The sequence below is a fragment of the Devosia sp. Soil_C_22 genome (genome assembly GCF_057657195.1).
This window is the reverse complement of sequence record NZ_JBDGIY010000001.1, coordinates 674,923-726,671: the sequence shown is the minus strand read 5'-3', so window position 1 is coordinate 726,671 and position 51,749 is coordinate 674,923. Positions and strand designations below refer to the sequence as shown.

The following is a 51,749-nucleotide window of genomic DNA, read 5'->3' as shown; positions in this document are numbered from 1 at the left end:
GGGCGATGCCAGCAAGGCCAAGGCGAAACTGGGCTGGTCCCCGGTCACCACGTTTGCCGAGCTTGTCAGCGAGATGGCCGCCGCGGACCTGAAAGACGCCGAACGAGATTTGCTGCTCGCGCGCAGCGGCCACCCTCGCTTCGCCCACAAGGAATAAGCGACAGTATCCTTCCGTCGCCGAACATCGGCAAAGGTGGGACGGATCAGCCCTGCCGCCGCCGGTCCGCTTCGACCATCTCCTCGACCAGATGCTCCAGCGAGGTGCTGGCCGACCAGCCCAGTTCGTTGCGGGCCTTGGTTGGATCGCCGATCAGCACTTCGCCTTCCGCAGGCCGGTAGAACGCCTTGTTCACCCGAACGATGACCTTGCCGGACTTACGGTCGCGGGCAACCTCATCGACGCCGAAGCCCTCGAAGTCGAGATCGACGCCGGCTGCCCCGGCTGCGAGGCGGACGAACTCGCGGATGAGCGTGGTGCGGCCGGTGGCCAGTACGAATTCATCGCCATGCTCGCGATCGGTCATGGCCCACATCGCCTGCACATAGTCGCGCGCATGGCCCCAGTCGCGCTTGGCGTCCAGGTTGCCGAGCATCAGCACGTCGTCCCTGCCGGCGGCGACCTTGGCCATCGCGGCCGTCACCTTGCGCGTCACGAATTCCTCACCCCGCAGGGGGCTTTCGTGGTTGAACAGGATGCCGGAGGATACGTGCAAGGCGTAGGCCTCGCGATAATTCCTCGCCATCTGATGGGCGAAAACCTTGGCCACGCCGTAGGGGGAACGCGGAAAGAATGGCGTCGATTCGCGTTGGGGCGTTTCGCAGGCGTGGCCAAACATCTCCGACGTCGAGGCCTGGAAGAACCGGATGGTGCGGTCGACCTGCCGGATCGCCTCGAGCAGGCGCAGCACGCCCATGCCGGCGGCGTCCACTATGCCCAAGGGCTCCTCGAACGAGTTCACCACAAAGCTCTGGGCCGCCAGGTTGAAAACCCGGCTGGGGTTGATGCTCTCGATCATCCCCCTGAGATAGGCGTGATCGAGCAGATCGAGGTCGACCAGTTCGACATCCCGGTCGATCTGCAGTTCGGCCAGGCGCCAGAGGTTTCGCGCCGAGTCCTTGCGCACCCCTCCGATCACCCGATGCCCGGCCTTGAGCGCGTGCTCGGCCAGGTACGCGCCGTCCTGGCCCAGGATACCGGTGATGAAGATCGTCTCGCTCAAATCCGATCGCTCCGCTGGTGGGACGATGTCCCGCTGCTAGGGGACTCGAGAAGCTCGATAAGGCGCCGCCGGCCTTCGCGCAATGGCGAGCCGTCACGCGGGCGGCGACACACAATCGGGGATCGCGACGTAGGAGAGCTCGTAGTCCTGCCGTTGCGAGCCTTCGAGCAACTCACGCAGGTGTACCGGCTCTCCCGTCGTAGCCGCAGCGCCGCATAGGCTCGCGAGCCGCTCGCGCAGGCTGTCCGGCATCGGATCGTTCCCGCGCCAGACCGCAACCACGGACCGGGCCTGGCCATCGGTTGCCGGCGCACCGCCGCTCGACGGCCCAAGCGCGTGCGGGAAGTGCAGGCGGAAGTTGCCGGCGATGAAGCCGTCATTGGCGAGGACGATGTCCGGTGTCCCGACGTCGCGGGCAATGGTCGCGGCGAACAGGCGGAAGGGCTGGGTGCCGTCGATCTCCTTGCCGGTGAGATCGGGAAAGCGGGTCGTGACGAACAGCCCGATACTGCACAGGGCGGCGCAGAGGATCGATACTCCCGCCAGGATCGTCAGCCGCCGCCGCGTCAGCCGCCGTTCGAACAGCACCAACAGTGCGAGAGGCAAGAAGAAAAGCACCGGCAGCAGCCAGCGGTCACGCACCTCGGTTGCCCCCGAACCCAGCGTCAGGACGACGACAGCGATAAGGGCGGCGAGGACGAGATTGAGGACATAGCGGCGACCCTGTGGCCAATCGCTCTCCGCCGGCGAAGCCGGCGCCCGCGCACCGCCCGGAAAATACGCCACGGCGGCCACCAGCACGGCGGTGATGGCGGCAAAGCCGACCGTGGCCTCCAGCACCGCCAGCACAGGAGCAAAGATGCGGTTCAGCACGCTGGGCGAGCCATCGATCTCGAACTTGTCGGCCGAGCTCAGCATCTGGTCGAGGTGTGTCCCGGCCCACCAGAAATGTGGCAGCGCCACCAGCAGAGCAATCAGCGGCGCGATCAGTGTCCACGGCGACAGCACACGCCGGCGCAGTTCCTCCATCGGCAGGGCCGCGCCGAGCAACGCCACAACAAACAGGGCGAAATTGTACTTGGACAGCAGCCCCAGCCCGACGCAGAGACCGAACAGCAGGTAGTCGAGCGGCCGGCCGTTACGTAGCACGCGCAACATCAGGTAGAGCGCCAGGCTCGCCAGCAGCAGCACCAGCACCGAGTGTGAGAGCGTGCGTTGCGCTTCCCAGCCGATCTGCGGAATGGTGAACAGCAGCAGCGCCGCGACCAGCGCCCATCCGGATCGACCCAGCACCATGCGGGCGGAAAGGAACATCAGCAGCAAGGTCGCCAGCAACATCAGCTGCTTGGTCAGCGCCAGCGCCAACAGCGAGATGCCGAACACCGAAAAGATGCCGTGCTGTAGCCAGGCATACAGGGGCGGCTGGGGCCCGTAACCGAGCTCGAGCGTGCGCGAATGCATCATCAGCTGCGCCTCGTCGATGCCCAGCGACGGGGCCGCGAACACGCGAAGCACAGCCTGCAGCACGAACCACAGGCTCAGCGCGATCAGGGCAATGGCGACGCCCCGCTCTCGCGGCAACTCCGTTCCGGCCGCTGCATCGGTCATAGCGAGAACGGCTTGAAGTGCTTGCTCAGCTTCAGTGTCTGGGCCTGGTAGTTCGAGCCGAGCCCCGTGCCGTATAGCCGGTCGGGTGCTTCGGACAGCCGCTCGTAGACCAGCCGGCCGATAGTCTGGCCGTGGCCCAGCAGGAACGGAACCTCGCGGCTGCGCACTTCGAGGACGGCACGGCTGCCGCTACCGCCGGCGGCGGAATGGCCGAAGCCGGGGTCGAAGAAGCCTGCATAGTGGACGCGGAACTCGCCGACCAGCGGGTCGAACGGCACCATCTCGGCGGCATAGGCGGGCGGCACGTGCACGCTCTCGCGGCTGACGAGGATGTAGAACTCGTCGGGGTCGAGGATGAACTCATCGCTGCCGCGGTTCACCAGCGGCTCCCAGTAATCGAGGACGTCGAGATTGTCCTTGATGTCCATGTCGATGACCGGGGTATGGCGCTTCGACCGGAAGCCGATGAGGCCGCCCCGGTCGTCGCCCTTGAGGTCGATCGACAGCAGCACGCCCTCGCCCACCTCTGCATTGGCATCGAACACCAGCGTCTCGACATTGTGCAGCGAGCGGTGCTCATGCACGCTTAGCCGGCTGTCGCCGACGCGGAAACGCATCTGGCTGAGGCGCGAGCCAGTGCGGACGCGGACCGGGAAGGTACGCGGGCTGATCTCGAGATAGAGCGGGCCATGGTAGCCCGCCGGCAGGATATCGAAGCCGCGCGCATGGTCGCCGATGACGCGGGTGAACACATCGAGCCGGCCGGTCGAGCTCTTGGGATTGGCGCTCGCCGCCACCGCCGGCGGTAGCGCCAGGCTCTCCTGCAGCGGCACGAGATAAACGCAGCCGCGCTCGAGCACCGCGCCATTGGTCAGGTCGAGTTCGTGCAGCTTCAGCCGATCGATGCGGTCGGCCACCGTATGCTCCGGCCCGGGCAGGAAGCTCGAGCGGATGCGATAGGCGACACGGCCGAGCCTCAGGTCGAGGCTTGCCGGCTGCACCTGGTCGGTGTCGAAGTCACGATCGGAGGTGATGCCGCCACGCGCCGCCAGCCGCTCGATATATCGAGCGGGGAACACGCCATTGGCCCAAAGTTCGCTATCCACTCGGTTTCACCCCGCCGCCTTGTGGTCTTCCCTAGCAACCCCGGTCATTGACGCCAAGACGCCCAGCGCCGTATATCCCCGCTATGCGGTTTTGCGGTGACGCAATGACGCATGGTGGTGATTTGGCCGGTCTGATTGCAGCCACCTGAAACAAGTCGCTAAAGGGACCCTTTGAGCCGGCCGCCTGTCGCGTGCCGGCTTTTTTGTTTTCGAGGCTCAAGATGTCCAAGTCCAGGAACCCGCTCAGCGACGAGAAGAACCGGTCGCCGGCCACCATGCTGGTGCATGGCGGCACGCAGCGCAGCCAGTTCAAGGAAACGTCCGAAGCCATCTTCATGAACTCGGGCTATTCCTACCCGGACTCGCAATATGCCGAGGATCTGTTCCTCAACAAGCTGAACAAGCCGGCGCATAACTATTCGCGCTTCGCCAACCCGACCATGGACATGTTCCAGGACCGGATGGCGCTGCTCGAGGGCGCCGAGGCCGCCCGCGCCTTCGCCACCGGCATGTCGGCGGTCACCAACGCGGTGATGAGCCAGGTGCGCGCCGGCGACCACATCGTTGCGGCGCGCGCCCTGTTCGGCGGCTGCCGCTATGTGGTCGAGGACCTGATGCCGCGCTTCGGCGTGCCCTCGACGCTGGTCGATGGCCGCGATCCGGAGAATTTCGCCAGGGCGATGCAGCCCAACACCAAGGTGGTGTTCATCGAGTCGCCGACCAACCCGACGCTTGAGCTGGTCGACATCGCCGCCGTCGCCGAGATCGCGCATGCCCATGGCGCCAAGCTCATCGTCGACAACGTCTTCGCCACCGCCATGCTGCAAAAGCCGCTGCAGCTGGGGGCCGACCTCGTCACCTATTCGGCCACCAAGCACATCGACGGCCAGGGCCGGGCGCTGGGCGGAATCGTGCTCGGCTCGAAAGCGCTGATCGAGGGTGACGTGCACACGTTGCTGCGCCAGACCGGCCCGTCGCTGTCGCCGTTCAATGCCTGGGTGCTGCTCAAGGGCGTGGAGACGCTGCCGATCCGCGTCAAGCACATGACGGAAAGCGCCACCAAGGTGGCGAACTTCCTCGCCGAGCACCCCAAGGTCGAGCGCATCTCCTACCCGTTCCACCCCTCGCACCCGCAATACGAGCTGGCCAAGCGCCAGATGGCAAACGGCTCGACGCTGGTGGCGTTCGAGGTGAAGGGCGGGCGCGAGGCGGCCTTCACACTGTCGGACTCGCTGGCGGTGATCCTGATCTCGAACAACCTGGGCGACGCCAAGTCGCTGATCACCCACCCGGGCACCACCACCCACGCCCGCTTCACCGAGGCGGTGCGGCTCGAAAGCGGCATCATGCCGGGCCTGCTGCGGCTGTCGGTGGGGCTCGAGGATGCCGACGACCTGATCAAGGATCTGGCTTACGGGCTCGATCAGATTTAGGGAACGACTGAAGCAGACGGCCCCCTCCCATCCTCCCCCACAAGGGGGAGGTGCCCTGCTGGCGCTTCAGGCACAATTGAAGCCAAAGCCTCGACTCTTCACCTCCCCCCTTGTGGGGGAGGCCGGGAGGGGGCCGTCTCTATCGGCTTGCCTGCCCCCCTCCTCCCAACTGCCCTCTTGCCCTCCCTGCCCGGCTTTGCTGAACTGCCATACAAGCCGGAGACCGGCGGGGAGGACTTGATGAAGAAAGCACTGGTGGTGTGGGGCGGGCTCGAATTGCACGAGCCCGAGAAGGGCGCGCACATCGTTCGCGACATCCTCGAGGGCGAGGGTTTTGCCGTCACCGTTTCCGATGACTACACCGCGCTGGGCAGCGCCGACGTGGGCAGCTACGACCTGATCGTGCCGCAGATCACCGGCGGCGAGCTCGATCGCGAGAATTCGATCCGCTTCTGCACCGCCATCGAGGCCGGCACCGGGCTCGCCGCCTTCCACCACGGCATCGCCACTACCTTCCCCGGCAATGCACGCATGCGCTTCCTCGGTGGCTGCACCTTTGCCACCCACCCGGGCGACATCATCACCTACCGGGTCGATCCCAAGGTGAAGGACGATCCGATCATGGCCGGCATCGAAAGCTTCGAGCACACCTCGGAGCAGTATTTCATGCATGTCGATCCGAGCGTGCGCGTGCTCGCCACCACCACCTTTTCGGGTGAGCATGCGGCCTGGAAGAAGGGCGTCGCCATGCCGGTCGTCTACAAGTCGAGCTATGGCAAGGGCCGGGTGTTCTACACCGCGCTCGGTCACAAGCCGGCCGAGCTCGACAACCCGTCGATCGAGACCATCCTGCACCGGGGGCTGCTGTGGGCGGCGCGCTGATCGACAAGCGCCCGGTCGGCAAGACCGGCCTTTCCATCTCCAAAATCGGCTTCGGCGGCGCTCCGCTCGGCGACGTCAAGCGCGCCGGCTCCTATGCCGGCGCGCAGGAGCTGCTGCAGGCCGCCTGGGACGAGGGCATCCGCTATTTCGACACCGCCCCCTTCTACGGCGCCGGTCTCTCCGAACGCCGCATCGGCGATTTCCTGCGCGACAAGCCGCGCGACGAGTATGTGCTCTCGACCAAGGTCGGCCGCCTGCTCGTCCCCGACCGCGAGTATGCGCTCAAGCGCTACGACGACATGCGCGCCATGCCGTTCCGCCCGGTGTTCGATTTCACCTATGACGGGGTGATGCGCAGCTACGAGAATTCTCTGCAGCGGCTGGGGCTCGAGCGTATCGATATCCTGTTCCTGCACGATCTCGGCCGCTTCAGCCAGGGCCAGAACCACGAGAACTCGTTCAAGCAGGCCACCGAGGGCGGCGGCATCCGCGCGCTCGAAGAGCTGCGTTCATCCGGCGTGGTCAAGGCGATTGGCGCCGGCGTCAACGAATGGCAGATCATCGACGAGCTGATGGATCACGGCCGGTTCGATGTGTTCCTCCTCGCCAATCGCTACACCCTGCTCGACCAGCAGGTGATCGACACACTGTTCCCGCGCGTCCTGCGCGAGGGCGTCGCCATCGTCTGCGGTGCGCCGCTCAATTCCGGCATCCTCGCCACCGGCCCGATCCCCGGCGCCATCTTCGACTACCGGCCGGCCGATGAAGCGATGCTGGACAAGACCCGCCGTATCAAGGCGCTGACCGACAAGTACGGCACCACCCTGATCCGCGCCGCGCTCAACTTCCCGCTCGGGCACGAGGCGATCACCGCCATCATCCCGGGCTTTTCGAACGCGGCCGAATTCGCCGACAACATGACCGGCTATCGCAAACCGATCCCCGACGTGCTCTGGAACGACTTGCGCGCCGAGGGCTTGATCCACCAGCACGCCCCCGCTCCTGTCACACCAGCGCTGAGCTGACGCGCTAAGCGGGTCCCTTCCCACGCATATCCCCAAGGAGAACAAGATGGGTGAACGGTTCAAACTCACGGCCGCCGACGGCTTCGAGCTCACGGGCTACCGGGCCCGACCCGAGGGCAAGGTGCGTGGCGGCGTTGTGCTCATCCAGGAAGTCTGGGGCCTCAACAACTGGATCCGCAGCGTCGCCGATCGCTGGGCCCGCCATGGCTTCCTCACCATCGCGCCCGGCATGTTCGACCGCGTCGACTACGGCTTCGAAAGCGAGAATTACGGCCCCGACCATTTCGCCCGCGTCGGCGAGGTGATGAAGTCGTTCTCGATGGACAACGCCATGCTCGACGTCGCGGCGGCGATCAAGTCCGCCTCCGAGGGCGGCAAGGTCGGCGTCACCGGCCATTGTTTCGGCGGCCGCGTCAGCTGGATCGCTGCGAGCAAGCTCGATGGGCTCAGCGCTGCCTCCGGCTACTATGGCGGCGGCGTGCCCAGCTATATCGAGCTCGAGCCGGGCATCCCGATCGAGATGCATTTCGCCGACAAGGACCAGGGCATTCCGCTCGAGCAGATCGAGGCGCTGAAGGCGAAACACCCGAGCGCCGACATCTACACCTACGATGGCGACCACGGCTTCTGTAACAGCGACCGCCCGGAGAAATTCAACGAAGCCTCGTGCACCAAGGCCTCGGCTCGCTCGCTGGAGTTCTTCCACAAGCATGTCGGCTAGCCCTTGGGCTGATCCGGAACTGGCGCGGCACTTCGAGTATCTCGGAGTCGCCGTCGCCGAGGCGCGCGCGGCCATGCTGTCGCGCAAGAAGGCGATGCTCGCGGCCCACCTGATCGACGCCTTCGCCGACCGCCTGTTCACCGCCCGCAACGAGCCGGCAGGCGACATCCTCGCCTTCCGTGCGGAGCTGGCGGCGACGCACCCTGCCCTCGGCCTCGTTTTCGACCTCGTCGCCGGGCGGGCCGAGCTCGTCGTCGAGGCGGTCGAAGTCCCGCTATCAGACTACGGCAGGCTCAGCGTCGAGGACTTCATGGTCAGCCTCTACAACCAGCACAGTGTGCAACGCGTCCGCATCGCCACCAGCAACGGCGGCCGCGAGGATGTGCACGTTGTGCTGGCTGAGGCTGTAGCCGGGCTGCGTTAAGGCGGCATGTCGACGGAGGCATCGGTCCCTCGACAACCACCGGCGTCATCCCCGCGAAGGCGGGGACCCAGTAGCCGCACGGACGGTGCCCTGGCTAGATTCCCGCCTGCGCGGGAATGACTCGTAGGTGGGCAAGCACCTCAGTCCAATCGTGAAGGCACCTCAAGGCAGCCCCGCCATCTCGCCCGCAAGGCTCGCAACGAACCGCTTGGTCCGCTCGTGCTGGGGCGAGCCGAACACTTCGCGTGCCGGCCCTGCTTCCACCACCTCGCCCTTGTCGAGAAACACCACATTGCTGGCGATGGTCGAGGCGAGGCGCAAATCGTGCGTCGCCATCAGCATGGTGGTGCCCTCGCGCGCCAGTTGCGCCAGCACTTCCACCACTTCGATGGCGAGCTCCGGGTCGAGCGCCGAGGTCGGCTCGTCGCAGAGCAGCACTTGCGGCGACGGCGCCAGCGCGCGGGCGATGGCGGCGCGCTGCTGCTGGCCGCCCGACAGGTTGGCCGGCCAGGCATCCGCCTTGAGCAGCATGCCGACCTTTTCGAGCAGTTCCATCGCGCGGGCACGCGCCTTGGCCCTGGGCCAGCGCAGCACGGTGACGAGGCTCTCCATCACGTTCTCCACCACCGTCAGGTGCGGGAACAGCTGGAAGTTCTGGAACACCATGCCGGTCTTCCTCCGCATCGTCAGGATGTCGGCCTTCGCGGGATGGCCGCCGCGCGAGAAATCCACCGTCGCATCGCCGATCGACAGCCGCCCCGATTGCGGAATCTCGAGCAGGTTGACGCAGCGCAGCAGCGTGCTCTTGCCGCTGCCCGATGGGCCGATGAGGGCGGTGACGCTGCGCTCGGGCACCGTCACCGACACGCCCCTCAGCACTTCGAGTTCGACGAAGCGCTTGTGAATGGCCTCGAGCGCGATCATGACGCTGCCTCGATGTACCCGCCATAGCGCGACAGGCGCTTTTCGAGCCGGGCCTGCAGGGTCGAGAGTACCGAGCTGACGACGAGATAGATCAGCGCCACCTGCACATAGATGATCAGCGGTTCATAGGTGGTCGCGACGATGCGCTGGCCGGCGCGGAACATCTCCGGCACGGTGATCGCGGCAGCTAGCGAAGTGTCCTTGACCAGCGAGATGAAGGTGTTGGAAAGCGGCGGCACCGCTACGCGGCCCGCCTGCGGCAGGATGATCCGCCGCATCGCCTGCGCCCAGGTCATGCCGATCGAATAGGACGCCTCCCACTGCCCCTTGGGCACCGAGCCGAGCACGGCGCGGATGATCTCGGACGAGTAAGCGCCGATATTGAGGGTGAAACCGATCAGCGCCGCCGGAAACGCATCGAGCACGATGCCGACGCTGGGCAGGCCATAAAAGATCAGGAACAGCTGCACCAATAGCGGCGTGCCGCGGATGATCCAGACATAGAAGCGCACCGCCGCGGCGAACGGCCAGGGCGCGAACAGCCGGGCCAGCGCCGCGCCGAAGCCGACCGCCAGCCCGAAGGCAAAGCTCAGCAGCGTCAGCGGCACGGTGAACTGGATACAGGCCCAGAGCAGCGCGGGCAGCGACTCCAGCATGAGGGTGAGCCAGGGCGGCATGGGGAGTCCTCAAACAAAAAGAACCGGCCGCACAGGGCGGCCGATCCATACTAGAGCGCTTCAGGCCCAGACGAAATCGCCACTCCGCCGTCATCCCCGCGAAGGCGGCGAGTGATCGCGCAACCGACGTAGTGACTACTGCGAGACGTCGGCGCCAAAATACTTCTGCGAGATGGCCTCATAGGTGCCATCGGCCTTGATCGCCTCGAGCGCGGCGTTGATCGCGGCCAGCAGCTCGGGCTTGTTCTTGGCCAGCAGCACGCCGGAGTAGTCGGCCTGCTCCTGCGTCGCGACGATCTTCACGTCGGCGTCGGGCTGCTTCTTCTTGAAGTCGAGGAAGGACAGGCTGTCATTGATGGTGGCGTCGGCGCGGCCCTGCAGCACCAGTTGGATCGACTGGTCGAAGCCCTCGGTGCCGACGAGCTCGGCGCCATTTTCCTGCGCCAGCTTGCCGAAATTGCTGGTCAGCGACTGCGCCGCCTTCTTGCCGGCGAGGTCGGCAAAGCCGGTGATGGTGATGTTGTCACCTTTGACCACCAGAGCGGCCTTGGACGCGATGTATGGCTCGGAGAAGTCGTATTTCTGCTTGCGCTCGTCGGTGATGCCGACCTGGTTGATCACCACATCGTAGCGGTTGGCATCGATGCCGGCGATCAGGCCATCCCACGGGCCTTCGACGAACTGCGCTTCCACGCCGATCTGCTTGGCGATCGCCTGGGCGATCTCGACGTCGAAGCCGACCAGCGCGCCGGTCTCGTCATGGTAGGTGAACGGGGCATAGGTGCCCTCGGTGCCGACGCGCAGTGCGCCGGCGGACTTGATCTGGTCGAGCGCCGTCTGCGCGAAAGCCGGGGTGGCAAGGCCAGCCGCGACTACGCCGAGCGCGAGTACGGATTTGATGATGTTCATTGTTGTTCTCCGCATTGCCGGCTCGCGAGGGGGAGGTTGAAGCCGGCCTGGTGGCGCGGAATTTGCCCCTCCAACCGGGATGTCGCAATAACTCGGATGACTATTTTACGTTCACCGGGCCTAGGCAAAAGGCACATGCTGGCCCATGCCCGACCGCTAGTCGCCAATGCTCAGGAATGCGCCGCGCAGAGACGGTCGCCCTCAGCCTTTAGTCGAAGCCTCGAGCAGCTCGAGCAGCTTCTGCGTGGTCTGCCAGCTGCGGATGGTCATGGATTTGTAGAGCGGCGAGGCTACGATACGGCCGAGCTTGCTCTTGGTGCGCTCGGCGCTGAGCCGCTGCGAGTAGACCACGCCGTCGCCCTGCCACACCTTGTCGACGCCGTCGCGCGGCACGAACACCGCGAAGGCCTCGTCACCCTCGATGTCCATCAGGAAGATCGCGTCAGAGTGATACTTTCCGGGCTCGTCGCCGAACCCCTTGGGGCGCTTGTCGACCACCGCCCTCAGCTCGTCGTGGCTCAGTACCAGCACCTTGATCAGCGCGTCGTCGAGCTTGAAGCTCTTGGTCAGCCCCTCCTCGATGCGACGCGCCACGGTCCTCGCCGCAAGCGTCGAGCGGAAGATCACATTGCCGGACTGGATGTAGGTCTTCACATCTTCGAGCCCGATCTCCTCGAGCAGCTGTTTCAGCCCGGCCATCGGCACCTTGTTCTTGCCGCCGACGTTGATGCCGCGCAGCAGCGCCAGATAGGTGGTCTTGGTCGTCATGGATGCCTCAAATCAGCCGGACGGGTCGGCGCCAGCCTAACCCGGCATCGTCATGATCTGAACAGTGGCGCGCCTACCACAGCTGCTTGCGCGCGCCGAGAACGAGGTTGCGCGAGCAGGCGATGTACATCGCGGCGGCCGCCCCGGCGAGGGCGCTGCTCGTGTAGCGCATGATGCCCGACATCACCGCGCGGGGATACCCGTCGGAGAACTCGATGCAGAACATCACCGCCAGACCGCACAGAACGCCGATCAGCGCGGCTGTGGACAGCTTCCAGGCGGCCGGCTCTACTCTTATTTCTCTGGTCATCGTCACCCCACTATTGCGCAGTGTGCGTGATCGGCGGAGACGGGCAAGCAGAACCGCGTGCTTGTGTTATCGAGACCTCAACGGGCAGCGGAGAACCTGAGACTATCACCGCCCAAGGGCCGGTTTTGCAGCAATTAGGACCGCTTGGCCGTGTAGATCGATGTCGTCATATTGCGCGACACCACCCCGCCAAACTCACGCTCGGCGATCTCGGCCAGCCCGTCGAGCAGCCACTCACGCTCGGCCAGCGGCAATGCGGTGATGTTGGAATAGGTGGCGTAGAGACGCCGCACGCCGATCGGATCGAGCGTCAGGGTCCACTGCAGCAACTCGGGCTCGGCCGGCACGAACCCGGCGTCCGCCAACTCTGCCACCCGCGCGGCGGTATCGAGTGCGTAGGGCGTGTCCGTGGTGCCGCCGCCCGACGGGCTCGGCCGGTGGCCAACGAACAGATGCGCCGTCGCCTCGTGAAACGGATCCGGGCGACCAGCATCGCCGAACACGTTCCAGAACAGGGCCACCACACCGCCCGGCCGCAGTGCCGTGTGGATGCGCCGCAGCGCCTCGGGCGCATCGAGCCAGTGGAAGGCCGTGGCGCTCACGGTGAGGTCGAAGGCCTGCGCCGGCAGCGCCACCTGTTCGAATGTCTCCGGCACCACCTCGAGCCGCTCGTCGGTCCAGCGGCCGCGCACGAACTTGGCCAGTCGCCGATCCGGTTCAACCGCCAGCAACCGCTTCGGCCCCGCGGCAAGCAGCCGCTCGGTCGCAAGTCCGGTCCCTGCTCCGATCTCGAGGATCGTGCTCCCCTCGCGCAGCCCAGCCCGCTCGCGCAGCAACGTCCAGACCTGTTCCGGATAAGGCGGACGCGCCAGGTGATAGTTCTGCGGATCGAGCCCGAAGGCTTCGCGGCCGAAGGATCGGGACAACACCTCGCGCATCTCCACCTCCAAAAGCGAAGGCCGGGATCGCTCCCGGCCTCGTTCATTCCGTCAGCGCGAAAACCTCAGCGCTTCTTCTTGTCCACCTGGTGGTAGGCCCGGCGCGAGTGGAACTCGCAATAGGGCTTACCCTCGTCCGAATGCTGGCCGCAGAAATAGAAGTCAGGCGTCAGCGGGTCGCCGATCGGCCACTTGCAGGTGTGTTCGCTCAGCTGCAGCAAAGTCAGCCGCTGCTCGACCGGGATGAACAGCTCCTGCGCCTGTGGCGCCAGCTCCATCTCGACCGCGAATTCCTCGTCCATCTTCAGCGCGGTGGCGCCCTGGATGGCGCCGGCGCTGATGGTGTTGCGCGCCTTCATCACCGCGCCCAGCCCGCTCGAGCGCGAGGTGGCCGCCGGCGAGGCGACGCGGCGCGCCGCCGGACGCGGCGCACTGCGCACGCGCGGTGCCGAAGTCGCGGGCTTGGCGCGGCCCGAAAGCTTCAGCCGGTGCACCTTGCCGATCACTGCGTTACGCGTGACGCCTTCGCCCAGGACGCCCGCAATCTGACTGGCGCTCAGCCCCTCAAGCCAAAGTTTCTTGAGCAGCTCGACGCGTTCTTCAGTCCAGCCCATCGAAATAAAGCTCCTACCGCCATTCGGCGTGGGCTGACTCCTTCACCGTGCCGTTGCGCGAGCAACGGCCTGATACGCTACGTATCGTAGGCTTGAAGGGTCCGCCACACGAGATATCGTGTCCCAACGCCTTGATACTACACGGGTCGTGGAATCCGGTGCAAGCGTCGGGCGGGTTTTACACGGGGAAAACGCGGCAGGATTCAGGCCTTGCCCAAAGCCCGAGTCGAATCAGGGACTTGCGCCCGCCAAAGGCCCCGTCCGTTGACTTAAACACTCCACAAAGGCATATGGAAAAGCGTGCAACGCGCCGCGCAAACGCAGCGCGTTTTTGGTTTTTGTGGGGCTTTTGCAACAGTCCCGTCACACAACCCCGGAAAGGGAAGAGAGAAGATGTCTGCGCTCTACGGCACGTATGCCCGGTCGCCCCTCGCGTTCGAGCGGGGCGAGGGCGTGCGATTGTTCGCGCAGGACGGAACCGAGTATCTCGATTTCCACGCCGGCGTCGCGGTGAACGCGCTGGGCCATGGCGATCCGCACATGGTCGCCGCGCTCAAGGCCGCGGCCGAGAAGGTCTGGCACACGGCCAACACCTTCACCATTCCCGAGCAGGAGCGGCTGGGTCAGCGGCTCGTGGAGAATACCTTCGCCGATGCCTGCTTCTTCACCAACTCCGGCACCGAGGCGGTGGAGTGCGCGGTCAAGACCGCCCGGCACTATTTCTGGGCCAAGGGCGAGAAGGACCGCTACGAGATCATCGCCTTCACCGGCTCGTTCCACGGCCGGACCATGGGCATGATCGCCGCCTCCGGCAACGAGCACTATCTCGAAGGCTTCGGCCCGGCCCTTCCCGGCTTCAAGCATCTCGACCCCAACGACCTCGCCGCGGTCGAAGCCGCCATCACGCCCCGGACCGCCGGCATCCTGATCGAGCCGGTGCAGGGCGAAGGCGGCGTCACCGAGATGACCGGCGAGTTCATGCGCGGCCTGCGTGCGCTCTGCGACCGGACCGGCACGCTGCTGATCCTCGATGAAGTGCAGTGCGGCTACGGCCGGACCGGCAAGTTCTTCGCGCATGAGTGGAGCGGCATCGAGCCCGATATCATGGCCGTCGCCAAGGGCATCGGCGCCGGCTTCCCGCTCGGCGCCTGCCTCGCCAAGGGCGAGGTCGCCAAATCCATGGTGCCGGGTACGCACGGCTCGACCTATGGCGGCAATCCGCTGGCCTGCGCCATCGGCAATGCCGTGCTCGACCGTATGCTGGCCCCGGGCTTCTTCGCCGAGGTCGAGCGCGTCGGCAACAAGCTCAAGTGGCACCTGCAGCAGTTGGCGCAGCGTTTTCCCAACCAGGTGCTCGAGCTGCGCGGCAAGGGCCTGCTCACCGGCATCAAGATCGCCTCGCCAGTACGCGAGGTCTCGGCCCGGTTGCGCGACGAGCAGCATCTGCTGGCCATGACCGCCAACGAGAACGTGCTGCGCCTGTTGCCGCCGCTCGTCGTCACCGAAGCCGATATCGAGGAAGCGATCGGCAAGATCGCCGCCGTGTTCGAGGCCATCGAGGCCGAAAAAGCTACCGCCTGACCCAATTAGTGAGCGCGTTCGGAAGGGCGGGAGACAGCAGCTCCCGCCCGGCGCGTTTCAAAAGGAGAGGTCCCAAATGACCGCTACCCCACCTAGGCATTTTCTCAATCTCGACGATTTCGACGCCGTCACCCTGCGCGGCATGCTGAACCAGGCCGTCGAACTCAAGGATCGCCTCAAGAAGGGCGACAAGCCGCAGCTCCTCAAGGACAAGGTGCTGGCGATGATCTTCGAGCGCCAGTCCACCCGCACCCGCGTGTCCTTCGATGTCGGCATGCGCCAGCTCGGCGGCGAGACCATCTTCCTCTCCGGCGCCGAGATGCAGCTCAGCCGCGAGGAAACCCTCTCGGACACCGCCAAGGTCATGTCGCGTTATGTCGATGCGATCATGATCCGCATCCTGACGCACGCCGACCTGACCGAGCTTGCCGAGGCCGCCACCGTGCCGGTGATCAACGGCCTCACCCGTCGCGCCCATCCGTGCCAGGTGATGGCGGACGTGATGACGTTCGAGGAAAAGCGCGGCAACCTGAAGGGCGCAAAGGTCGCCTGGGTGGGCGACAGCAATAACGTGCTCGCCAGCTGGGTGAACGCCGCCGAGCTGTTCGAGGCCGAGCTGACCATCGCCGTTCCCGAGGATTACTGGCCCGAAAAGGACCTCCTCGCCGATATCCGCAAGGCCGGCGCCGCGGTGCGGCTGATCGAGGATCCCGAGGAAGCCGTGAGGGATGCCGACCTCGTCATCACCGACACCTGGGTGTCGATGGGCGACACCGATGCGGCCGAGCGCCGCCGGGTCTTGAAACCTTACCAGGTCAACTCCCATCTGATGGGACTTGCCGACAAGGACGCGCTGTTCATGCACTGCCTGCCGGCTCACCGCGGCGACGAAGTGACGGATGACGTCATAGACGGGCCGCAATCGGTGGTCTTTGATGAAGCCGAGAACCGGCTGCACGCCCAAAAGGCCATCTTGTGCTGGTGCCTCGGTCAGGACCGGCAGAACATCTAGGCGTCGCAGCCTCTTGATCCTCCCCCGTTTCACGGGGGAGGGGACCGCCGAAGGCGGTGGAGGGGGCGACGGGAAATACCGGTGGTTGTGGCCGCCCCCTCCACCAGCTTCGCTGGTCCCGCTCCCCCGCTCTCGCAGGGAAGGATGAAGAGGGGCCCCTTCGGCATTTTAGTGCCACGAAGGTCAGTACGAACATGCACGGTGCGCGGCATCTCTCCCCGCCACCCGGAGATTTTGCGATGACGCAGACAGAACTCAGTGCCTTTGGCCTCGATCGCCCGGAGTCGGGCGATGACGTCGTGGTGCCCTTCACCCTCGACCGGCTAGACAGCCGCGGCCGCGTCGTGCGGCTCGGCCCGGCGCTCGATGCCATCCTCAACCGCCACAACTACCCTGCCCCGGTCGCGCGCCTCCTCGGCGAAGCGGTGGTGCTGGTCGCGCTGATCGGCTCGTCGCTGAAGTTCGAGGGCCGCTTCATCCTCCAGACGCAGACCGATGGTCCAGTGAACCTGATCGTGGTCGATCTCGACGCGCCCGATGGGCTGCGCGGTTATGCCCGCTTCGACGCCGATGCGGTGATGCAGGCAATCCAGCGCGGCGAGACTTCGACGGCGCAGCTGCTGGGCAAGGGCCATCTCGCCATGACCATCGACCAGGGCAGCCACATGGAGCGCTACCAGGGCATCGTCGCGCTCGACGGCGGCTCGCTGGAAGACGTGGCGCATGCCTATTTCCAGCAGTCCGAGCAGATCCCGACGCTGGTCCGCCTCGCCGTCGCCGAGCACTCGGTGCGCGGCCAGGGCGGCCCGCGCTGGCGCGCCGGCGGCGCTCTCGTGCAGTTCCTGCCACCGCACGGCCAGGCGATGATGCCGGACCTGCCCGGCGACGGCGATTTCAACAATCCCGAGACGGCCGATCCGCATTTCGTCGAGGACGACAAGTGGACGCAGACCCGCTCGCTGCTCTCGACCGTCGGTGACGACGAGCTCGCCGACCCCGACCTGTCGGCCGAACGCCTGTTGTTCCGCCTGTTCAACGAGCCGGGCGTCCGCGTGTTCGAGCCGATCGCGCTCGAGGAGCGCTGCACCTGCTCGGCCGAGCGCATCGAGAGCATGCTGCGCGACAACTTCACCGCCGAGGAGCGGGCCGACATGGTGGTCGATGGCGAGATCGAAGTGGTGTGCGAGTTCTGCTCCACCGACTACCACTTCCACCCGCACGAATTCGGCGACGCCGAACACCGGCACACGCACTAAGCGGCCAGTAGTAGCGGCCTTGCAGTCAGGACTCCCTCCCCCTTGTGGGGAGGGGGGACCCGCGTAGCGGGTGGGTGGGGGTGGCCACACCCACTGAGAGAGGAGGACCCCACATGGACCGTTTCACCGGTGGGTGCCTGTGCGGCAATGTCCGCCTCGTCGCGACGGGCCGGCCCTATCGCGTCGGCATCTGCCACTGCCTCGATTGCCGCAAGCATAGCGGCAGCCTGTTCGGCACCTTCGCCATCTTCCCCCAAAGCGCCGTGAGCATCGAAGGCGAGACGCGCGAATATCAGGGCCGGAACTTCTGCCCGAACTGCGGCTCCTCCATCTTCGCCAGCAGCGACGATGAGATCGAAGTGCACCTCGGCACGTTCGACGCACCGGACCAGCTCAGGCCGACCTATGAACTCTGGACCGTCCGCCGCGAATCCTGGCTGCCGCCCTTCCCGTTCGCACACAGCTACGTGCGCAACCGCGAGAGCGACAGCCGCTCGGAGGATTAGGCCGGCAGCAGCGTCTTCAGCTTCTCGGCATACTCGGCCAGGTCCTCGATCGGCCAGCGCGCCACGCCGCTCTCGGCCGCCGCTTTCGCCACTGCGGGTGCAACGACCGATATCAGCCGCGGGTCGAACGGATCGGGGATGATCCGGTCGTTCTGCAGCGTCTCCCCGCCCCCCCGCGCCAGGTCGGCAATGGCGCGGGCGGCCGCCGCCTTCATCGGCTCGTTGATCGTGGTAGCCCCGCAGTCGAGCGCGCCGCGGAACAGGAAGGGGAAGCAGAGCACGTTGTTGACCTGGTTCGGATAGTCCGACCGGCCGGTGCAGATGATCGAGTCCGGGCGCGTCGCCTGCGCCAGTTCGGGCATGATCTCGGGGATGGGGTTGCTGAGCGCCAGCACGATCGGGTCCCTGGCCATGCGCTTCAGCATATCGGGCTGCAGTGCGCCGGCCTTGGACAACCCGACATAAATATCTGCGTCGTCCATCACGTCGGCGAGCTCAACCGCCTCGGAGTGCTGGGCGAACTCGGTGCGCCATCGGTCCATGGTGCCGCGCCGCTTCTCGGTGACGAGGCCCTTGGAGTCGGCCAGCCAGATATTCTCGCGCCGGGCGCCCACCGCGATCAGCATGTTCATGCACGCAATGGCCGCGGCTCCCGCGCCGGAGGTGACGATCTTTACCTCGCCGATGCGCTTGCCGACGATCTCCAGCCCGTTGAGCACCGCGGCCGCGACGACGATCGCGGTGCCGTGCTGGTCGTCGTGGAACACGGGGATATCCATCCGCGCCCGCAGTTCTTCCTCGATGGTGAAGCAGTCGGGCGCCTTGATGTCCTCGAGATTGATGCCGCCAAAGCTCGGTTCCAGCGAGGCGATGATGTCGATGAGCTTTGCCGGGTCCAGCTCGTCGATCTCGAGGTCGATCGAGTTGATGCCGGCAAAGCGCTTGAACAGCACCGACTTGCCCTCCATCACGGGCTTACTCGCCAGCGCCCCGATATTGCCCAGCCCCAGCACCGCCGTGCCGTTGGAGATGACGGCGACCAGGTTGCCCTTGCCGGTATAGCGGTAGGCCGCTGCCGGCTCGATGGCGATCGCCTCGCAGGGAATGGCGACACCCGGAGAGTAGGCGAGCGACAGATCGTGCTTGTCGCGCAAGGGCTTGCTGGCAATGATCTCGATCTTGCCCGGTTGCGGCGCCTCATGGAACTGAAGGGCCATCTCGGTCAGGGTGGGTTGGTTCTCGCGCGTCATCAAATCGGCCCATGCTGCAGTGGTATGCCAGCTATGCAGCAGCCGCCGCAAATGCACAGATCAACCTTGGGGCTAAGCCCAACGGATAACCGCAGTCTCTGCCCTCATCAGGAGCCGGCCGAACTCCATCCGGAACGAGGGTCTAATTGCCAGCCGCACCTCCCCACCCGCTAAGATGCCGCCAGAGGGAGGACTTCACCATGCAGACGACGACATCGGGCCACCTGTCCGAGACCGACCGCGGACAGGCGACCATCACCGATATCAAGGCCATGCGACACGAGAGCGGCTTCTGCCTCGTGCGCATCGACACCGATGCCGGCATTTCCGGCTATGGGGAGTGCGGCAACCTCTCGGGTGATCTCGTTCGCGCCGCGATACACACCCACGCCAAGGGCGGTGCGCGCCTGCCGCATCTGCAGCTGATCGGCAAGGACCCGCTCGATATCGGGGTCCACTATCACAACATGTTCTATGCCTATGCGCAGCGCCCACCGCAGATGATGGTGTGCTCCGGCCTCGACATGGCCCTGTGGGATCTCGCCGGCAAGCTGCTCAACCAGCCGGTGCACAAGCTGCTCGGCGGCGCCTTCCGCTCCGAGATCGAGCTTTATTCGCACTGCCCGCATTTCGATATGACCGATGCCGGCGCCTGGCCCGACATCGCCGCCGACCTCAAGTCCGACAAGCACGGCTTCAAGACCTTCAAGGTCGATATCCACGCCGCCATCGGCTCCAGGATGCAGGAACAAGTGACGACCCTGTCGCCCGGCGACATCCGCAAGGTCCGCCGTTCCTACGAGCTCGCCCGCGAGCACCTGGGCGAGGAGGTCGACATCATCGTCCACTGCCACTGCGAGCTCGATACACCCAGCGCCATCGCCGTCGCCGAAGCGGTCGAGCCGATCCGGCCGATCTACTACGAAGACCCGATGCAACCCGGCTACTCCGAGAACTGGATGGCGCTGCGTCGCTCGACCCGCATCCCGATCATGACCGGCGAGAACCAGGCCCTGCCCGAAGACGCCCTGCCGTTCCTCCAACACCAGGCCGTCGATTGCCTGCAGCCCGACATCGTCAACTCGGGCGGCATCACCGGCACCAAGCGCATCGCCGATCTTGCCGCGCTCTACCGTACCCCGATCACCCTGCACAATGTCAGCGGCCTGCTGCTCAACGCCTCGAGCCAGCAGCTCGCCGCCGCCGTGTTCAACTGCCCGCGTATCGAATGCACGCGCCGCGCCACCTCGCTGGAATGGGCCGATCCCAACCCGCTGGAGATCAGGAACGGCATGATGCAGGTCTCCAACGCTCCCGGCCTCGGCGTCGACCTCGACCTCGACTGGCTCGCCGCCCACCGCTGGGAGGACGAGCCGATCTGGGACTAGGCCTCGGGTTCCGACCTCTCCTGATCCTCCCCGCGCCGCGCGGGAGGAGCATCAACACGCCGTCTCAGCCGAAGAAGTTGAGGCGGGTGAACAGCGTGTAGTCGGCCTCGAAGGCCATGAGGATGACGAAGACCAGGACCAGCACCGGCGGCACGAGGATGGCGTAGGCAAAGGCCAGCCGCTCCCAGGCCATGTGCATGAACACCGCCACGATCAGCCCGGCCTTGCCCAGCATCAGCATGACGATGGCGAACCAGCGCAGGTAACCCTCGAACTGCAGCAGGTCGACCGCGTAGGAGCAGGCGCTGAGGATGAACAGCCAGAGCCAGACGATCAGGTAGAGCCGGATCGGATGCTGCTGGCCCTCGGCGTGCGCCGCCGGTTGCGTTGCCAGTTCTGCGTGTGCTTCTGCCTGTGCCATTGCTGTCTCACCAGAGATAGAAGAATGCGAAGATGAAGACCCACACCAGGTCGACGAAGTGCCAGTAGAGCCCGGTGATCTCGACGATCTCCCACCGACCCTTGCGGCTGGTGAAAAAGCCCTTCCGCTCGTTGTCGAAGTCGCCGCGCCAGACCTTGCGTGCCATCAGCAGCAGGAAGATCACGCCGATGGTGACGTGGGTGCCGTGAAAGCCGGTGATCATGAAGAACACCGAGCCGAACTGCGGCGCGCCCCACGGGTTCTCCCACGGCCGCACGCCCTCCGAGATCAGCTTGCTCCACTCGAAGGCCTGCATGCCCACGAAGGTCGCGCCGAGCAGGGCCGTCAGCAGCATCAGCGCCGTGGTCTTCACGCGGTCGCGCCGGTAGGCGAAGTTCACCGCCATCGCCATGGTGCCGCTCGATGAGATCAGCACGAAGGTCATGATGGCGATGAGGAGCAGCGGCATGTGCACGCCGCCGATCTCGAGCGCGAACACCTCGCTGGGGTTCGGCCAGGCCTCGCTCGTCGACATCCGCACCGTCATGTAGGCGATGAGGAAGCACGAGAAGATGAAGGTGTCCGAGAGCAGGAAGATCCACATCATCGCCTTGCCCCAGGACGCCGTCTTGAAGGCGGTCTTGTCCGAGGACCAGTCGGAGACGATGCCGGCCAGCCCGGGTCGGGCGTCTGGCTCAGTGTGGGTTGCGGCGGGGTTGGACATGGTTGGGCTCCGGCATCAGCTCAGCAGCGCGAGGCAGAAATCGACGAAATCGCTGGCCCAGCCGGCCAGCAGGGCGAACAGCGCCACCCAGACCACCAGCATGAACAGCCAGTAGGTCGAGCAGAGCTCGACGTTGAGCCGCACCGTGGCGACGCTGTCGGAGCGCCAGGCCTTGCTGGCGGCCCAGCCGAGGGCAACCAGCCCGCCGACGATATGGAGGCCGTGGAGGCCGGTGACGAGGTAGAAGAAGCTGTTGGCCGGGTTGCCCGCGACGATGAAGCCGGCCGCCGACAATTGCTGCCAGGCGACGAGCTGCCCGATGAGGAAGCCCACCGCCAGCACCGATGCGGCGACGAGCCCCAGGCGGACCTGCGCCATGCTGCCCTGCCGGGCCGACCGCTGCGTCCATTCCAGCGCAATGGAGCTGAGCACCAGTGCGCCGGTATTCACCCACAGGATGTCGGGCAGAGGCAGCGATTGCCAGTCGCCGAGGTCGCGACGCATGAACCAGGCGCCGATCAGCAAGGTGAACATTGCGCCGATGATCGCCAACAGGAAGCCGATGGCGACGCGCTTGGCCGGATCGCGCGACAGCTGGAAATCCGGCACGCCCTCGATCACACCCTGCTCCAGCCACGGCTTGGCGAACAGCCGCTGGCGCGCCAGCCACCAGCCGGCCAATGCCGCGAGGGTGGCCAACAGCATGATGACGGCGCTCATGAGTTGCCCTCGTGATGGGCCGGCGTCGGACCGGGCTGGTTCTGCGGGATGAAGTCCTCGGCCGCGCCCGGCACGCTGTAATCATAGGCCCAGCGATAGACCACCGGCAGTTCGCGCCCCCAGTTGCCGTGCGCCGGCGGCGTCTCCGGCGTCTGCCACTCGAGCGTGGTCGCCCGCCATGGATTGCCGCCCGCCGGCTTGCCGTTGCGGATCGACCAGAGGAAATTGAAGATGAACAGCAGCTGGGCCGCGCCGACGATCAGCGCGCAGACGGTGATGAAGATGTTGAGATCGTGCGCCGAGGGCGGCTGGAACGAGATGTCGCCGGACTCGAAATAGCGCCGTGGCACGCCCATGATGCCCAGGTAGTGCATGGGGAAAAAGACCAGGTAGGCGCCGATGAAGGTGACCCAGAAATGGATCAGCCCCATGGTCTCATCCAGCATCCGACCGGTGATCTTGGGATACCAGTGATAGATGGCGCCGAAGATCACGAGGATCGGCGCCACGCCCATCACCATGTGGAAATGTGCCACCACGAACATCGTGTCCGAGAGCGGCACGTCGACCACCACGTTGCCGAGGAACAGGCCGGTCAGCCCGCCATTGACGAAGGTGACGAGGAAGCCTAGCGCGAACAGCATGGGCAGGGTGAAGTGGATGTCGCCACGCCACAGCGTCAGCACCCAGTTATAGACCTTGATCGCGGTGGGCACCGCGATGATCAGCGTCGTCGTGGCGAAGAAGAACCCGAACCAGGGGTTCATGCCGCTCACATACATGTGGTGCGCCCACACGATGAAGCTCAGCCCGCCGATGATGACCAGCGCCCAAACCATCATGCGGTAGCCGAAGATGTTCTTGCGCGCATGGGTCGAGATCAGGTCCGACACGATGCCGAAGGCGGGCAGCGCGACGATATAGACCTCAGGGTGGCCGAAGAACCAGAACAGGTGCTGGAACAGGATCGGGCTGCCGCCGGAATGGGCGAGCTGCTCGCCCATCTCGACCAGCGCCGGCATGAAGAAGCTGGTGCCGAGCAGCTTGTCGAACAGCATCATGATGCAGGCGACGAACAGCGCCGGAAAGGCCAGCATCGCCATCACCGTGGCGACGAAGATGCCCCACACGGTCAGCGGCATGCGCATCAGCGTCATGCCGCGGGCTCTGCCCTGCAGCACCGTGACGATGTAGTTGAGCCCGCCCATGGTGAAGCCGATCACGAACACGATCAGCGACAACAGCATCAGCACGATGCCGGCTTCCTGCCCCGGCGTGTTGGTCATGATCGCCTGCGGTGGATAGAGCGTCCAACCCGCTCCGGTCGGCCCGCCCGGCGCAAAGAAGCTGGCGGCCAGCAGCAGCACAGCCAGCAGGTAGGTCCAGAAGCTGAGCATGTTGACGTAGGGGAACACCATGTCCCGCGCGCCCAGCATCAGCGGGATCAGGTAGTTGCCGAAGCCGCCGAGGAACAGCGCGGTGATCAGGTAGATCACCATGATCATGCCGTGCATGGTGATGAACTGATAGTAGGCGTTGGCGTCGATGAAATCGAGAAAGCCCGGGAAGGCCAGTTGCATGCGCATCAGCCAGCTCAGCACCAGCGCCACGAACCCGATGGCCAGCGCCGTGCACGCGTATTGCACCGCGATGATCTTGGCGTCCTGCGAGAAGACGTACTTCGTCCACCAGCTGCGCGGATGGTAGAGCTCTGCATCCGGGAACTCGACAGCATGGGCATCGGGCCCGTGAGTGGCGTCGACCATCAGAGTGCCTCCTCGCACTGATGTGAGGTCGCGCTGGAAGGGGCGGTCCTAAGGAAGCTGGGCCGTCTCGACTACCTCCGGCGCATAAAGTTGGGCGTAGGTCTGCTGGCTGGCGAGCCAGGCGTCGTAATCTTCCTGGGTGTCCACCACCACGCCGCCGCGCATATAGGGATGGCCGGTGCCGCACAGCTCGGCGCACAGCACCTCGAACTGGCCGGTGCGGGTGGGGGTGAACCAGAAATAGGTCACCGAGCCGGGGATCATGTCCATCTTGGCGCGGAATTCGGCGACATAGAAATCGTGCAGGACATCGGTCGAGCGCAGCAGCATCTTGACCGGCTTGTCGATCGGCAGGTGCAGGTAGTCGGCCTCGATCAGCACGTCGTCGCGACCGTTGGCGTCGTCTGGGTGAATACCATAGGGATTGTCCGGCCCGACCAGCTTGGTATCGGTCAGGCCGAGCTTGCCGTCAGCCCCCGGCAGACGGAAGGCCCATTGCCATTGCTGGCCGAGCACCTCGGCCTCGCTGGCCTCGGCCGGCACGCTGATGAACTGGTGCCACACGAACAGGCCGGGCGCGAGCATGGCCGCAACGCCTATGGCGGTGAGCCCCATCAGCCAGTTCTCGAGCTTGCGATTCTCGGGTTCGTAGGCCGCCTTGTGCCCCTCGCGGTGCCGGAAGCGCCACAGGCAATAGGCCGCGAACAGCACCACCGCGGCGAACACGGCGCCGGTGATCCAGAAGGTCACGAGGATGGTGTTGTCGATATAGCCCCAGTTCGAGGCAATCGGTGTCCACCACCACGGGCTCAGGAAATGGAACGCAACTGAGCCAACAACGATCAGGACGAAAACGACTGCTAGTACCATCGTTCATCCTCGCCTTTCAGGGCTATCGGAATGAATCAGAAGGCAGACAGGCGCTGCGGGAATGTCGATTGGCTGGGGCTGATCACATGTTCGCCTCGGCCATGCCTCCCCGCATCGCCACCGGAACAAATACAGCCCTGATAACAGGCCCTAACGGGCCATAGAGCCGCATATGTCTAGACACTTCGGCACTGTCTCGAATGATCACACCGGCGTGTCCGATTTGTCAATTGCACCATTGCCGCACCGGCAAGAGGCCGGTGGACAGGGCTGTTTTGCGGGGTTCGGCGCGCTCCATTGGCCCTCGATCACAGGCCGCAACCAGGCCCTTATGCCTAGGGCGCGGGGCCATCGAGCAGGACGTCGAGTCCCTTTCGGAGGCGCCGTCCCGGTCGCTGTCGAGCAGCAGACGGGAGCGCTTGATGGTCGGGTATCGCTCGCTCAGGCCAGCCAGGGCTGCTGGGCGGGCGGAGGCGGACAATCATGCCCGCCTCCGCCCGCTCGATCCGGGGTGGTGGGGCGCCCCTCGGATCCAGCGACGGGTCCCGCGGGCCCTAGTCCGACGCAGGCTGGATGTTCTGGTTCACCCGGAACAGGTTCTGCGGATCATACCGGCGCTTGAGCGAGGCCAGGCGCTCGTAATTGGGCCCGAACGCGGCGCGCACCCGGGCATCGCCCTCGTCGTCCATCATGAAGTTGGGATAGGCGCCGGCAAGGTTGTGCGGGTGCACCGCACTCCAGTAGCCCTTGGCCCACTGCGTGATCGAGGCCACATCGCCGGCCTCGGGGCTGAGGCCCACGATCACCATGGACCAGGTCGCATCGCGCGTGCTCCAGGCCGTATCGCCCGATTGCTTGCGATGCACGGCCCCGTCGATCGGATAGAGGTGCATGCAGGAGTAGACGTTGCCGTTCCGGGCATGCTCGACATGCGCGTCGATCGCCTCGTCGGGCAGTGTCTTCACGAAATCGCCCTTCCAGTACCAGTTCAGCCCCTTGGGATAGAACGGATCGAACAGGCTCTGGAGCGCGGTGTAGGGCATCGGCCCGCACCAGTCGAACAACGGCGTCGGCAGCTCGGCGCGGATCGCGTTGACCTCCGCTTCGCCGTTCTCGCCGTTATGGCAGACCAGCAGTACGCACATGCGCTTGTCCCAGTGCTCCATCGGGAATGGTTCCGTGTTCGGCACCGTCTGCAGCCCGAGGAAGATGTAGAAGTCGAGTGGTGCACGCTTTTCGAAGTCGCGATACCAGCGCATCACCTCGGCCGCGTCGTCGATGTCGTAGACGATCGGCCCGCCATAGATCGTCGCGGCCGGATTGGTGCGGAACAGGAAGCTGGTGACCACGCCGAAATTCCCGCCGCCGCCACGCAGGGCCCAGAACAGGTCGGCATTCTCGGTTTCGCTGGCGGTGACGAAACTGCCATCGGCCAGCACCACGTCCGCCTCGATCAGGTTGTCGACGGCCAGGCCGTATTGCCGGCTGAGATAACCGTGGCCGCCCGAAAGCGTCAGCCCGGCGACGCCAGTGGTCGAGATGATCCCGAATGGTACGGCCTGCCCGAAGGCGTGCGTGGCGTGGTCGACATCACCTGTCGTGCAGCCCGGACCGACACGCACGGTGCGTGCCTTGGGATCGACCCGCACGCCCTTCATGTTCCGCAGGTCGATGACCAGGCCATCATCGACGCTGCCCAGCCCGGGACCGTTGTGCCCGCCACCGCGGATCGCGATGGGCAAGCCACGCTCGCGCCCGAAATTGACCGCGGCGATAACATCACCGGCGTCCGCGCATTGCGCGATCAGCAGCGGGTGCTTGTCGATCATACCGTTGTAGAGGCTGCGCGCCTCATCGTATCCAGGGTTGCCGCGATCAATAACCGGGCCGCGCAAACCCGTTGAAAACTGGGCGGAATCTTCCTGCTTCATTTCGGCCTCCATGCCCCCGCCCAGCAGCGCATGTTTGCTTCGCCGAATAAATGCCGAATCCTACTTTTATCTTGCTCGTTCTGCTATACTTGCCTTTCGGAGCCGCGCGCGGTCGCCGCCTGAGAGGACTGAACGGCTCGCAAAACAATCGGGTTGGGTCACCATGGACGTGCTGTCGGATGTCCTCCGTGCGGTTCGGCTTACCGGCGCGATCTTCTTCGATATCGATGCCGGTGCCCCTTTCGTGGGCGAGTCGCCCCCGACGGAGGCGATCGCCGCCAAGGTCATGCCGGAAGCGCAGCACATCATCTCGTTTCACGCCGTCGTCTCCGGCTCATGCTGGGCCGGCCTCGGCGATGACTCCGTGCCACCGGTCCGGCTGCATGCCGGCGACGTCGTCGTCTTCCCCAAGGGGTCGTCCAACGTGATGAGTTCGGCGCCCGGCGAGCGGGGTCAGCCGAACATGGCCATGTATTACCGGCCTACCGACACGCACCTGCCCTTCAAAGTCATCCACGGAGGCGAGGGGGACGAGCGCACCCGTTTCATCTGCGGCTATCTCGGCTGCGACGCTCGGCCGTTCAACCCGCTGCTGTCCTCGCTCCCGGCAATCCTCTGCGCCCGCCGGCCGATGGATGGCAGCGCCTGGATGACCGACCTCTTCCAGCACGCGGTCGCCGAGGGAAACAGCGGCCGCACCGGCGCGGAGACCATCCTCGCCAAGCTGAGCGAACTGATGTTCGTCGAGGTGATCCGGTCCCACATCGAGGCCCTGCCCGAGGGGTCCGAGGGCTGGCTCGCCGGGCTGCGCGACCGCCATGTCGGCGAGGCGCTGCGGCTGATCCACTCGCAGCCCTCCGAAGACTGGTCGCTGGACCGGCTCGCCCGCAGCGCCGGGTGCTCACGCTCCTCGCTCGCCAACCGCTTCTCCCAACTGGTCGGCACCTCGCCGATGCAATACGTCACCGCCTGGCGCATGCAGCTGGCGGTCCGCAAGCTCGAAAGCCCGGGCATCAGCATCTCGCAGGCCGGCGCCGAGCTCGGCTATGAATCCGAAGCCGCCTTCCACCGCGCCTTCAAACGCTTCGTCGGCGTACCTCCTGGCACATGGCGCAAAGGCCGAGCCCTGGGCCTCAGGTAGCTCCCGAGCCTCCCCGCCCTTCCCGGACCGGCGTGAACTGCTGCCGCAAGGGAGGCTGTCATGCCCGAAGCTCGCCCCGTCCCAATCTCCGACCTGATCCGCGGCCTCGGTTCGCTCGCCGTCATACTCATCGTGATGCTGGCGCTGCTGTTCTGGCCGGCCGGCACGCTCGCCCGCGAGCTGCCCGGCTATGCCGAATACATGGAGCGCGTCCGCTCCGTTGGATCCCGGTCATCTGGTGAGGCCGTCGGCGCAACCGCCGTTCAGATTTCGTTAATGAAGGGGGCAGACTGGCGGCCAAAGTGGGTATGGGATTCTGACCTTACCCGCCACCGGCCGCCGCTCTCGAGCGCCTTCACACCAGGCACCAACGGCCAAAGTCCCTACCGCCTGCGGTTCCGCCCACTTGTCCCCCTCGCCGCTCCACATGCGAGAATCCTCCTGACAAAGACGCCGGGGGGCCACGTGGATACGAACATCGCCGCCGCTGAACGAATTGAACGAATTCCGTTCAATCGTTCAATTTACTCGCTGGCAAGGGCCACCACCGGGTCGAGCCGCGCCGCCGAACGGGCCGGCATGAAGCCGAACACCACCCCGATCAGGGTCGAGGAGATGAAGGCCGCGGCAATCGTCGTGGGCGAGTAGATGAAGCTCAGCCCCTCGATCAGATGCTCGACGCCAAAGCCGATGCCCAGCGACAGCGCCACGCCGATGGTGCCGCCGATCAGGCACACGAGCACCGCCTCGATGAGGAATTGCTGCAGGATATCGCCCTGCCGCGCACCCACCGCCATGCGCACGCCGATCTCGCGCGTCCGCTCGCGCACCGAGACCAGCATGATGTTCATCACCCCGATGCCGCCGACCACCAGCGAGATCACCGCGATCGCCGAGATCAGCAGCGTAAGTGTCTGGGATGTCGATTGAATCGTCTCGCGGATGGTGTCGGTATTCTGCAGACTGAAATCCGTGGCACCATGCCGCTGGGTCAGCAGCGCCTCGATCTCGGCCTCGGCCTGCGCCACATCCGCCGTGTCGGACACCCGCACGGTGATCGAGGACAACCAGGATTGCCCGAGGATACGCGACATCGCGGTCGAGTAAGGCATCCAGATGCTGATCGAGTTGGATTGCGGCCCGAAATTGTTGGTGCTCGCCTCGACCACGCCGATGATGCGGAGCGGCACGTTGCCGACCAGTACCACCTGCCCCAGCGGGTCCTGCCCATCGGTAAACAGCGTGTCCCGGCCGGTCGTGTCGATCACCGCCTCCTGCGCCAGTTGGTCGATGCTCGCCGCATCGAAGCTCGTGCCGGCGACGAAGTTACGGTTGTTGACGCGGAAATAATCCGAGCCGACGCCCTGGATCTGCGAGTTGGCCGAAACGCCGCGATAGCGAACCTGCCCGCTGGACGAGACCTGCGGCGTCACGCTGTCGGCAAAGCCCTTGGCAGCGATCACCTCGGCATCGGCCGGTACCAGGGTGCGGATGGCATCACGTCGCCGATCGGCCGCACTCGCGCCCGGCAGCACATTGATCGTGTTGGTGCCGATCGAACTGATCCGCTCCAGCACCGCCTGCTGGCTGCCCTGCCCCAGCGCCACCACCGACACCACCGAGGCAATGCCGATGATGATGCCCAGCATGGTCAGGAAGGTGCGGAGCCGATGGCTCGACAGCGCCCGCAGCGCCATCTGGAACGCCTCGCCCGTCCGCTCCAGCGCCTCGCGCCAGCGCGGAATCTTCTTGATCGGTTCGACCGGCAACGCGGCGCGCACCGCCCCATCGCTGCGCCGGTCGGAGAGAATCTCGCCGTCGCTGATCTCGACGACCCGGCCGGCTTCGGCGGCGATCGACGGATCGTGCGTGACGATGATGATGGTGTGGCCCTCGGCATTCAACTCCTTGAGCAGGCTCATCAATTCCTTGCCGCTCCGGCTGTCGAGCGCACCCGTCGGCTCGTCGGCAAGAATAATGTCGCCGCCATTGATCAGCGCCCGAGCTACGCTCACACGCTGCTGCTGGCCACCCGACAGGGCGTTCGGCCGATGCGTCATTCGCTCGCCCAGCCCCAGCCGCTCGAGCAGCTTGTGAGCCCGCTCGCGTCGCCGCGCTTTATGCGCCCCGGCGTAAATGGCTGGCATCTCTACGTTTTCTACCGCGTCGAGGTCGGCGAGCAACTGGTAGCGTTGGAAGATGAAGCCAAAATACTCGCGCCGCAGCTCGGCCAGTTCGTCCGGCTTCAGCGCCGCCACGTTGCGGCCGCCAAGCCGGTATTCACCGGTCCAGTCGTTGTCGAGGCAGCCGAGCACGTTCATCAGCGTCGACTTGCCGGAGCCCGACTGGCCCATGATGGCGACCATCTCGCCGGGGTAGATGTCGAGATCTATGTCCTTGAGCACGGTGATCTTTTCGCTGCCCGCCGGAAACTCGCGACGCAGCTTGCGGATCGAGATGATGGGATCGGTCATCGGCTGGGCCCTCAACCGCCGCCGCCCGGACCCATCATGATCCGCGGCCCGCCGCCGCCAAGCAGGTTGCGGCCCCCACCCTGGCCGGCGCCACCGCCGGTCGTCCGGACACGCAGGCCGCTCGCATCGACGACGAGATCGCCTTCCTCCAGGCCCGACGTGATCTCGGCGGTCACCTTGTTGTTGAGCCCGACCTGCACCTGCCGCGGTTCGGCCCTCTCGTCGGCCGTGTTCCACACGGCGAGCACATAGCCACCATCGCGGGCCCTGGTGGTCAGCAGCGAGGCCGGCAGGGTCAGCACATCCTCGGCTGCATCGAGCACGATGGTCACCTGCGCGGTCATCGAGATGCGCAGCTTGTGGTCCGGATTCTCCACGTCGAACAGCCCGTTATAGTAGACGGCGGTCGACGCGCTCGAGGTGTCGCTCTCGGAGGCGATCGACTCCGGGGCCGGCTCGACAGCGCGCAGCGTGGCGTCGATCCGCGTATCGGGATCGCCCAGGATGGTGAAGTAGACCTGCTGGCCGGGCTGCACGCGCGGTACATCGGCTTCCGAGATCTCGGCCTTCACCACCATCTTGTCGAGGTTGGCGATCTTGACGATGGTCGGCGATGAGGTGTTGGCGTTCAGCGACTGCCCCACTTCCACCGCGACGGCGACTACCGTGCCGTCCATGGGCGCGACGATGCGGGTGCGATCGAGATCGAGCTTGGCCGACTCGACGCTGAGCTCGGCCTGCTGGATCTGCGCGTCGATCGACTTGAGCTCCGCTTCCCCGGTCTGCACCGCAAGTTGCGCGGTCTGGTAGTCTGCGTCCGATATCAGCTTGTTCGGGTTGAGTTTTTCAGCTCGCGCCAGCGCCACGCGAGCCTGCGCGAGGCTTGCTTCCTTGATCTCTTTCTGGGCCGAGATGTTGGCAAGCGCCGCTTCGGCAACCTTCACCGCGTTTTCCTGGTTCAGCGAATCGATCTCGGCGATCACGTCGCCGCTCTTCACATCGTCGCCGAGCGCGACGTTCAGCGACTTGATGCGGCCCGACACTTCGGCACCGACGCTGACCAGCGAACTTGCCTGGATGACCCCCGAGGCCAGCACGGTCTCCTCCACGGAGCCGCGGGTCACCGGAGTGGTGGCGGGAATGGCATCCTTGGCCGGGGCGCTGAATACGACCCAGCCGGCGCCTGCGGCGCCCAAGACAGCGAGCACACCGATAGCAGCAAGCCAACGCTTCATTCGTTCACCTCAATGCCCATATCCGCCCGCCCTACACATAGGAAGGCGGAGCGCGAAAGTCGTGTTAGGGCTTGGTAAGGTGGGTGAAATCTTGGACAGGTTGGAAACGCTGGGCGCTCCAACCTGTCCGCAACGTCAGCTCAGCGCGGCAAAGCGCTCGTCGAAGGCATAGCCGGCGCCACGCACGGTACGGATCGGGTCGGCGTCGCGGTGGCGGTTGATCGCCTTGCGAAGGCGCCCGACATGTACGTCTACGGTGCGCTCGTCGACATAGACATCGTTGCCCCACACGCCATCGAGCAGTTGCTCGCGCGAGTACACCCGGCCGGGATGGCGCATCAGATACTCGAGCAGGCGATACTCGGTCGGCCCCAGGTGCACCTCGCGGCCGCCGCGACGGACACGGTGGCTGGTCCGATCGAGCTCGAGATCGCCGGCCTTCAGTACGGCGGTCACGAGCTGGGGGCTCGAGCGGCGCAGCAGCGCATTGATGCGGGCCAGCAGTTCCGGGATCGAGAACGGCTTTACGACATAATCGTCGGCGCCGGTCGCAAGGCCGCGAACCCGCTCTTCTTCCTCGCCGCGCGCCGTGATCATGATGATCGGGGTGCGCGCGGTTTCCTCGCGGGCCCGCCAGCGGCGGCAGAGCTCGATGCCGGAGAGGCCAGGCAGCATCCAATCGAGCAGGATCAGGTCCGGCACGCCGTCGCGGATGCGTTCCACAGCCTCATCGCCCGAGGCGGCCGTCGCAACGCGAAAGCCCTCCGCCTCAAGGTTATAGCGCAGCAATACTGCGAGATCGGCCTCGTCCTCGACGATGAGGATGGTAGCAGACATCGGCGGTCACTCCGTCGTGGATTCGTCGGTCAGACTTACTCTTTGACCTGCGTACGGTGCTGGTCGGGGGCAGTCCCGATCTGGCGGCCGGTCTCGAGGTAGTAAGCGTGCTCGGCAATGTTGGTGGCGTGGTCGCCGACGCGCTCGAGGCTCTTGGAGCAGAACAGCAGATGCGTGCACTGCGTGATGTTGCGCGGATCTTCCATCATGTAGGTGAGCAGTTCGCGGAACAGCGAGGTGTAGAGCGCATCGATCTCTTCGTCGGAGTTGCACACTTCGACGGCGGCGGCGCTGTTGCGCGTCGCGTAGGCATCGAGCGCCGCCTTGAGCTGGCGCAGGATCAGGTCGGACATGTGCTTGACGCCGTTGTAGAATTTCGGCGCGAGGCTGAGCCCGTCTATCTGCAACGTGCGGCGCGAGATGGTCTTGGCCATATCGCCGACGCGCTCGAGATCGTTGGCGACGTGGATCGAGGTGATGATGGCGCGCAGGTCCGTCGCCATGGGCTGGCGGCGGGCGATCATCGAGACGGCGATCTCGTCGATCTTCTTCTGCATCTCATCGATGGCCTTGTCGGCATCGATGGTCTGGCGCGCCAGGCTGTGGTCCAGCCGCAGCAGCGCCCGGGTGGCGTTCGATACGGCCACTTCAACCTGCCCGCCCATCTCGAAGATGAGCTTGGCAAGGTTGGTCAGTTCTTCCTCGTAAGAGGTAACGATATGCTCGTTGAGCGTAGACATTGATCGATCCTCGTCCGGTCAGCCGATGCGGCCGGTGATGTAGTCCTGCGTCTGCTTGTTCTTGGGGTTGGTGAAGATGTCCTCGGTCTTGCCTTCCTCGATCAGGTTGCCGAGGTGGAAGAACGCGGTCTTCTGACTGACGCGGGCGGCCTGCTGCATCGAGTGCGTCACGATGACAATGGTGTAGTTCTCGCGCAGTTCGTCGATCAGTTCCTCGATCACTGCGGTGGCGATCGGGTCGAGGGCCGAGCAGGGCTCGTCCATCAGGATGACTTCAGGGCCCACGGCGATGGCGCGGGCGATGCAGAGGCGCTGCTGCTGGCCGCCCGAGAGGCCGGTGCCCGGCTCGTGCAGACGGTCCTTCACCTCGTTGAACAGTCCTGCCTTGCGCAGCGAGGTCACGACGATCTCGTCGAGCTCGGCCTTGGACTTGGTGAGGCCGTGGATCTTCGGGCCGTAGGCGATGTTCTCGTAGATCGACTTGGGGAACGGATTGGGCTTCTGGAACACCATGCCGATGCGCGCACGCAGTTCCACGACGTCGAGATTTGGATCGTAGATGTCGTCATTGTCGAGGCTGATCTTGCCGCCGACAACGCAACCCTCGATCGTGTCGTTCATGCGGTTGATGCAGCGCAGGAACGTCGACTTGCCGCAACCCGAGGGCCCGATGAACGCGGTGACAGCACGATCGGGAATATCGATCGACACACCGAACAGGGCCTGCTTGGCGCCGTAGTGGACGGTGACATCGCGCGCCTGGACGCGGATCGGGTGGTTGACCGCATCCGAACCTGGGGCGATCTGAGCGTTTTCCATTTTGACCTTGCCTGCCAACATGTCCATTTGAAGCCTCCTGGGCGAACCCGAAACTATGCCCGGCGCTCGAGGCGCGACCGAAGATAGATAGCGACGCCGTTAAGTGCGATCATCACGGCGAGAAGCACCATAATCGCAGCGGCCGTGCGCGGTTCGAAGAAATTGCGGTTCTCGTTGCCCTGCCACAGGTAGATCTGCACCGGCAGAGCGGTCGCCTGATCGAGCGGGGTGGCGGGGACGGCGGCGACGAACGCCTTCATGCCGATAAGCAGCAGGGGCGCGGTTTCGCCGAGCGCGTGGGCCACACCCAGGATCGTTGCCGTCAGGATCGAGGGGAAGGTGACCGGCAGGACGTGATGAAACACCATCTGTGTCTTGCTGGCGCCGAGACCGAGCGCCGCCTGGCGCAGGGCCGGCGAGACGCCCAGCAGCGCGCCACGGGTAGCGATGATGATGGTCGGTAGCGTCATCAGCGTCAGCACAAGACCGCCGACAATCGGGGCCGAGATCGGCAGGTGCATGTAGTTGATGAACACCGCCGCGCCGAGCAGACCAAACACGATGGAGGGTACAGCCGCGAGGTTGTTGATGTTGACCTCGATCAGGTCGGTCAGCCGCGACTTGGGTGCGAACTCTTCGAGGTAGATCGCGGCGCAAACGCCAATCGGCACGGCCAGCAGGATGACGATCAGCATCATCCACAGGGTACCGACGAAGGCGCCAAGCAGACCGGCCGACGCAGGCGCGGCGCGACTGTCGACATTGGTCAGGATCGACCAGGCAAAGCCGCTCGAGATGGTGCCGTTGGCGACGAACTGATCGATGAGCGCACGGGCTGGAGCAGCGAGTTGCTGCTGGGCATCGCCGAGCGAGCGGTCGATGTTACCCTTGATCCAGTTGTCGGCGTTGGCCGAGGCGAGGAAGTCCATCTCGACGGTCTTACCAAGCAGCGAAGGGTCGGCGACGAAGCGCTCGCGCGCCTCGTGACGGGCATCGGTCTCGGCGATGGTGAGGATCGCACGGCTGTCGATCTCGAACCCGGCCGGCGCGGCGGCGCGCAGCGAAGCCTCGATCACCTTGTTCCAGTTCAGCAAAGCAACCGCGCGCTGCCACTTGAGGCTGGCAGCGTTGTAGGCGGCTTCCGACGGAAAGTCGGCACGCGCCGGCGCCGGATCCACCTTGATCAACTCGGGATCGAAGTTGATAGCGAGGTGCAGGTTCGACTGCGTGAAGGCCGGAATACCCTTGCGCACCACATCGACGAACAGCAGCGCGACGAAGCCAAGCGCGACGATGATGGCAGCAAGGCCCAGCCCTCGGAAGATCGCCTCGTTCATGTGACGGCGGCGAAGGCTGGCGCGAACGAGCCTGGTGCGATCGGAGGAAGACGCCATGCCCCGAGTTGCGAACGTGTCGGTCATGATTATTCGTACTGCTCCCGGAAGCGCCGAACGATGTAGAGCGCGAAGATGTTGAGGCACAGGGTGACGACGAAGAGGGTCAGGCCCAGTGCGAAGCCGACCAGCGACTGCGGGCCCGCGAAGTCGGTATCACCGGTGAGCTGATTGACGATCGACACCGTGATGGTCGCGACAGGCTCGAATGGATTGCCGCGGAGCACCGGGCTATTGCCCGCCGCGAGCACCACGATCATGGTTTCGCCGACGGCGCGGCTGACAGCCAGCAGGAAGGCGCCGACGATGCCGGGTAGCGCCGCCGGGATCAGCACGTTGCGGATGGTCTCGGACTTGGTAGCGCCAAGGCCGTAGGCGCCGTCGCGCAGCGTGCGCGGCACCTGGTTGAGGATATCGTCCGACAGCGAGGACACGAACGGGATGATCATGATGCCCATGACCACACCCGCTGTCAGCGCGCTGGTGGCGCTGATCTGCAGCCCGAGCAGGTTGCCAAGGTCACGGAAGAACGGGCCAACCGTCACGAGGGCGAAGAAGCCGAACACGATGGTTGGGATACCCGCGAGAATTTCGATGATCGGCTTCGCCACGGCACGGAGCTGACGCGGCGCGTACTGGCTCAGGTAGATCGCGGCCATGAGGCCGACGGGGACCGCGACCAGCATGGCGATGGCGGTGATCATCAGCGTGCCGGCGAGCAGCGGGAGGAGGCCGTAGCTGCCCCAGTTGCCGTCGGTGCCGGCATTGTTGGGGTTCCAGACCGTGCCGAAGAAGAAATCCAGCGGATTGATGAAGGTGAAGAAGCGGAACGCTTCGACGACCAGAGAAGCGACGATGCCGACGGTGGTCAAAATGGCCACGGCGGAGCAGGCGATCAGCCCCACGGTGATCGCGCGCTCGACCCAGTTGCGGGCCCGGAGGCGGGCATTGATGCGGCTGCGGGCGTAGACCAGCGCCGACACGCCGGCGACGCCAGCGGCAATGATCACGCCTAGGAAGGTGAAGGTCTGGAACGAGCGCAGCGCGTCTCCCGCAGACTGCTCGTAGGGGACAGCCTCGCCGACGACGCCGTAACCGGACGCAAGCGAACTGATGCGGTTGACGGTGTTGCGCAGGTCATCGACCGAGAGCGACTGAAGGATGTCGGCCGGAATCTGCGACAACAGGTAGTTGCGCGTGATGCCGGCGCCGAACAGACCCCAGAGCCCTAGGATCACCAGGGCCGGGACCATCGCCCAGATGGCCACATAGGTGCCGTGATATTGCGGACGCGAATGAACCTTGACGCCATTGACCGTGGCGAGACCGCGGCCACGCGCCCAGCCCGACTGGTAGGCAAGCCCCAGCAGGACCAGCAGCAAGCCAGCGATGACAAGGGAATTCATTGGTTAGGCCCCCGCGGAAACAAAGGTGGGCCGCGCCTTCAGGCGCGGCCCTAGGATCAGATCACTGAGCCGGACCAGCTTCGAAAGCGGCGAGCTGGGCAGCGGTCACGTCGGCAGGCTGCGGGATCAGGCCGGCGGCTTCGAGCGTACCACCCTCACCCGAGATGGCTTCCGACAGGAAGAACTGCACGTATTCCTCGATGCCCGGGATGGTGCCGAGGTGCTGGCCCTTCACGTAGAAGAACAGCGGACGACCAACCGGGTACTCGCCGGCGGCAACCGACTCGTTCGACGGCACGACGCCGTTGATGGTCGCGACCTTCAGGGTATCCTTGTTCTGATCGTAGAACGACAGACCGAAGACGCCGACGGTGTCGGGGTTCGAGGACAGGCGGGCCAGCGTCTCAGTGTAATCGCCCGAGATCTCGACCACGACGTCCTGACGGAAAGTGGTGGTGGCAGCGACCTTTTCTTCATCGCTCAGACCTTCCGGCAGACCGACTTCCTCGGCGCCAGCGTCGACGACTTCGAGCTGGAAGACTTCACGGGTGCCGTGGTTGGTGCCCGGGATGGCCAGCGAGATGTTCTGGTCCGGGAGCGAGGGGTCGATCTGGTTCCACTTGGTGTAGGGGTTGTCGACGAGAGCGCCGTCAACCGGAACCTTGGCGGCGATGGCCTGGTAGATCTGGGCGGGGGTCAGGGCGAAATCCGGGCCCGAAGCGGACGAGGCGAACACGATGCCGTCGTAGCCGAACTGGACTTCACGCACGTCGGTCACACCGGCGGCAGTGCAAGCCTCGAGTTCGCTGTCCTTGATCTGGCGCGAAGCATTGGCGATGTCGATTGTGTTGTCGCCGACGCCTTCGCAGAACTGCTTCAGGCCGCCGCCCGTGCCGCCCGAACCGACGACCGGAGCCTTGAACTCGGGGAATGCAGCCGCAAATTCCTCAGCGACGATCGAGGCGAACGGAAGAACGGTGGAGGAGCCGGCGATCTGGATGGTATCGCGCGACTGAGCCTGTACGCCGGTGGCGCCGGCAGCGAGCGCGAGGGCGGCAACGCCTGCGTAAAGTGCGAGTTTCATGGAATCTTCCCTTTCGGAAACTGTGGGTCTGAGCCCGGCCGGCAGGTCGGCGTTCTTGCCCCCTGCTCTAAGACGGTCGGACCCTAGGGTCGTTGCCGAAAGCTTTTATGACGGTCAGGCTACTGTTTTGTGACAGTGCAACCGATTGATATCGTTTGATTAAATGGGAATTGCCGATTGCGGATAGGATTGTGCGACGGAGTTTCCGTCACTTTCGTAGGAGCACATCGACACGAGTCCCCTGCCCCGGCTGGCTCTTGATCGAGAGCAGGCCGTGATGGCGCGTCACGATGTGCTTGACGATGGCCAGGCCGAGGCCGGTGCCCTTCTTCTTGCGACTTGACTCCGCATCGACGCGGTAGAAGCGTTCGGTGAGGCGGGGTACATGTTCGGGCGCAACGCCGACGCCGTGATCGACCACCGAAACAAGGGCATCGAAGCCGGTCCGGCCAGCCTCGGACGAGAGCGTGATGTCGATGGTATCGCCGTCGGCGCCGTATTTGATGGCATTTTCGACGAGGTTCTCGAACACCTCATAGAGCTCATCGCGGTCGCCGCTCACGGTGACCGGCGATTCGGGCATCTGGACATTCAGCGTGGTGTCGGAATCCTCGGCGAGCGTCTGCAATCCCTCGGCGACTTCGCGCAGCAGGCCGCCGAGCTCGACCGGGGCGGTTGGGCGCATGTGCTGGCGCATTTCGATGCGGCTCAGGGACAACAGGTCTTCGATCAGCTTGGCCATGCGGGTGGCCTGTCCGCGCATCAGGCCGAGGAAACGCTCGCGCGCTTCCTTATCGTTGGCGGCCGGGCCGAGCAGCGTGTCGATGAAGCCAACCAGCGAGGTGAGCGGTGTGCGCAACTCGTGGCTGGCATTGGCGATGAAGTCAGTGCGCAGGGATTCGAGGCGCTTGGCCTCGGTGAGGCTCTGCAGCGTGATGATCAGAATGCCCGCATTAGCGGGATCCTCCGCAGCCAACGGCGCGACGGTGGTCTGGTACCAGGTCTCGGTAGGTACCGTCTGGTGCAGCTGGATAGTCTGGATACCACCCAGGCGCGCGGTCTCGATGGCCGAGAGCAACTGCGGAAAGCGCAGCGTGAAGGCGATTGGGTTGCCAATGGTGACGCCAGGAAAGTGGCGCATAGCCGGGCCATTGAGATGGACGATGACGCTGCGCCGATCGACGATGATCGAGGGATCCGGTAGGGCGTCGGCGAAGTGGCGGACGGCGTCGGCGAAGGCGAGTTCGCTCTGCTTGGCAGCTTGTGGAGCGCCAGCGGCGGAATCCGATATCTCAGGCACGATCGCTACGATAGCCACGACCACTGCGTAGGCCACGACGGCGATCCAGGGCGCGACGATATGCAGGCCGGCCAGCGTCATGAAGACGAGACCGACGGCAAGCACCATCAGGAGGCGACCATAGAGACGCGCTCTCAATGTCTCGAACCAGCTCGCTTCGGACGCTCCGCGCTGTGCTTCGTCGGCCATGAAGGTTCCTTCAGCGCCATGATTCGACGCCTTGCCAGACCGGGGTGTTCATAGCACGGTTGTGACACGGTAATGACAAGGGGAGGACAAGTATGACAACCGCGCTCGAGACCTTCGACCTCGACAATCCGGAACTTCCGAAGTCGATCAAGAAGAAGGCGCTGGAGTCCGGTGGGTTCCCGTATGACGAGAAGCTGGACGATGACGAATATGACGTCCAGATGCTGGCCGCGCAGCGGCAGCTGGCCCTGTTGCAGCAGGACCAGGCCAAGACCGGCAAGCGCATCGTCATCGTGTTCGAGGGCCGTGACGCGGCCGGCAAGGGTGGCTCGATCCGCACCTATCTCGAAAATCTCAACCCGCGCTACAATGTGACCGTGGCACTGCCCAAGCCGACGGACCGCGAGCGCACGCAATGGTATTTTCAGCGCTACATCGACTGGATGCCGGCGGCCGGCGAGCAGGTGCTGTTCGACCGCAGCTGGTACAACCGGGCCGGGGTCGAGCCGGTGATGGGGTTCTGCACGCCCGAGGAAACCGAGGACTTCCTCGAAGAAGTGCCGAGTTTCGAGAAGATGCTGGTGCGCGACGGAGTGCACCTGTTCAAGTTCTGGCTGGCGATCGGGCGAGAGATGCAGCTCAAGCGCTTCCATGACCGCCGCCACGATCCGCTGAAGATCTGGAAGCTGTCGCCGGTCGACCTGGAAGCGCTGAAGAAATATGACGACTACAGCAGGGCCCGTGACCGGATGCTGGAAGCGACCGACAGCAAGCATGCGCCCTGGACCGTGGTGCTGAACAACGACAAGTCGCGTGGGCGGCTTACCATTATCCGCACGGTGCTGCACGGGCTCGACTATGTCGGCAAGGATGAGAAGCTGATCGGCGAGATCGACGGCAAGATCGCCATGAGTGCCGAGAATTTTCTCAAGACGAACAAAGACTTCTAGCCGCTGGACGAGGGCAGATACAGGGGGCGGTATGTCGGGACATCGTCAGGATGCGCACAGCGAGCAAGGCGGGATGCCACCGGTTCTGGTGATCAATGCCGACGGGCGCTCGCCGTTCGTCCTCGCCTGCGACCATGCCTCCAACCGCATTCCCGACGAATATGACGGGCTGGGGCTGACGCCGCACCAGCGGCTGATGCACATCGCCTGGGACCCCGGCGCCTTCGCTGTGTCGGTGCGGCTGGCGGAAGCGCTGGATGCACCGCTGGTGGCGTCGACGGTGAGCCGGCTCGTGGTCGACTGCAACCGCGACCACGATGCGGCCGACCTGATGCCCGCCTTCTCCGAACGGACCGAGATTCCCGGCAATGCCGGGATCGGCGACAACGAGCGGGGCGACCGGATTGCCCGCTACCACGCGCCGTTCCACAAGGCGTTGACCGAGACGCTGGATCGGCGCGAGGCGGAGGGAATGCCGGCAATCCTGGTTACGGTGCACTCGTTCACCCCGGTCTACAAGGACGTGCCTCGGCCATGGCCGATCGGGCTGATCCATGCACGCGACGATCGCTTCACCGCGGCGCTGCGGGACGCGCTCGCCGCTGACGATCCATCGCTCGACATCGGCTGGAACCAGCCCTATTCGGCCCTCAACGGCGTTACCTTCACGCTCGAGCACCACGGTGATGGCCGCGGCATCGAGGCGACGATGCTCGAAATCCGGCATGACGAGATTCTCGAGGCGGACGGGGTGGCTCGGTGGGCCGACCGGCTGGCCCGATGCCTTACCGCCGCGCTCCACGCTCGGAGCAAGCAGGCAGCCTGATCTGCTGAGGTGCACGCTCCTACGTTTGCGCCGCGCGGATTCTACACCAGGTCCGGAACGCGGGGATAAATCCGCGTCGCGACGTCAGCCGATCGCCGCAGCCGTGGCCCTGGCGCCGTTTTCCAGCAGCGATTTCAGGTGGTTGACGACCGGACCAGTGAAAGCCGGGTTGGACGGCAGGTCGGTGCCGAAGACCTCCTGCATGGCCAGCAGGCCGTTGGCGAGCGTCTCCGCATCGCGACCGGCGGCATCGGCGGCCTGGCGCAGGCGGGCGGCGTGCGGGTCCTTGACGTCGATGGGGTTGCCGGCTTCATCGATACCGGTGACGTAGCGCATCCAGGCCGCGACGCCGAGGGCAAGGCGTTGGATCGACTGGCCTTTTTCGAGGCGGTCGCGGATGGTGCCGAGCAGGCGCTGCGGCAGCTTCTGGGTGCCGTCCATGGCGATCTGCCAGGTGCGGTGCTTCAGCGCCGGGTTGGCGAAGCGGGCGAGGAGCTGGTCGCGGTAGGCTTCGAGATCGGCGCGGGCCATGGGCAGGGTCGGCATCACCTCCTCGGTCATAAGCCCATGAATTAGCTTATGGATTCCGACATCAGCGATGGCCTCGTTGACGTATTGGTAGCCTGACAGGTAGCCGAGATAGCTCATGGTGGAGTGCGAGCCGTTGAGCATGCGGAGCTTCATCAGCTCGAAAGGCTCCACGTCCTCCACTACCTGGGCGCCGACGGTTTCGAAGGGCGGCCGGCCGGCGGGGAAGTGATCCTCGATCACCCATTGGGTGAAGGGCTCGGTCATGATCGGCCAGGCGTCTTCCAGGCCGCTGATTTCCTTGATGATTTCACGATCCGTATCGGTCGTGGCGGGCACGATGCGGTCGATCATGGTCGAGGGGAAACTTACGGATTGAACGTATTTCGTAAGTTCCGTATCGCCCCCCACGATTTCGGCGAAGCGGCGGACGATGCGACCCGCCGTCTTGCCATTGGACGGCAGATTATCGCAGCTCATCACGGTGAAGGGGACAAGTCCGCGACGGCGGCGCAGGTCGAGCGCGGCGACGATGATGCCGGGCGCGCTGATCGGCTCGTTGGGGTGGGCGAGGTCGTGGACGATGTCGGGATGCTTCTCGTCGAGCTCACCGGTCGAGGGATCGTGGCAATAGCCCTTCTCGGTGACGGTCAGCGAGACGATGCGGATGGCCGGATCCGCCATGGTTTCAATGAGTTGGGCGCGCTGCGTGTTGGCATCGAGCACATCCAGGATGGAGCCGATGACGCGGCACTTGGTGCCCGAGGCGTCGCGGATGGCGAGGGTGTAGAGGAAATCCTGCGGCTGCAGTGCGTCGCGGGTATCCGGGCGGCGGAGCGAGGCGCCTATGATGCCCCAGCTCGGATTTTGCTTCAGCAGATCATCGACATAGGCGGCCATGTGGGCGCGGTGAAAGGCGCCGATGCCGAGATGGACGATGCCGGGTGTGACAGTGCCCCTGTCGTAGTCGGGGATCGAAACTGACAGCTCATTAACGACCGCTGAACGCAGTTGCGACGTGGACAGGCGCGGCATGGATACTTCCTCCTCAACACAGGCGCCCCGTTCATACAGAAGCGCTAGCCGAACTGCCATACCACCCGGTTGCGCGGTTCGTCTAAGCCCGGCATAAGCGTGCGAGCAGTTGAGGGGAAGCCAGTGACCAAGCGGTTCGTGAGCATCGGCGAAGCCATGATCGAAATGAGTGGCGGCGAAGGCGGCATGTATCGCCTCGGCTATGCCGGCGACACACTCAACACGGCCTGGTACGCCAAGGCGCTGCTGCCCGAGGACTGGCAGGTCGACTATGTGACGGCGCTGGGCGACGACATGTATTCGGGCCAGATGCACGAATTCATGGGCAAGGCAGGGATCGGCACCGACCGCATCCAGACGATCGCCAACCGGCGGCCGGGCCTCTACATGATCCACCAGGAAAAGGGCGACCGGCACTTCACCTACTGGCGTGGACAGTCAGCCGCGAAGCAACTCGCGGACGACGTCGAGGCGCTCGAGGCAGCGGTGGTCGGTGCGGATACGGTGTATTTCTCGGGCATCAGCATGGCGATCCTCGCACCGCGGGCGCGCGGCAAGCTGATGCGGACGATCGTCAAGGCGCGCGATGCCGGCGCAACCGTGGTGTTCGACACCAACCTCAGGCCGGCGCTGTGGACGTCGCAAAAGATCATGGCTTCGACGCTGACGGCGGCGGCCTCGATCGCCGATATCGTCCTGCCTACACATACGGACGAAGCGCCGGTGTTCGGCGACGCCTCGCCGGAAGCGACGGCGGAGCGTTACCTGGCCCTGGGTGCGCGCGAAGTGGTGGCCAAGGATGGGGCCAAGCCGGCATTCGTCGCGACCGCAGACGGGGTGCGCGAGTATGTCGGCGCGACCAAGGCTGAGAAGGTCGTGGACGCGACCGGCGCGGGCGACTCGTTCAACGGTGGGTATCTGAGCGGCCGGGCACGCGGGCTCTCGCCGGTGGACGCCGCGGCGCGCGGGCACAAGGTGGCGGGCGTGGTGATCGGGCACAAGGGCGCGCTGGTCGATCCGGCGCTGGTGCGGGGAGTTTAGGTGCGCATCGATCCGCGACTGCAAGTACTCGTGGATTGGATCGTGGCCCAACCCGCAGTCTGATCCAACGACACTCGGTCGGATGGCATCGGCAGCGAACTGCCCGCCGATGCCCGTTGCAAACTAGAGCCGGCGGCGATCAGAAGCGCCAGTTGAGGCCGACGCTGACCGAGTGCGCAGTGGCGCCGGCGTCGACCGTGTAGGTCTCCTCGGCGTAGTCGGTATAGCGGTACTGCAGGTCAATCGACACGTCCTCGGTGACGGCGAACTCGACGCCGGCGCCTGCCGTCCAACCGAAATGGGTGTTCTCGACGCCGTCGAACTCCCCACCGGCGAAGGCCACACCGGCCGTCAGGTAGGGCAGGAAGGAGCCGGCATCGAAGCCGAGGCGGCCACGGACGGAGCCGTTCCAGCCTGAGGAGTAGTCAAAGCCATCGGCGCTGACATCGTTCCAGGCGATGTCGGCGGCCACGCCGGCGATGACGCCGTCGGTGATGGCGAAATCCGCGCCGGCGGTGACGCCGAGCATCCAGCCCGACAGCTCAACGCCATCGACGACCAGCGAGTCGCTGGTCAGTTCACCGGCCTGGTAGCCGGTGAAAACGCCGACATAGACGCCTTCCCAGTTGCCGGAAACGTCGACGATGCCGGGCTCGACCGGGGTATCGATGATGAGATCGGCAGCAAAAGCCGACGAGGTGAAGCCGAGGGCCGTCGTGGCCAGCAGGGCGAGAGCGATATTGCGCAAAGGAGCCTCCAAAAGAATCGCGAGGCTTTGGTTAGCATGGAATTGTTAACCATTCGCGTATTGCGCCCGTGGGGCCTGGGCTTTCTCGCGGCTCCGGTCGTGAAAATTGATGCTGAGCACGGTGCTCGTGGCCGCCCGCTCCACCGCCTACGGCGGTCCCCCTCCCCCGCTTCGCAGGGGAGGATCAGGAGGTGGCTACCGCGCCTCGATGATCAGTCGCACGCCCAATATGCCGATGAAGGCGGCGGCGGCACGGTCGACCCAGGCTTTGGCGCCGAGGTAGATGGCGCGGGGGCGGCTGGCGGAAAAGGCGAGCGCGACGATGGCGTACCAGGCGGTTTCCTGCAGGAGGATCAGCGGCGGCAGGACCCAGTAGAGCCAGGGCTCGGGGTTGGCCGGCAGCAGCGCGGCAAAGACTGCGCCGAACACCGCGACGATCTTGGGGTTAGAAAGCTGGGTGAGGAGGCCGAGGGTGAAGGCGCGGCCGGGCTTTGCGGCGGCGTCTGCACCAGTGGTGACCGTGATCGGCTCGGCGGCGTGGCTCCAGATCTTCCAGGCGAGATAGACGAGGTAGAGCCCGCCGGCGATCTTCAGCGCGGTGAACAGGAGGCCACCATCCTGCATGAGGGTGCGGAGGCCGAGCACGGCGAGTGCACCATAGAGCATGGCGCCGACGCCCATGCCGAGGGCGGCGGCGAGGCCTTCGCGGCGCGACTGGGCGACGGCGGTGCGGACGACGAAGACGAAGCTCGGGCCGGGGCTGATGGCGCCGAGCAGCAGCGCGCCGAGAATGGCGAAAAGCGGGATGAAGTGATCCATCACCAATGGCCCTCGTCGCTGTTGATGTATTCGATTTCCTCGGGCGTCGAGGCGCGGCCGAGGGCGGCGTTGCGGCGCGGGTAGCGGCCGAAGCGGCGGAGCAGGTCGCGGTGGGCGGTTTCGTAGGCGAGGATTTCCTCGTTCTCGAGCGAGGTGAACAGGCGCATGGCCTCCTCGTGGATGACGAGGGATTCCGAGTGCTGGAACGGCATGTAGAGGAACATGCGCTCGGGCATCGGGGTCAACCGCTGATCGAGGCCGGCATAGACCGCTTCCTGCGCGAGGGCGAGGGCCATGGCGTCCTGCGCGAAGGCCTTGGCGGCGCCGCGATGGATCTGCCGCGAGAACTGATCGAGGACGACGATTTCGGCGAGGCGGCCGTGCGGGGTGGTGCGCCAAGTCCAGGCTTCGCCGCGGGCGACGGCGGCATGCGTGTCAGCGAACTTTGCGGTCAGCTCGGCGTCGAAATCGGGGCCGCCGCCGAACCAGTGCTCGCGGCCGTGATCGACGAACCAGAAGTTTATGATGTCATCGGCGGTGTGCATGGGACGAGCAAGCCTTGCGTTTGCGGCCGCCCCCTCCACCAGCTTCGCTGGTCCCCCTCCCCCGCTTCGCAGGGGAGGATCAGGAAGGAAGGCCTTCATGCTTCCTTTCCCATGGCGCGTGCAGGATGTCACCATGGGTGGCGGCGTGAGTTATGCCCCTCCCGTGCAACAGGAGAGTGCGATGCGGTTGGTGAAGCTCGATACGCCGGAAGGCAGCCTCTACATCAACCCCGAGCATGTGGTGGCGATAGTCAAAGGCCTGCGCGATACCAAGATCGACACGGTGTCGGGCACCCATGTGGTGAAGGACGCGCCCGAAGTGGTGGCGCGGCTGCTGGGTATGGAAGAGATCGAGCTCGACGTGACGCCCAAGATCGGCTGGAAGGGCTGAAGCCAGCTCAGCCAGCGACGGCACTGCCCTCGGAACGACGGGCCCGGCGCCAGGCGGCGGGCGGCATATCCATTACACGGCGGAAGACGCGGCTCAGGTGGCTCTGGTCGACGAAGCCGCAACTTACCGCGATCTGGTCGATCGGCAGGTCGGTGCCCGACATGAGGTCGGCAGCGTGGCGCACCCGCTCGCGCAGCAGCCAGCGATGCGGCGGTAGCCCGAACGAGGTGCGGAAAGCGCGGGAGAAATGCCCGACCGAGAGGCCGCAGCTATCGGCGAGTTCGGCCAGCGGCATGTCGCGATCGATATGCTGCATCAGGATGTGGGTGGCGCGGCGCTGCTGCCAGAGCGCCAGCCCGGCATTGGGCCGATCGAGCGTGGGGTTCAGGCCGGCGACGCCATAGGCGCCGACGAGGTGCGTGGCGGCGGCGCGAAGAACCTGCTCGGCGAATTGCGCGCTGATTTCCGATGAGCTCGAGAACGCCGGAACAAGCGCCCGCGCGAGGCTGAGCATGATCGGATCGGTGCGGGTGGCCATGACCGGCCGGGGATCGAAGACCAGGCTGCGCATGTCGGTGCCGGCCGCTTCGGACAGCAGCTCGAGCGGCACGCGCAGGTTCACCGTCTCATAAGGCGGATGGATCACAGCGCGCCACAGGTGGCGCAGGTCGAAGAGCTGCAGCCCGCCCTCTGGCAGGCACTGGCGGCCGAAGGAACGGCCATTGCGCCACATCTCGGCCTCGACCGGCATGAGCTGCACCGCGGCGATGAAGGCATCACCCACCCCGAAGCTGGGTACGGTATAGACCGGCGCCGCGGCGAGGTTGCGGGCATGCACGGCAAGCAGCCGCCCCTGCCGGATCAGCTTGACGAAGGGTGGGGTCCGTTCGGCGCCGACGGTCTCCGCTACGGTCATCTTCGCCATCCGCAATGTTGCGTTCGTACAATAACCCGCTGCACGTACAATCGCGTGACGCGGCCAAGCAGGCAAGGTGCCATCCGCAAATGGACGCGAAAGGAGTGCCGCATTGGGAATGCTCAAAACTATTGCAATGGCCGTGGCGGCAGGCGCCGCAATACTGGCAGGAGGCAGTCACGCGATGTCACAGGATATCGGCGTCAAGAATATCGTGCTGGTGCACGGCGCGTGGGCCGACGGCTCGGGCTGGCGCCCGATCTACGAAATCCTCAAGGCGGACGGCTACAATGTCCGCATGGTGCAGAACCCGCTGACCTCGCTGGAAGACGACGTGGCGGCGACCGACCGGGTGCTCAACCGCATGGACGGCCCGTCGATCCTCGTCGGCCATTCCTATGGCGACGCGGTGATTTCCGAGGCGGGCGACCACGAGAAGGTGGTTGGGCTGGTCTACGTCGCGGCCTTCGTGCCGGATGTGGGAGAATCGCCGTTCGGGCTGATTCCGCAGGACCCAGCGCATCCGCCGCCGTTCGATATCGGCGCCGACGGCTTCGCGTTCTTCAACGAGCAGGCCTATGTGCCGGGCTTCGCCGACGCCCTGCCGACGGCCGATGCCGAGTTCATGCGGGACAGCCAGGTGCCGATCTCGCTGGCCGGCGGCTCGACGCCGCTGACCGTCGCGGCCTGGAAGGACAAGCCCAGCTGGTATCAGCTGGCCAAGGGCGACCTGGTGATCCCGCCGGCGGCCCAGCAGCAGATGGCCGGGCGTGCGGGCGCGACGATCGAGGAAGTCGAGGGCGGGCATCTGGCGTTCATCGCGCAGGCGGCGGCTACGGCGGCACTGATCGAGACGGCGGCGAAGGCTGCGGCGAAGTAAGGATTGGGGTGGAGGGGGTGGACGCGCCCTCCACTGCTCGCGGCGACCCCCTCTCTTGCGAAAACTAAGGCTTGGCGAAGGGCCAAACCTGAGTTTTCGCTTTCTCCCCCGCCTAGGGGGAGAAGCTCACCGCAAGCACGGTGGATGTGAGGCGCACCCTCTCCCCTCGGCGGGGGAGAGGCGAGACTTACGAGCGTAGCGAGTTAGTCGCAGCAGAGAGGGGGTGGCAGGCACCGAGCTTGTGGCCGCCCCCTCCACCAGCTTCGCTGGTCCCCCTCCCCCGCTTCGCAGGGGAGGATCGCGGCGAGGCCGGTGTCAAACCGTGACGATCGCCTTGATGACGCCGGTGCGGTCGTGGGCCCAGATGGGCATGTTCTTGGGGACATCGTCGAGGCTGGTCGACTGGGTGGCGAGGCGGTCCGTCGGGATTTTGCCGGCCCGCATCGAGGCCATGACGTGCTCGAAATCGGCCTTCTGGGCGTTCCGCGAGGCGCGGATGGTGAGCTCGCGGCGGTGCACTTCGCTATCGGGGAAGACGAGGTCGCCCTTGATGACACCGACCAGGGTGTAGGCGCCGCCATTGCGGGTGTGGAACAGCGAAGCGTTCATCGCCCTGATCGAGCCGGTGGAATCGAGCACGGCATCGAAGCCGGTCTGCTTCCGCGCGGCGAACTCGGCGCCCTCGAGATCGTCAACCGAGAAGGTGGTGAAACCGAGCGCGCGGGTCGCTTCGATCTTGTCGGGCGCGGCGTCGATCACAGTGACGTCGGCGCCGGCGATCTTGGCGAAGAAGGCGACACCGAGCCCGATGGGGCCGGAGCCGACGACCAGCGCGCGCGAGCCGGGCTTGAGCTCGCCTGTGCGGCTGATGGCGTGGGCGCCGATGGCGAGGAACTCGACCATGGCGGCGTCGCGGATGTTGAGGTCACCGGCCGGATAGAGATTGCCGGCCGGCATGACGATCTCCTCGGCCATGCCGCCGGGGGCGTGGACGCCGATCACCTTCAGCGTCTCGCAGCAATTGGTCTTGCCCTCCAGGCAGGCTGGGCAGGTGCCGCAGTTGAGATAGGGGTTGATAACGACGTTCTCGCCGGCCTTGAGGCTCGATCCGTTGGGATCGACGACCGTGCCGCTCAGCTCGTGGCCTATGACGCGCGGGTATTCGAAGTAGGGAAAGTTGCCCTCGAAGATGTGGTAGTCGGTGCCGCAGATGCCGATGTGGCGGATGGCAACTCGGACCCAGCCGGGCTTGAGCTCGGGACGCTCGATGTCGATCAGTGCCAACTCATTGGGCGCGACGCAGGATATGGCTCGCATGATGGTTTCCCCTTTTGCGCCGGATCATAGCGGGGCGCGGCTTCACCACAAGCGGGGCGCGCGCTAGAAGGCTCGCATCTTTAGTCGGGATGCATTTCAGTGAATTTTGCGAGCGATAACTGGGCCGGGGCGACGCCCGAGGTGATGGCGGCGCTGAGCCGGGCCAATGACGGGGCGGCGCCGGCCTACGGCAATGACGCGCTGACCAAGCGGGTGACGGAGCTGTTCGCCGAGGTGTTCGAGACGCCGGTGGAGATCTGGTTCACCGCGACCGGGACGGCGTCGAACTCGCTGGGGCTCGCGGGGCTGAGCCAGCCGGGCGGGCTGATCTTCTGCTCGGGCGAGGCGCATATCGCGACCGACGAGTGGGGCGCCACCGAGTTCCAGACCCAGGGTATGAAGCTGGTGACGGTGCCGCAGGTGGCCGGGCGGATGTCCGCCGAGGCGCTGGCCGAGGTGATGGGGCGCTATCCGGAAGGCAACCGCTATGGCGTGCCGGTGGGATTGAGCCTCACCAATGCGACCGAGCTCGGCACGGTGTACGGCCCGGACGAGGTGCGGCTGCTGGCCGGGATGGCGCGGGAACGCGGGCTGGCCGTGCACATGGATGGCGCGCGGTTCGGCAATGCCGTGGCGGCGACGGGCGCGAAGCCGGCGGAGCTGACGTGGAAGGCGGGGGTGGATTTTCTCAGCTTCGGCGGCACCAAGAATGGCTGCTGGGCGGCCGAGGCGATCGTGGTGTTTTCGCCCGACAAGCTGAAGCACATGGCGGCGCGGCGGCAGCGGGCGGGGCATACGTTCAGCAAATCGCGGTTCGTGGCGGCGCAGTTCGAGGCCTATCTCAGCGACGGCAACTGGCTGCGCTGGGCCGGGCACGCCAATGCGCGGGCCGAGCAGTTGCGGGCCGGCTTGCGCGGCAACGAGCCGGCGCGGCTGGGCTGGGAAAGCGAGGCGAACGAGGTGTTCGCGATAGTGCCCAAGGCGGCGATAGCGCGGGTGCGGGCAGCGGGCGGTACGCTGTATGAGTGGCCGGCGGAGGCGACGGAGCAGGCATTGCGGCCGGATGAGGATCTGGTGCGGCTGGTGACGAGCTGGGCGACGACGGGGGATGAGGTGGAGCGGTTCTTGGGGCTGCTTTAGGCACACCCCAAACAGAGATCCCCGCTTTCGCGGGGATGACATCGAGTCTCGATTTGGAACAGCGATTGTGGCCGCCCCCTCCACCGCCTGCGGCGGTCCCCCTCCCCCGCTGCGCAGGGGAGGATCAGGGGGCCACCACTACTTTCACCAGATTGTCGGCCGGGTCGCGGACATCGAGGCCGGTGTTAGTGTCAGTGTAGCTCGCGCCGATCGCCTTGAGCCGGACACGAACGGCGTCGAGCGCGGCGGCATCGGGGACGACGATGTGGAACCAGCGGAGGCCAGCCGAGCCTTTTGGCGCCTGGGCGGCGTTGGGGCCGGACCAGATGTTGAAGGCGATGGTGTGCGGCGGGTAGTCGAGCCCGAGATCGCCCATGCCGAAGCGGCGCATGATGAACAGGCCGCCAAAGCCGATGCCGTCGCGATAAAAGCGCATGGCGAGTTCGAGGTCGTTCACGTGCAGGTGGATGTGGCCGATGCGGGTGCCGGCGGGCATCAGGGGCGGTACGGCGTTGATGTCGTCGAGCTCGGCGAGCAGGTCGTCGACGTCGATAGCCTCACGGCCGGAGTGCGGCGAGCCGTCGACGGTCTTGACGTAAAAGCCGTCCTCGCCATCGCCGATAGTGCCGCGCTCGGGCGTTTCGAAGGTGATCTCGATGCCGTTATTGTCGTGGTCCCACAGGTAGATGGCCTCGGAGACGAGGTGATCGGTGGGCGAGATGCGGACGCGGCGCATCAGCGCCCGCACCGCCATCTCGGCCAGCGCCTTGCGCGTGGGAACGTGGATGGCGACGTGATAGAGGCCGAGCGAGCGATCTGGGAACGGGCGGGTGGCGCCGAGCTCGAGGGTGATCAGCTCGGTTCCGGCAACGCCGAGATGCAGGGCCTCGGCGTCTTCCGAAAGCAGTTCGAGGCCGACGACATCGCGCCAGATGTAGAGGGCCTGGTCGTGGTTGGTGACGGCGATACGTGCCGGGCCGAGCTTCGTCGTCAGCGGCAGAACCGGGGCG

49 protein-coding genes, 1 pseudogene and 1 riboswitch (1 of these 51 running past the window's edge) are annotated in these 51,749 nt (G+C 65.4%); of the genes and pseudogenes, 17 read left to right on the top strand and 33 right to left on the bottom strand.

What is annotated here, in order from left to right; translation table 11 throughout:
* Positions 1-203: 203 nt before the first annotated feature.
* The 3 genes from AC3A6I_RS03430 to AC3A6I_RS03420 all read right to left on the bottom strand — a co-directional run bounded on the left by AC3A6I_RS03430 (position 204) and on the right by AC3A6I_RS03420 (position 3,934).
* Positions 204-1,220 carry a GDP-mannose 4,6-dehydratase gene (locus AC3A6I_RS03430; RefSeq protein ID WP_487541784.1) on the bottom strand — a complete coding sequence of 339 codons (1,017 nt, stop codon included), beginning with the start codon at positions 1,218-1,220 and terminating at the stop codon, positions 204-206.
* A gap of 93 nt (positions 1,221-1,313) precedes the next feature.
* On the bottom strand, positions 1,314-2,828 hold the full coding sequence (locus tag AC3A6I_RS03425) for a glycosyltransferase family 39 protein (protein ID WP_487541783.1): 1,515 nt from the start codon (positions 2,826-2,828) through the stop codon (positions 1,314-1,316).
* Entirely contained in the window at positions 2,825-3,934 is a 1,110-nt protein-coding gene (locus AC3A6I_RS03420) for a 2'-deoxycytidine 5'-triphosphate deaminase (protein ID WP_487541782.1), read from the bottom strand. Before AC3A6I_RS03420 ends, AC3A6I_RS03425 begins: the two co-directional genes overlap by 4 nt.
* A gap of 104 nt (positions 3,935-4,038) precedes the next feature.
* Positions 4,039-4,116, top strand: a riboswitch (SAM riboswitch).
* A gap of 39 nt (positions 4,117-4,155) precedes the next feature.
* Between AC3A6I_RS03420 and metZ the strand changes: the two genes are divergently transcribed.
* The 5 genes from metZ to AC3A6I_RS03395 all read left to right on the top strand — a co-directional run bounded on the left by metZ (position 4,156) and on the right by AC3A6I_RS03395 (position 8,419).
* The gene (gene metZ, locus AC3A6I_RS03415) at positions 4,156-5,367 is read left to right on the top strand and encodes an O-succinylhomoserine sulfhydrylase (protein WP_487541781.1); all 1,212 of its coding nucleotides are present in this window, start codon (positions 4,156-4,158) and stop codon (positions 5,365-5,367) included.
* A 240-nt stretch (positions 5,368-5,607) separates the two neighbouring features.
* Positions 5,608-6,249, top strand: a complete 642-nt coding sequence (locus tag AC3A6I_RS03410; RefSeq protein ID WP_487541780.1) for a ThuA domain-containing protein — start codon at positions 5,608-5,610, stop codon at positions 6,247-6,249.
* Positions 6,234-7,274: an aldo/keto reductase gene (locus AC3A6I_RS03405; RefSeq protein ID WP_487541779.1), complete on the top strand. Its 1,041-nt coding sequence runs from the start codon at positions 6,234-6,236 to the stop codon at positions 7,272-7,274. Before AC3A6I_RS03410 ends, AC3A6I_RS03405 begins: the two co-directional genes overlap by 16 nt.
* Before the next feature lie 46 nt (positions 7,275-7,320).
* Complete coding sequence (locus AC3A6I_RS03400; protein WP_487541778.1) at positions 7,321-7,995, top strand: dienelactone hydrolase family protein; 675 nt, start codon at positions 7,321-7,323, stop codon at positions 7,993-7,995.
* The gene (locus tag AC3A6I_RS03395; protein ID WP_487541777.1) at positions 7,985-8,419 is read left to right on the top strand and encodes a hypothetical protein; all 435 of its coding nucleotides are present in this window, start codon (positions 7,985-7,987) and stop codon (positions 8,417-8,419) included. The genes AC3A6I_RS03400 and AC3A6I_RS03395 overlap by 11 nt, the downstream gene beginning before the upstream one ends.
* Positions 8,420-8,581: 162 nt before the next feature.
* On the opposite strand, the gene AC3A6I_RS03390 is transcribed toward AC3A6I_RS03395, so the two are convergent.
* The 7 genes from AC3A6I_RS03390 to AC3A6I_RS03360 form a co-directional block, all read right to left on the bottom strand.
* Positions 8,582-9,343 carry an amino acid ABC transporter ATP-binding protein gene (locus tag AC3A6I_RS03390; RefSeq protein WP_487541776.1) on the bottom strand — a complete coding sequence of 254 codons (762 nt, stop codon included), beginning with the start codon at positions 9,341-9,343 and terminating at the stop codon, positions 8,582-8,584.
* Positions 9,340-10,020, bottom strand: coding sequence for an amino acid ABC transporter permease (locus AC3A6I_RS03385; RefSeq protein WP_487541775.1), 681 nt, complete (start codon positions 10,018-10,020; stop codon positions 9,340-9,342). The genes AC3A6I_RS03390 and AC3A6I_RS03385 overlap by 4 nt, the downstream gene beginning before the upstream one ends.
* A 135-nt stretch (positions 10,021-10,155) precedes the next feature.
* The gene (locus tag AC3A6I_RS03380; protein WP_487541774.1) at positions 10,156-10,929 is read right to left on the bottom strand and encodes an amino acid ABC transporter substrate-binding protein; all 774 of its coding nucleotides are present in this window, start codon (positions 10,927-10,929) and stop codon (positions 10,156-10,158) included.
* 201 nt (positions 10,930-11,130) lie between these two features.
* The gene (locus AC3A6I_RS03375; RefSeq protein WP_487541773.1) at positions 11,131-11,697 is read right to left on the bottom strand and encodes a DUF1697 domain-containing protein; all 567 of its coding nucleotides are present in this window, start codon (positions 11,695-11,697) and stop codon (positions 11,131-11,133) included.
* A 73-nt stretch (positions 11,698-11,770) separates the two neighbouring features.
* Positions 11,771-12,007: a hypothetical protein gene (locus AC3A6I_RS03370; RefSeq protein ID WP_487541772.1), complete on the bottom strand. Its 237-nt coding sequence runs from the start codon at positions 12,005-12,007 to the stop codon at positions 11,771-11,773.
* 134 nt (positions 12,008-12,141) lie between these two features.
* On the bottom strand, positions 12,142-12,945 hold the full coding sequence (locus tag AC3A6I_RS03365; protein WP_487541771.1) for a class I SAM-dependent methyltransferase: 804 nt from the start codon (positions 12,943-12,945) through the stop codon (positions 12,142-12,144).
* A 65-nt stretch (positions 12,946-13,010) separates the two neighbouring features.
* Entirely contained in the window at positions 13,011-13,559 is a 549-nt protein-coding gene (locus tag AC3A6I_RS03360; protein ID WP_487541770.1) for a GcrA family cell cycle regulator, read from the bottom strand.
* 393 nt (positions 13,560-13,952) lie between these two features.
* Here AC3A6I_RS03360 and AC3A6I_RS03355 point away from each other — a divergent pair, with 393 nt between their 5' ends.
* The 4 genes from AC3A6I_RS03355 (at position 13,953) to AC3A6I_RS03340 (ending at position 17,914) form a co-directional block, all read left to right on the top strand.
* Positions 13,953-15,140 carry an acetylornithine transaminase gene (locus AC3A6I_RS03355; RefSeq protein ID WP_487541769.1) on the top strand — a complete coding sequence of 396 codons (1,188 nt, stop codon included), beginning with the start codon at positions 13,953-13,955 and terminating at the stop codon, positions 15,138-15,140.
* 76 nt (positions 15,141-15,216) lie between these two features.
* Positions 15,217-16,152: an ornithine carbamoyltransferase gene (gene argF / locus AC3A6I_RS03350; protein WP_487541768.1), complete on the top strand. Its 936-nt coding sequence runs from the start codon at positions 15,217-15,219 to the stop codon at positions 16,150-16,152.
* Between the two features lie 239 nt (positions 16,153-16,391).
* Entirely contained in the window at positions 16,392-17,408 is a 1,017-nt protein-coding gene (locus AC3A6I_RS03345) for an Hsp33 family molecular chaperone (protein ID WP_487541767.1), read from the top strand.
* Positions 17,409-17,521: 113 nt separating this feature from the next.
* Entirely contained in the window at positions 17,522-17,914 is a 393-nt protein-coding gene (locus tag AC3A6I_RS03340) for a GFA family protein (protein ID WP_487541766.1), read from the top strand.
* A gap of 17 nt (positions 17,915-17,931) precedes the next feature.
* Here the strand turns inward: AC3A6I_RS03340 and AC3A6I_RS03335 are convergent.
* Positions 17,932-19,164 (bottom strand): annotated as a pseudogene (locus AC3A6I_RS03335) (malic enzyme-like NAD(P)-binding protein); the annotation flags it as partial.
* A gap of 200 nt (positions 19,165-19,364) precedes the next feature.
* Here AC3A6I_RS03335 and AC3A6I_RS03330 point away from each other — a divergent pair.
* Positions 19,365-20,552 (top strand): mandelate racemase/muconate lactonizing enzyme family protein, encoded by a 1,188-nt coding sequence (locus tag AC3A6I_RS03330; protein ID WP_487541765.1) that lies wholly within the window; start codon positions 19,365-19,367, stop codon positions 20,550-20,552.
* 64 nt (positions 20,553-20,616) lie between these two features.
* Here the strand turns inward: AC3A6I_RS03330 and AC3A6I_RS03325 are convergent, their stop codons facing one another.
* The 6 genes from AC3A6I_RS03325 to AC3A6I_RS03300 form a co-directional block, all read right to left on the bottom strand.
* On the bottom strand, positions 20,617-20,973 hold the full coding sequence (locus tag AC3A6I_RS03325; protein ID WP_487541764.1) for a cytochrome C oxidase subunit IV family protein: 357 nt from the start codon (positions 20,971-20,973) through the stop codon (positions 20,617-20,619).
* Positions 20,974-20,980: 7 nt separating this feature from the next.
* Positions 20,981-21,697, bottom strand: a complete 717-nt coding sequence (locus tag AC3A6I_RS03320; protein ID WP_487541763.1) for a heme-copper oxidase subunit III family protein — start codon at positions 21,695-21,697, stop codon at positions 20,981-20,983.
* Positions 21,698-21,712: 15 nt separating this feature from the next.
* Positions 21,713-22,417, bottom strand: coding sequence for a cytochrome c oxidase subunit 3 (locus AC3A6I_RS03315; RefSeq protein WP_487541762.1), 705 nt, complete (start codon positions 22,415-22,417; stop codon positions 21,713-21,715).
* Complete coding sequence (ctaD, locus tag AC3A6I_RS03310; RefSeq protein ID WP_487541761.1) at positions 22,414-24,183, bottom strand: cytochrome c oxidase subunit I; 1,770 nt, start codon at positions 24,181-24,183, stop codon at positions 22,414-22,416. Before ctaD ends, AC3A6I_RS03315 begins: the two co-directional genes overlap by 4 nt.
* A 48-nt stretch (positions 24,184-24,231) precedes the next feature.
* A complete protein-coding gene (locus AC3A6I_RS03305) occupies positions 24,232-25,053 on the bottom strand; it encodes a cytochrome c oxidase subunit II (protein ID WP_487541760.1) in 822 nt (273 codons plus the stop codon).
* Between the two features lie 554 nt (positions 25,054-25,607).
* Positions 25,608-26,984 carry an FAD-binding oxidoreductase gene (locus tag AC3A6I_RS03300; protein WP_487541759.1) on the bottom strand — a complete coding sequence of 459 codons (1,377 nt, stop codon included), beginning with the start codon at positions 26,982-26,984 and terminating at the stop codon, positions 25,608-25,610.
* A gap of 163 nt (positions 26,985-27,147) precedes the next feature.
* Between AC3A6I_RS03300 and AC3A6I_RS03295 the strand changes: the two genes are divergently transcribed.
* A complete protein-coding gene (locus AC3A6I_RS03295) occupies positions 27,148-28,125 on the top strand; it encodes an AraC family transcriptional regulator (protein WP_487541758.1) in 978 nt (325 codons plus the stop codon).
* Between the two features lie 524 nt (positions 28,126-28,649).
* On the opposite strand, the gene AC3A6I_RS03290 is transcribed toward AC3A6I_RS03295, so the two are convergent.
* The 9 genes from AC3A6I_RS03290 to AC3A6I_RS03250 form a co-directional block, all read right to left on the bottom strand.
* Positions 28,650-30,599, bottom strand: coding sequence for a MacB family efflux pump subunit (locus AC3A6I_RS03290; protein WP_487541757.1), 1,950 nt, complete (start codon positions 30,597-30,599; stop codon positions 28,650-28,652).
* A gap of 11 nt (positions 30,600-30,610) precedes the next feature.
* Positions 30,611-31,834: an efflux RND transporter periplasmic adaptor subunit gene (locus AC3A6I_RS03285; RefSeq protein ID WP_487541756.1), complete on the bottom strand. Its 1,224-nt coding sequence runs from the start codon at positions 31,832-31,834 to the stop codon at positions 30,611-30,613.
* Positions 31,835-31,969: 135 nt separating this feature from the next.
* On the bottom strand, positions 31,970-32,671 hold the full coding sequence (phoB, locus tag AC3A6I_RS03280) for a phosphate regulon transcriptional regulator PhoB (RefSeq protein ID WP_487541755.1): 702 nt from the start codon (positions 32,669-32,671) through the stop codon (positions 31,970-31,972).
* A 35-nt stretch (positions 32,672-32,706) separates the two neighbouring features.
* Complete coding sequence (gene phoU / locus AC3A6I_RS03275) at positions 32,707-33,411, bottom strand: phosphate signaling complex protein PhoU (protein WP_487541754.1); 705 nt, start codon at positions 33,409-33,411, stop codon at positions 32,707-32,709.
* Positions 33,412-33,429: 18 nt separating this feature from the next.
* Complete coding sequence (gene pstB, locus AC3A6I_RS03270; protein ID WP_487541753.1) at positions 33,430-34,257, bottom strand: phosphate ABC transporter ATP-binding protein PstB; 828 nt, start codon at positions 34,255-34,257, stop codon at positions 33,430-33,432.
* Between the two features lie 26 nt (positions 34,258-34,283).
* A complete protein-coding gene (gene pstA / locus AC3A6I_RS03265; protein WP_487541752.1) occupies positions 34,284-35,651 on the bottom strand; it encodes a phosphate ABC transporter permease PstA in 1,368 nt (455 codons plus the stop codon).
* 2 nt (positions 35,652-35,653) lie between these two features.
* Positions 35,654-37,030 (bottom strand): phosphate ABC transporter permease subunit PstC, encoded by a 1,377-nt coding sequence (gene pstC, locus AC3A6I_RS03260; RefSeq protein WP_487541751.1) that lies wholly within the window; start codon positions 37,028-37,030, stop codon positions 35,654-35,656.
* Positions 37,031-37,091: 61 nt separating this feature from the next.
* Positions 37,092-38,114, bottom strand: coding sequence for a substrate-binding domain-containing protein (locus AC3A6I_RS03255; protein WP_487541750.1), 1,023 nt, complete (start codon positions 38,112-38,114; stop codon positions 37,092-37,094).
* Between the two features lie 208 nt (positions 38,115-38,322).
* Positions 38,323-39,603, bottom strand: coding sequence for an ATP-binding protein (locus AC3A6I_RS03250; protein WP_487541749.1), 1,281 nt, complete (start codon positions 39,601-39,603; stop codon positions 38,323-38,325).
* A 92-nt stretch (positions 39,604-39,695) separates the two neighbouring features.
* On the opposite strand from AC3A6I_RS03250, the gene ppk2 reads away from it, so the two are divergent.
* Positions 39,696-40,553, top strand: coding sequence for a polyphosphate kinase 2 (gene ppk2, locus AC3A6I_RS03245; protein ID WP_487541748.1), 858 nt, complete (start codon positions 39,696-39,698; stop codon positions 40,551-40,553).
* Between the two features lie 73 nt (positions 40,554-40,626).
* Positions 40,627-41,379, top strand: a complete 753-nt coding sequence (locus tag AC3A6I_RS03240; protein ID WP_487541747.1) for an N-formylglutamate amidohydrolase — start codon at positions 40,627-40,629, stop codon at positions 41,377-41,379.
* Between the two features lie 84 nt (positions 41,380-41,463).
* Here AC3A6I_RS03240 and AC3A6I_RS03235 read toward each other — a convergent pair whose 3' ends face one another.
* Positions 41,464-42,942: a mannitol dehydrogenase family protein gene (locus tag AC3A6I_RS03235; RefSeq protein WP_487541746.1), complete on the bottom strand. Its 1,479-nt coding sequence runs from the start codon at positions 42,940-42,942 to the stop codon at positions 41,464-41,466.
* Positions 42,943-43,065: 123 nt separating this feature from the next.
* Between AC3A6I_RS03235 and AC3A6I_RS03230 the strand changes: the two genes are divergently transcribed.
* The gene (locus AC3A6I_RS03230; RefSeq protein ID WP_487541745.1) at positions 43,066-43,983 is read left to right on the top strand and encodes a sugar kinase; all 918 of its coding nucleotides are present in this window, start codon (positions 43,066-43,068) and stop codon (positions 43,981-43,983) included.
* A 139-nt stretch (positions 43,984-44,122) separates the two neighbouring features.
* On the opposite strand, the gene AC3A6I_RS03225 is transcribed toward AC3A6I_RS03230, so the two are convergent.
* The 3 genes from AC3A6I_RS03225 to AC3A6I_RS03215 all read right to left on the bottom strand — a co-directional run bounded on the left by AC3A6I_RS03225 (position 44,123) and on the right by AC3A6I_RS03215 (position 46,095).
* Entirely contained in the window at positions 44,123-44,731 is a 609-nt protein-coding gene (locus AC3A6I_RS03225) for an outer membrane protein (RefSeq protein WP_487541744.1), read from the bottom strand.
* 195 nt (positions 44,732-44,926) lie between these two features.
* Positions 44,927-45,550, bottom strand: a complete 624-nt coding sequence (locus tag AC3A6I_RS03220; protein WP_487541743.1) for a LysE family translocator — start codon at positions 45,548-45,550, stop codon at positions 44,927-44,929.
* A complete protein-coding gene (locus AC3A6I_RS03215; RefSeq protein ID WP_487541742.1) occupies positions 45,550-46,095 on the bottom strand; it encodes a DUF924 family protein in 546 nt (181 codons plus the stop codon). Before AC3A6I_RS03215 ends, AC3A6I_RS03220 begins: the two co-directional genes overlap by 1 nt.
* Positions 46,096-46,192: 97 nt before the next feature.
* On the opposite strand from AC3A6I_RS03215, the gene AC3A6I_RS03210 reads away from it, so the two are divergent.
* Entirely contained in the window at positions 46,193-46,486 is a 294-nt protein-coding gene (locus AC3A6I_RS03210) for a hypothetical protein (RefSeq protein WP_487541741.1), read from the top strand.
* 7 nt (positions 46,487-46,493) lie between these two features.
* Here the strand turns inward: AC3A6I_RS03210 and AC3A6I_RS03205 are convergent, their stop codons facing one another.
* Positions 46,494-47,402, bottom strand: coding sequence for a helix-turn-helix domain-containing protein (locus tag AC3A6I_RS03205; RefSeq protein WP_487541740.1), 909 nt, complete (start codon positions 47,400-47,402; stop codon positions 46,494-46,496).
* Positions 47,403-47,586: 184 nt separating this feature from the next.
* On the opposite strand from AC3A6I_RS03205, the gene AC3A6I_RS03200 reads away from it, so the two are divergent.
* Positions 47,587-48,282: an alpha/beta hydrolase gene (locus tag AC3A6I_RS03200; RefSeq protein ID WP_487541739.1), complete on the top strand. Its 696-nt coding sequence runs from the start codon at positions 47,587-47,589 to the stop codon at positions 48,280-48,282.
* A 315-nt stretch (positions 48,283-48,597) separates the two neighbouring features.
* Here the strand turns inward: AC3A6I_RS03200 and AC3A6I_RS03195 are convergent, their stop codons facing one another.
* A complete protein-coding gene (locus AC3A6I_RS03195) occupies positions 48,598-49,599 on the bottom strand; it encodes a zinc-binding alcohol dehydrogenase family protein (protein ID WP_487541738.1) in 1,002 nt (333 codons plus the stop codon).
* Positions 49,600-49,698: 99 nt separating this feature from the next.
* On the opposite strand from AC3A6I_RS03195, the gene AC3A6I_RS03190 reads away from it, so the two are divergent.
* Positions 49,699-50,739: a threonine aldolase family protein gene (locus tag AC3A6I_RS03190; RefSeq protein ID WP_487541737.1), complete on the top strand. Its 1,041-nt coding sequence runs from the start codon at positions 49,699-49,701 to the stop codon at positions 50,737-50,739.
* A 124-nt stretch (positions 50,740-50,863) separates the two neighbouring features.
* Here the strand turns inward: AC3A6I_RS03190 and AC3A6I_RS03185 are convergent, their stop codons facing one another.
* A protein-coding gene (locus AC3A6I_RS03185; protein ID WP_487541736.1) for a VOC family protein crosses the window boundary here: on the bottom strand, positions 50,864-51,749 show its 3' portion. It continues 35 nt past the right edge of the window; 886 of the gene's 921 nt are visible here — the last part of the coding sequence; the start codon falls outside the window, past its right edge; its stop codon occupies positions 50,864-50,866.

Excerpts from the sequence above, each read along its gene's own strand:
- AC3A6I_RS03425 (WP_487541783.1), bottom strand. The coding sequence starts at position 2,828 with ATGACCGATGCAGCGGCCGGAACGGAGTTGCCGCGAGAGCGGGGCGTC.
- metZ (WP_487541781.1), top strand. The coding sequence starts at position 4,156 with ATGTCCAAGTCCAGGAACCCGCTCAGCGACGAGAAGAACCGGTCGCCG.
- AC3A6I_RS03410 (WP_487541780.1), top strand. The coding sequence starts at position 5,608 with ATGAAGAAAGCACTGGTGGTGTGGGGCGGGCTCGAATTGCACGAGCCC.
- AC3A6I_RS03400 (WP_487541778.1), top strand. The coding sequence starts at position 7,321 with ATGGGTGAACGGTTCAAACTCACGGCCGCCGACGGCTTCGAGCTCACG.
- AC3A6I_RS03395 (WP_487541777.1), top strand. The coding sequence starts at position 7,985 with ATGTCGGCTAGCCCTTGGGCTGATCCGGAACTGGCGCGGCACTTCGAG.
- AC3A6I_RS03390 (WP_487541776.1), bottom strand. The coding sequence starts at position 9,343 with ATGATCGCGCTCGAGGCCATTCACAAGCGCTTCGTCGAACTCGAAGTG.
- AC3A6I_RS03385 (WP_487541775.1), bottom strand. The coding sequence starts at position 10,020 with ATGCCGCCCTGGCTCACCCTCATGCTGGAGTCGCTGCCCGCGCTGCTC.
- AC3A6I_RS03380 (WP_487541774.1), bottom strand. The coding sequence starts at position 10,929 with ATGAACATCATCAAATCCGTACTCGCGCTCGGCGTAGTCGCGGCTGGC.
- AC3A6I_RS03375 (WP_487541773.1), bottom strand. The coding sequence starts at position 11,697 with ATGACGACCAAGACCACCTATCTGGCGCTGCTGCGCGGCATCAACGTC.
- AC3A6I_RS03370 (WP_487541772.1), bottom strand. The coding sequence starts at position 12,007 with ATGACCAGAGAAATAAGAGTAGAGCCGGCCGCCTGGAAGCTGTCCACA.
- AC3A6I_RS03365 (WP_487541771.1), bottom strand. The coding sequence starts at position 12,945 with ATGCGCGAGGTGTTGTCCCGATCCTTCGGCCGCGAAGCCTTCGGGCTC.
- AC3A6I_RS03360 (WP_487541770.1), bottom strand. The coding sequence starts at position 13,559 with ATGGGCTGGACTGAAGAACGCGTCGAGCTGCTCAAGAAACTTTGGCTT.
- AC3A6I_RS03355 (WP_487541769.1), top strand. The coding sequence starts at position 13,953 with ATGTCTGCGCTCTACGGCACGTATGCCCGGTCGCCCCTCGCGTTCGAG.
- argF (WP_487541768.1), top strand. The coding sequence starts at position 15,217 with ATGACCGCTACCCCACCTAGGCATTTTCTCAATCTCGACGATTTCGAC.
- AC3A6I_RS03345 (WP_487541767.1), top strand. The coding sequence starts at position 16,392 with ATGACGCAGACAGAACTCAGTGCCTTTGGCCTCGATCGCCCGGAGTCG.
- AC3A6I_RS03340 (WP_487541766.1), top strand. The coding sequence starts at position 17,522 with ATGGACCGTTTCACCGGTGGGTGCCTGTGCGGCAATGTCCGCCTCGTC.
- AC3A6I_RS03330 (WP_487541765.1), top strand. The coding sequence starts at position 19,365 with ATGCAGACGACGACATCGGGCCACCTGTCCGAGACCGACCGCGGACAG.
- AC3A6I_RS03325 (WP_487541764.1), bottom strand. The coding sequence starts at position 20,973 with ATGGCACAGGCAGAAGCACACGCAGAACTGGCAACGCAACCGGCGGCG.
- AC3A6I_RS03320 (WP_487541763.1), bottom strand. The coding sequence starts at position 21,697 with ATGTCCAACCCCGCCGCAACCCACACTGAGCCAGACGCCCGACCCGGG.
- AC3A6I_RS03315 (WP_487541762.1), bottom strand. The coding sequence starts at position 22,417 with ATGAGCGCCGTCATCATGCTGTTGGCCACCCTCGCGGCATTGGCCGGC.
- ctaD (WP_487541761.1), bottom strand. The coding sequence starts at position 24,183 with ATGGTCGACGCCACTCACGGGCCCGATGCCCATGCTGTCGAGTTCCCG.
- AC3A6I_RS03305 (WP_487541760.1), bottom strand. The coding sequence starts at position 25,053 with ATGGTACTAGCAGTCGTTTTCGTCCTGATCGTTGTTGGCTCAGTTGCG.
- AC3A6I_RS03300 (WP_487541759.1), bottom strand. The coding sequence starts at position 26,984 with ATGAAGCAGGAAGATTCCGCCCAGTTTTCAACGGGTTTGCGCGGCCCG.
- AC3A6I_RS03295 (WP_487541758.1), top strand. The coding sequence starts at position 27,148 with ATGGACGTGCTGTCGGATGTCCTCCGTGCGGTTCGGCTTACCGGCGCG.
- AC3A6I_RS03290 (WP_487541757.1), bottom strand. The coding sequence starts at position 30,599 with ATGACCGATCCCATCATCTCGATCCGCAAGCTGCGTCGCGAGTTTCCG.
- AC3A6I_RS03285 (WP_487541756.1), bottom strand. The coding sequence starts at position 31,834 with ATGAAGCGTTGGCTTGCTGCTATCGGTGTGCTCGCTGTCTTGGGCGCC.
- phoB (WP_487541755.1), bottom strand. The coding sequence starts at position 32,671 with ATGTCTGCTACCATCCTCATCGTCGAGGACGAGGCCGATCTCGCAGTA.
- phoU (WP_487541754.1), bottom strand. The coding sequence starts at position 33,411 with ATGTCTACGCTCAACGAGCATATCGTTACCTCTTACGAGGAAGAACTG.
- pstB (WP_487541753.1), bottom strand. The coding sequence starts at position 34,257 with ATGGACATGTTGGCAGGCAAGGTCAAAATGGAAAACGCTCAGATCGCC.
- pstA (WP_487541752.1), bottom strand. The coding sequence starts at position 35,651 with ATGACCGACACGTTCGCAACTCGGGGCATGGCGTCTTCCTCCGATCGC.
- pstC (WP_487541751.1), bottom strand. The coding sequence starts at position 37,030 with ATGAATTCCCTTGTCATCGCTGGCTTGCTGCTGGTCCTGCTGGGGCTT.
- AC3A6I_RS03255 (WP_487541750.1), bottom strand. The coding sequence starts at position 38,114 with ATGAAACTCGCACTTTACGCAGGCGTTGCCGCCCTCGCGCTCGCTGCC.
- AC3A6I_RS03250 (WP_487541749.1), bottom strand. The coding sequence starts at position 39,603 with ATGGCCGACGAAGCACAGCGCGGAGCGTCCGAAGCGAGCTGGTTCGAG.
- ppk2 (WP_487541748.1), top strand. The coding sequence starts at position 39,696 with ATGACAACCGCGCTCGAGACCTTCGACCTCGACAATCCGGAACTTCCG.
- AC3A6I_RS03240 (WP_487541747.1), top strand. The coding sequence starts at position 40,627 with ATGCCACCGGTTCTGGTGATCAATGCCGACGGGCGCTCGCCGTTCGTC.
- AC3A6I_RS03235 (WP_487541746.1), bottom strand. The coding sequence starts at position 42,942 with ATGCCGCGCCTGTCCACGTCGCAACTGCGTTCAGCGGTCGTTAATGAG.
- AC3A6I_RS03220 (WP_487541743.1), bottom strand. The coding sequence starts at position 45,550 with ATGGATCACTTCATCCCGCTTTTCGCCATTCTCGGCGCGCTGCTGCTC.
- AC3A6I_RS03215 (WP_487541742.1), bottom strand. The coding sequence starts at position 46,095 with ATGCACACCGCCGATGACATCATAAACTTCTGGTTCGTCGATCACGGC.
- AC3A6I_RS03210 (WP_487541741.1), top strand. The coding sequence starts at position 46,193 with ATGCTTCCTTTCCCATGGCGCGTGCAGGATGTCACCATGGGTGGCGGC.
- AC3A6I_RS03205 (WP_487541740.1), bottom strand. The coding sequence starts at position 47,402 with ATGACCGTAGCGGAGACCGTCGGCGCCGAACGGACCCCACCCTTCGTC.
- AC3A6I_RS03200 (WP_487541739.1), top strand. The coding sequence starts at position 47,587 with ATGTCACAGGATATCGGCGTCAAGAATATCGTGCTGGTGCACGGCGCG.
- AC3A6I_RS03195 (WP_487541738.1), bottom strand. The coding sequence starts at position 49,599 with ATGCGAGCCATATCCTGCGTCGCGCCCAATGAGTTGGCACTGATCGAC.